This is a genomic window from Pseudomonas sp. 58(2021), assembly GCF_017491585.1.
Classification (GTDB): domain Bacteria; phylum Pseudomonadota; class Gammaproteobacteria; order Pseudomonadales; family Pseudomonadaceae; genus Aquipseudomonas; species Aquipseudomonas fluorescens_BT.
Map to the genome: position 1 here is coordinate 1 of NZ_JAFGYZ010000009.1, position 57,671 is coordinate 57,671.

Annotated in this window: 46 protein-coding genes, 1 pseudogene and 1 riboswitch (1 of these 48 running past the window's edge); of the genes and pseudogenes, 33 read left to right on the top strand and 14 right to left on the bottom strand. The window is 61.5% G+C overall.

The annotated features are described in order from the left end of the window. Positions 1–405: 405 nt before the first annotated feature. Positions 406–819 carry a T6SS amidase immunity protein Tai4 family protein gene (locus tag J5M72_RS12205; RefSeq protein ID WP_207865569.1) on the bottom strand — a complete coding sequence of 138 codons (414 nt, stop codon included), beginning with the start codon at positions 817–819 and terminating at the stop codon, positions 406–408. Between the two features lie 233 nt (positions 820–1,052). Here J5M72_RS12205 and rlmJ point away from each other — a divergent pair, with 233 nt between their 5' ends. Beyond that, positions 1,053–1,892, top strand: a complete 840-nt coding sequence (rlmJ, locus tag J5M72_RS12210; protein ID WP_085746455.1) for a 23S rRNA (adenine(2030)-N(6))-methyltransferase RlmJ — start codon at positions 1,053–1,055, stop codon at positions 1,890–1,892. Between the two features lie 49 nt (positions 1,893–1,941). Here rlmJ and msrA read toward each other — a convergent pair whose 3' ends face one another. From msrA to aceE, 5 genes are all read right to left on the bottom strand, one after another. Next, the gene (gene msrA, locus J5M72_RS12215) at positions 1,942–2,607 is read right to left on the bottom strand and encodes a peptide-methionine (S)-S-oxide reductase MsrA (protein WP_207865570.1); all 666 of its coding nucleotides are present in this window, start codon (positions 2,605–2,607) and stop codon (positions 1,942–1,944) included. A 107-nt stretch (positions 2,608–2,714) separates the two neighbouring features. Beyond that, on the bottom strand, positions 2,715–5,411 hold the full coding sequence (locus tag J5M72_RS12220) for an EAL domain-containing protein (protein ID WP_169428551.1): 2,697 nt from the start codon (positions 5,409–5,411) through the stop codon (positions 2,715–2,717). A 239-nt stretch (positions 5,412–5,650) separates the two neighbouring features. Beyond that, positions 5,651–7,048: an alkaline phosphatase D family protein gene (locus J5M72_RS12225; RefSeq protein ID WP_207865571.1), complete on the bottom strand. Its 1,398-nt coding sequence runs from the start codon at positions 7,046–7,048 to the stop codon at positions 5,651–5,653. A 277-nt stretch (positions 7,049–7,325) separates the two neighbouring features. Beyond that, positions 7,326–9,287: a dihydrolipoyllysine-residue acetyltransferase gene (aceF, locus tag J5M72_RS12230; protein ID WP_169428552.1), complete on the bottom strand. Its 1,962-nt coding sequence runs from the start codon at positions 9,285–9,287 to the stop codon at positions 7,326–7,328. 11 nt (positions 9,288–9,298) lie between these two features. After that, positions 9,299–11,944 (bottom strand): pyruvate dehydrogenase (acetyl-transferring), homodimeric type, encoded by a 2,646-nt coding sequence (aceE, locus tag J5M72_RS12235; RefSeq protein WP_169428553.1) that lies wholly within the window; start codon positions 11,942–11,944, stop codon positions 9,299–9,301. Between the two features lie 262 nt (positions 11,945–12,206). Here aceE and J5M72_RS29160 point away from each other — a divergent pair, with 262 nt between their 5' ends. The 17 genes and pseudogenes from J5M72_RS29160 (at position 12,207) to J5M72_RS12315 (ending at position 31,068) form a co-directional block, all read left to right on the top strand. Next, entirely contained in the window at positions 12,207–12,332 is a 126-nt protein-coding gene (locus J5M72_RS29160; RefSeq protein WP_255261909.1) for a hypothetical protein, read from the top strand. Continuing rightward, the gene (gene glnE / locus J5M72_RS12240) at positions 12,329–15,268 is read left to right on the top strand and encodes a bifunctional [glutamate--ammonia ligase]-adenylyl-L-tyrosine phosphorylase/[glutamate--ammonia-ligase] adenylyltransferase (protein ID WP_169428554.1); all 2,940 of its coding nucleotides are present in this window, start codon (positions 12,329–12,331) and stop codon (positions 15,266–15,268) included. Before J5M72_RS29160 ends, glnE begins: the two co-directional genes overlap by 4 nt. Before the next feature lie 51 nt (positions 15,269–15,319). Continuing rightward, complete coding sequence (waaF, locus tag J5M72_RS12245; protein WP_039766536.1) at positions 15,320–16,354, top strand: lipopolysaccharide heptosyltransferase II; 1,035 nt, start codon at positions 15,320–15,322, stop codon at positions 16,352–16,354. 1 nt (position 16,355) lies between these two features. Continuing rightward, positions 16,356–17,417, top strand: coding sequence for a lipopolysaccharide heptosyltransferase I (gene waaC / locus J5M72_RS12250; RefSeq protein ID WP_207865572.1), 1,062 nt, complete (start codon positions 16,356–16,358; stop codon positions 17,415–17,417). Then, positions 17,417–18,538 (top strand): glycosyltransferase family 4 protein, encoded by a 1,122-nt coding sequence (locus tag J5M72_RS12255; protein ID WP_039766540.1) that lies wholly within the window; start codon positions 17,417–17,419, stop codon positions 18,536–18,538. Before waaC ends, J5M72_RS12255 begins: the two co-directional genes overlap by 1 nt. Beyond that, entirely contained in the window at positions 18,539–19,345 is an 807-nt protein-coding gene (gene rfaP / locus J5M72_RS12260) for a lipopolysaccharide core heptose(I) kinase RfaP (RefSeq protein WP_207865573.1), read from the top strand. Further along, positions 19,345–20,079 (top strand): lipopolysaccharide kinase InaA family protein, encoded by a 735-nt coding sequence (locus tag J5M72_RS12265; RefSeq protein ID WP_169428558.1) that lies wholly within the window; start codon positions 19,345–19,347, stop codon positions 20,077–20,079. The genes rfaP and J5M72_RS12265 overlap by 1 nt, the downstream gene beginning before the upstream one ends. After that, entirely contained in the window at positions 20,076–20,828 is a 753-nt protein-coding gene (locus J5M72_RS12270; protein ID WP_169428559.1) for a lipopolysaccharide kinase InaA family protein, read from the top strand. The genes J5M72_RS12265 and J5M72_RS12270 overlap by 4 nt, the downstream gene beginning before the upstream one ends. Next, entirely contained in the window at positions 20,828–22,279 is a 1,452-nt protein-coding gene (locus J5M72_RS12275) for a lipopolysaccharide kinase InaA family protein (RefSeq protein WP_207865574.1), read from the top strand. Before J5M72_RS12270 ends, J5M72_RS12275 begins: the two co-directional genes overlap by 1 nt. Positions 22,280–22,438: 159 nt before the next feature. Further along, a complete protein-coding gene (locus J5M72_RS12280; protein WP_169428561.1) occupies positions 22,439–22,774 on the top strand; it encodes a YceK/YidQ family lipoprotein in 336 nt (111 codons plus the stop codon). Between the two features lie 20 nt (positions 22,775–22,794). Then, a pseudogene (locus J5M72_RS12285) lies at positions 22,795–23,571 on the top strand (DUF3800 domain-containing protein); the annotation flags it as partial. A gap of 225 nt (positions 23,572–23,796) precedes the next feature. After that, on the top strand, positions 23,797–25,554 hold the full coding sequence (locus J5M72_RS12290) for a carbamoyltransferase (RefSeq protein ID WP_007952261.1): 1,758 nt from the start codon (positions 23,797–23,799) through the stop codon (positions 25,552–25,554). Then, the gene (locus tag J5M72_RS12295) at positions 25,538–26,668 is read left to right on the top strand and encodes a glycosyltransferase (protein WP_207865575.1); all 1,131 of its coding nucleotides are present in this window, start codon (positions 25,538–25,540) and stop codon (positions 26,666–26,668) included. The genes J5M72_RS12290 and J5M72_RS12295 overlap by 17 nt, the downstream gene beginning before the upstream one ends. Beyond that, positions 26,668–27,564 carry an antimicrobial resistance protein Mig-14 gene (locus J5M72_RS12300; protein WP_207865576.1) on the top strand — a complete coding sequence of 299 codons (897 nt, stop codon included), beginning with the start codon at positions 26,668–26,670 and terminating at the stop codon, positions 27,562–27,564. Before J5M72_RS12295 ends, J5M72_RS12300 begins: the two co-directional genes overlap by 1 nt. An 8-nt stretch (positions 27,565–27,572) precedes the next feature. Continuing rightward, entirely contained in the window at positions 27,573–29,018 is a 1,446-nt protein-coding gene (locus tag J5M72_RS12305) for a PIG-L family deacetylase (RefSeq protein ID WP_207865577.1), read from the top strand. Next, positions 29,015–30,169: a glycosyltransferase gene (locus J5M72_RS12310; protein WP_169428566.1), complete on the top strand. Its 1,155-nt coding sequence runs from the start codon at positions 29,015–29,017 to the stop codon at positions 30,167–30,169. The genes J5M72_RS12305 and J5M72_RS12310 overlap by 4 nt, the downstream gene beginning before the upstream one ends. A gap of 14 nt (positions 30,170–30,183) precedes the next feature. Then, positions 30,184–31,068: a glycosyltransferase gene (locus J5M72_RS12315; protein WP_169432586.1), complete on the top strand. Its 885-nt coding sequence runs from the start codon at positions 30,184–30,186 to the stop codon at positions 31,066–31,068. 18 nt (positions 31,069–31,086) lie between these two features. Here the strand turns inward: J5M72_RS12315 and J5M72_RS12320 are convergent, their stop codons facing one another. After that, complete coding sequence (locus tag J5M72_RS12320; protein WP_207865579.1) at positions 31,087–32,304, bottom strand: acyltransferase; 1,218 nt, start codon at positions 32,302–32,304, stop codon at positions 31,087–31,089. Further along, complete coding sequence (locus tag J5M72_RS12325; RefSeq protein WP_207865580.1) at positions 32,304–34,169, bottom strand: bifunctional O-antigen ligase/aminoglycoside phosphotransferase family protein; 1,866 nt, start codon at positions 34,167–34,169, stop codon at positions 32,304–32,306. The genes J5M72_RS12320 and J5M72_RS12325 overlap by 1 nt, the downstream gene beginning before the upstream one ends. Positions 34,170–34,323: 154 nt before the next feature. Between J5M72_RS12325 and msbA the strand changes: the two genes are divergently transcribed. From msbA to hldE, 3 genes are all read left to right on the top strand, one after another. Continuing rightward, positions 34,324–36,126 (top strand): lipid A export permease/ATP-binding protein MsbA, encoded by a 1,803-nt coding sequence (gene msbA, locus J5M72_RS12330; RefSeq protein ID WP_207865581.1) that lies wholly within the window; start codon positions 34,324–34,326, stop codon positions 36,124–36,126. A gap of 163 nt (positions 36,127–36,289) precedes the next feature. Continuing rightward, the gene (locus J5M72_RS12335) at positions 36,290–36,994 is read left to right on the top strand and encodes a sulfotransferase family 2 domain-containing protein (RefSeq protein ID WP_169428570.1); all 705 of its coding nucleotides are present in this window, start codon (positions 36,290–36,292) and stop codon (positions 36,992–36,994) included. 158 nt (positions 36,995–37,152) lie between these two features. Then, on the top strand, positions 37,153–38,577 hold the full coding sequence (gene hldE, locus J5M72_RS12340) for a bifunctional D-glycero-beta-D-manno-heptose-7-phosphate kinase/D-glycero-beta-D-manno-heptose 1-phosphate adenylyltransferase HldE (protein WP_169428571.1): 1,425 nt from the start codon (positions 37,153–37,155) through the stop codon (positions 38,575–38,577). 66 nt (positions 38,578–38,643) lie between these two features. On the opposite strand, the gene J5M72_RS12345 is transcribed toward hldE, so the two are convergent. From J5M72_RS12345 to J5M72_RS12360, 4 genes are all read right to left on the bottom strand, one after another. Then, on the bottom strand, positions 38,644–39,612 hold the full coding sequence (locus tag J5M72_RS12345; protein WP_114881185.1) for a metal ABC transporter ATPase: 969 nt from the start codon (positions 39,610–39,612) through the stop codon (positions 38,644–38,646). A 31-nt stretch (positions 39,613–39,643) separates the two neighbouring features. Then, positions 39,644–40,456 carry an aldo/keto reductase gene (locus J5M72_RS12350; protein ID WP_207865582.1) on the bottom strand — a complete coding sequence of 271 codons (813 nt, stop codon included), beginning with the start codon at positions 40,454–40,456 and terminating at the stop codon, positions 39,644–39,646. Further along, entirely contained in the window at positions 40,453–41,628 is a 1,176-nt protein-coding gene (locus J5M72_RS12355; protein WP_207865583.1) for an FAD-dependent oxidoreductase, read from the bottom strand. The genes J5M72_RS12350 and J5M72_RS12355 overlap by 4 nt, the downstream gene beginning before the upstream one ends. A gap of 204 nt (positions 41,629–41,832) precedes the next feature. Then, positions 41,833–42,165: an SMR family transporter gene (locus tag J5M72_RS12360; RefSeq protein WP_085732637.1), complete on the bottom strand. Its 333-nt coding sequence runs from the start codon at positions 42,163–42,165 to the stop codon at positions 41,833–41,835. A 103-nt stretch (positions 42,166–42,268) separates the two neighbouring features. Between J5M72_RS12360 and J5M72_RS12365 the strand changes: the two genes are divergently transcribed. Then, positions 42,269–43,171 carry a LysR family transcriptional regulator gene (locus J5M72_RS12365; RefSeq protein WP_207865584.1) on the top strand — a complete coding sequence of 301 codons (903 nt, stop codon included), beginning with the start codon at positions 42,269–42,271 and terminating at the stop codon, positions 43,169–43,171. Positions 43,172–43,182: 11 nt separating this feature from the next. Next, positions 43,183–44,463: a lipid IV(A) 3-deoxy-D-manno-octulosonic acid transferase gene (waaA, locus tag J5M72_RS12370; protein WP_207865585.1), complete on the top strand. Its 1,281-nt coding sequence runs from the start codon at positions 43,183–43,185 to the stop codon at positions 44,461–44,463. A gap of 31 nt (positions 44,464–44,494) precedes the next feature. Here waaA and J5M72_RS12375 read toward each other — a convergent pair whose 3' ends face one another. Further along, a complete protein-coding gene (locus J5M72_RS12375; protein WP_207865586.1) occupies positions 44,495–45,928 on the bottom strand; it encodes a TolC family outer membrane protein in 1,434 nt (477 codons plus the stop codon). A gap of 206 nt (positions 45,929–46,134) precedes the next feature. Then, positions 46,135–46,240, top strand: a riboswitch (TPP riboswitch). A gap of 147 nt (positions 46,241–46,387) precedes the next feature. Between J5M72_RS12375 and thiC the strand changes: the two genes are divergently transcribed. Together thiC and cytX are read left to right on the top strand one after the other, a co-directional pair. Continuing rightward, complete coding sequence (gene thiC, locus J5M72_RS12380) at positions 46,388–48,277, top strand: phosphomethylpyrimidine synthase ThiC (RefSeq protein ID WP_085711132.1); 1,890 nt, start codon at positions 46,388–46,390, stop codon at positions 48,275–48,277. Positions 48,278–48,426: 149 nt separating this feature from the next. Then, on the top strand, positions 48,427–49,719 hold the full coding sequence (gene cytX, locus J5M72_RS12385; protein ID WP_207865587.1) for a putative hydroxymethylpyrimidine transporter CytX: 1,293 nt from the start codon (positions 48,427–48,429) through the stop codon (positions 49,717–49,719). Here the strand turns inward: cytX and J5M72_RS12390 are convergent. Next, positions 49,688–50,434: an RsiV family protein gene (locus J5M72_RS12390; RefSeq protein WP_207865588.1), complete on the bottom strand. Its 747-nt coding sequence runs from the start codon at positions 50,432–50,434 to the stop codon at positions 49,688–49,690. The two genes, cytX and J5M72_RS12390, sit on opposite strands and share 32 nt — an antisense overlap. Before the next feature lie 228 nt (positions 50,435–50,662). On the opposite strand from J5M72_RS12390, the gene J5M72_RS12395 reads away from it, so the two are divergent. From J5M72_RS12395 to parC, 8 genes are all read left to right on the top strand, one after another. Next, complete coding sequence (locus tag J5M72_RS12395) at positions 50,663–51,280, top strand: NUDIX domain-containing protein (protein WP_169428580.1); 618 nt, start codon at positions 50,663–50,665, stop codon at positions 51,278–51,280. Continuing rightward, on the top strand, positions 51,271–51,723 hold the full coding sequence (locus tag J5M72_RS12400) for a DUF1249 domain-containing protein (protein WP_169428581.1): 453 nt from the start codon (positions 51,271–51,273) through the stop codon (positions 51,721–51,723). The genes J5M72_RS12395 and J5M72_RS12400 overlap by 10 nt, the downstream gene beginning before the upstream one ends. 117 nt (positions 51,724–51,840) lie before the next feature. Continuing rightward, entirely contained in the window at positions 51,841–52,656 is an 816-nt protein-coding gene (gene cpdA, locus J5M72_RS12405; protein ID WP_207865589.1) for a 3',5'-cyclic-AMP phosphodiesterase, read from the top strand. A 96-nt stretch (positions 52,657–52,752) separates the two neighbouring features. Beyond that, positions 52,753–53,361, top strand: a complete 609-nt coding sequence (locus J5M72_RS12410) for a YqiA/YcfP family alpha/beta fold hydrolase (protein ID WP_169428583.1) — start codon at positions 52,753–52,755, stop codon at positions 53,359–53,361. Positions 53,362–53,411: 50 nt separating this feature from the next. Continuing rightward, positions 53,412–55,319, top strand: a complete 1,908-nt coding sequence (gene parE / locus J5M72_RS12415) for a DNA topoisomerase IV subunit B (protein WP_169428584.1) — start codon at positions 53,412–53,414, stop codon at positions 55,317–55,319. Next, positions 55,319–56,308 (top strand): esterase-like activity of phytase family protein, encoded by a 990-nt coding sequence (locus J5M72_RS12420; RefSeq protein WP_169428585.1) that lies wholly within the window; start codon positions 55,319–55,321, stop codon positions 56,306–56,308. The genes parE and J5M72_RS12420 overlap by 1 nt, the downstream gene beginning before the upstream one ends. After that, positions 56,305–56,829 carry a TIGR02281 family clan AA aspartic protease gene (locus tag J5M72_RS12425; protein WP_169428586.1) on the top strand — a complete coding sequence of 175 codons (525 nt, stop codon included), beginning with the start codon at positions 56,305–56,307 and terminating at the stop codon, positions 56,827–56,829. The genes J5M72_RS12420 and J5M72_RS12425 overlap by 4 nt, the downstream gene beginning before the upstream one ends. A 7-nt stretch (positions 56,830–56,836) precedes the next feature. Continuing rightward, positions 56,837–57,671 carry the beginning of a DNA topoisomerase IV subunit A gene (parC, locus tag J5M72_RS12430; protein ID WP_207865590.1) on the top strand. The gene runs 1,430 nt beyond the window's last position, so 835 of the gene's 2,265 nt are visible here — the first part of the coding sequence; its start codon is at positions 56,837–56,839; its stop codon lies beyond the right edge, outside the window.

A 57,671-nucleotide genomic window follows, 5' to 3' on the forward strand; every position in this document is an offset into this window, starting at 1 on the left:
TCTACTGGAGTAGACATCGTATCGCCCGAATCGACTTGAACTTGCAGATTGTTACGGCAGGTAAGAGGATCTAAAAACCGTCCACCATGTCTCCGAACATGTGTTCACCATGTCTCCGGTACATACACTCCCCGAGGGAGAGGGGACCGACCGAGGTGAATGGGTGACGTACGCCGACCTGCAACTTCGGTGGTGAACTTGGCTTGGCCAAGCCTTAGGTCGCGGTGATTGTTCAGGTCGATGCAAACCGAAAGATCACCTCGGTCAGTCCCCTCTCCCTCCGGGAGAGGGTTAGGGTGAGGGGTTTCTCAGGATGTACCCGACAGTAAGGCCACCCACTCAGCCCTTCTCAAAGATCTTTCCAGCATCGGGTTTGAAAGGATCATTTAGTCAGGCGAGAAGATTTCAGTTTTGCAGATACCGATCCTGCGACTTGATGAAAGCGTCAAATTCCGGGGAGTTATAAATTTCCAGACAAGAATAGAAAACTATGTTTTTACCAGTCTGTTTGCTGGTCGAGGATGTTTTGAGGTAGGCGTCTGCCATGTATTTCTCTGTCTCGGCATACGGATCATGCGTGACCTCCAGCGTGTCCTCATTCTGAACAATGGTGTGCAGGCCTTTGCCCATGAACGAGTAGGCTCCGGCGGACAGTTCAATGTCCTTTTTCATTGCGGAATGCTCTTTGAATGGCGCCAGGATGCAGTGGCTCAGGCCGTAGTTCTTGAGGTTCTGACGAGCTTGTTCAGTACGGCCTTCGCTGGCAACGATTTGGTATGAGCTGAGCAGGCACAATAGAGAGATGATCGGGCGACGCATTTGTTTTTGACTTCCTGTCGGGCTTGGTGAACGAGTGTAACTCCATAGATCGATAGCCCTCATCGGAACGCTGCCCGCCTAACCCTCCCGAAACGTCGGACCGCCCAGTGGGAGAGGGTTAGGGTGAGGGGTTTCTCAAGGATGTACCCGACAGCAAGACCACCCACTCAGCCCCCAACCCCTGACTTGCCGCCCGGTAAAAGGTAAACTTCACGGCCCTCGCAGGAGCAGCCATGAATTATCGTCACGCCTTCCATGCCGGCAATCATGCCGATGTGTTCAAACACCTGACCTTGACCCGCCTCATCGCCCTGATGTCGCGCAAGGAGCAGCCGTTTGCCTATCTCGACAGCCACGCCGGCATTGGTCTGTATGACCTGCAGGGCGATCAGGCCAACCGTACCGGCGAGTACCTGGAAGGCATCGCGCGGTTGTGGGATCAGCCGGATCTGCCGGCGTTGACCGCTGACTACATGAAAGTGCTGCACGAGATGAACCCGGATGGCCAGCTGCGCTATTACCCGGGCTCGCCGGAGCTGGCGCGGCGTCTGACCCGACCGCAGGATCGGGTGATGCTCAACGAGAAGCACCCCGAAGACGGCGTGCAGCTCAAGGAGAACATGGCCGGTGACCGTCGGGTAAAGGTGCATCTGGGGGAGGGCTGGCATGTCGCCCGCGCCATGTTGCCGGTGCAGGAGAAGCGCGCGGTGATGTTGATTGATCCGCCGTTCGAACAGCTCGATGAAATGCAGCGTTGTGCGGCGTCGATGAAAGAGGCAATCGGTCGGATGCGCCAGACTGTGGCGGCCATCTGGTATCCGGTGAAGGACCAGCGCGCACTGCGTCGTTTCTATCAGGATCTGGCCGGCACTGGTGCGCCGAAGTTGCTGCGTGTGGAGCTGCTGGTGCATCCGCTGGACACGCCGAACAGCCTGAACGGCTCCGGACTGGCGATTGCCAATCCGCCGTGGGGGCTGGAGGAGGAGTTGCGTGAGCTGCTGCCGTGGCTGTCCAAGAAACTTGGGCAGACCCAGGGTGGGTGGCAGATGGATTGGTTGATCGCCGAAAGCTGATCAACCGTCAATCGCTCCCACGCTAAGCGCGGGAGCGATCAGGGCGGGCTTAGTTACCCGCCAGACTCGGTGGCATGCAAACACCCGTGCCGCCAATCCCGCAGTAGCCTTCCGGATTTTTCGCCAGGTACTGCTGGTGATAGGTCTCGGCGAAGTAAACGGTCGGCGCCTGTTCAATCTCGGTGCTGATCTCACCCAGACCCGCCTTCGACAGCTCAGCCTGGTACACAGCCTTGCTCTTGAGCGCCGCCTCCAGTTGCTCCGGGTGGGTCGCGTAGATCACCGAACGGTACTGAGTGCCGATGTCATTGCCCTGGCGCATGCCCTGCGTCGGGTTGTGCAGTTCCCAGAACATCGCCAGCAGCTCTTCGTAGCTGACCTTGGCCTTGTCGTACACCACCAGCACCACTTCAGCGTGGCCGGTCAGGCCCGAGCAGACTTCTTCGTAGGTCGGGTTCGGCGTGAAACCGCCGGCATAGCCGACCACGGTGCTGACCACGCCTTCGCGCTGCCAGAAGCGGCGTTCCGCACCCCAGAAACAGCCCAGGCCGAAGATCGCGAAATCGACGTCCTGAAAGAACGGGCCCAGCAACGGCGTCTCGGTGAAAACAAAGTGTTTTTCAGGCAGGGCCATCGGGGTTTCGCGGCCGGGCAGAGCTTGTTCTTTAGTCGGTAGCACGTTTTTGTTCACCAGAATTTCCGAGCGCAGAACCATGATCGTTCCTCTCAGTCAGGATGGGATGTAAAAAGTCTGACCGCCAGTGTGCCCAATGATGCCCAGTTAATCACCTGGCAAAATGTGCGGATAGTGTGCCCTGTGAGTTACAGGCAGAGCGGGCCGCGGGGGTAGCGCTTGAGCGCCTGGATCAGCTCGCCGCCCGGAATCGGCCGGTCGAACAGGTAGCCCTGGCCGACGTCGCAGCGGTGACGGCGCAGGAACGCCAGCTGCTCGGCGGTCTCGATGCCTTCGGCCACGACCTTGAGTTTCAGGTTGTGGGCCATGGCGATCACGGCGGAGGTGATTTCCATGTCGTCCTGGTTGTCCGGGATTTCGTGGATGAAGCTGCGATCGATCTTGATGATGTCGATCGGGAATTTCTTCAGGTAGCTGAGCGACGAGTAACCGGTGCCGAAGTCGTCCATGGCCAGGGTCAGGCCCAGACGCTTGAGCTGGTCGAGCTGCAAGTGGGTGTCTTCGGTGGCTTCCAGCAGCAGGCCTTCGGTCAGCTCCAGTTCCAGCAGATTGGCCGGCAGCGCTTCTTCCTTGAGGATGTTGGCGATCGACGCCACCAGGTCCGGGTCGGAGAACTGCTTGGGCGACAGGTTGATCGCCACCTGCAGATTGCCCATGCCGGCGGCGGTCAGCGCCTTGCTCATGCGGCAGGCCTGGCGGGCGATCCACTTGCCGATCGGAATGATCAGGCCGGTTTCCTCGGCGACGCTGATGAACTGGTCCGGGCGGATCATGCCGCGTTCCGGATGGTTCCAGCGCAGCAGCGCCTCCATGCCCAGCAATCGACCGCTGCGCAGGCACAGCTTGGGCTGGTAGAACACGTCCAGTTCGTTCTGGGTCAGGGCGCGGCGCAGGTTGTTTTCGACGAACAACTTGTAACTGGCCTCGGCGTTCAGCGCCTCGGTGAACACCTGCACCTGGTGTTTGCCGTTGGCCTTGGCCTTGTGCAGGGCCAGGCCGGCGTTGCGCATCAGGGTCTGCGGGTCGCGGCCGTGCAGCGGCGCGCAGGCCAGGCCCACGGAGCCGGTGACGCTGATGAGTTGGTTGTCGACGAACATCGGTTTGTCGAGGGTCATCAGCAACTGACTGGCAATCTGTTGGCCGGCCTCAAGGGCGGTGTTGTCGAGCAACACCGCGAATTCATTACTGGCGAACCGCGCCAGGCTGCCGCTCGGGCTCAGGCTGTTGCGCAGGCGCCGGGCCAGACTGATCAACAGTTTGTCGCCGGTCTGGTGGCCGAGGCTGTCGTTGATCCGCTTGAAGTTGTCGATGTCCACCAGCAGCAGGCTGATCGGGGTATCGCTGTCTCGGGCGAAGCGTTCATCCAGATTGCGGATAAATGCAGGCCGGTTACCGAGGTTGGTCAGGTTGTCGGTGTAAGCCAGGCGCTCGATGCGCTGCTGCGCCAGCTTGGTCTGGGTGATGTCTTCGTAGATGCCGATGTAATGCGTCAGCTCACGGTTGTCGCCGTAGACCTTGGAGATCGACAACTGGCCCCAGTACGGTTCGAGGTTTTTTCGACGGCTCTTAAATTCACCCTGCCAGCTGTTGCTCTTGGCCAGCGCCGAGGGCGCGTCGAACAGCAGCTCGCTGAGGTTTTCCAGGGCCGGCAGTTCCGACAGGCGCTGGCCGTGGACTTCCTCGGTGGTGTACTGGGTGATCGCGGTGAAGCTCGGGTTGACGTATTCGACCACGCCGTCGCAGTTGACCAGCAAAAAGGCGTTGGCGCTTTGCTCGACCGCACGCTGGAACAGGTGCAGGGCGCTGGTGGCGATGCGGCGGTTGTGATTGTTGATGACCTGGGCGAACTGGTCGGCCAGTTCACCGGCAAAGGCGATTTCGTCGGACTGCCAGGCGCGGGTGACGCCGGTCTGCTCCAGGCACAGCACGCCGACCACCTGGCCGTCGACGCGGATGCTGGCGTCGAGCATGGCGTTGACGTCGCGGGGGCGCAGCGCTTCGGCCATCTCGCGGGTACGCGGGTCGCGCATCGCGTTGTGCGCGTCGATGGCGCGGCTGCCGTGCAACGCGTCCATGTAATCGGGGAAGCCGCTGACGTCGAGCACCTCCGGCAGGATGTATTCCTGGGTGGCGCGGTGATAGGCGGAAATCGGCACCAGCTTCTGACCTTCGAGGTTCCACAGGCTGGCGCAGTCGATTTCGTAGATATCGCAGGCGCAGCGGGTGATCAGTTCGGCGGCTTCCTGCAGGGAGTTCTGGCTGCTGTAGCGTTGGCGGGCCAGCAGCAGGATCAGGTCCTGCTGGGCGCGCACTCGCTCCAGGTGCTGCAATTGCTCCTGCTGGGCGCGCTGGTTGAGCTCAAGGGCGATCTGCAGGCGCGAGTTCTGGGTTTCGAGGTCGACGCACGGCAGCGCTGGCGCCTCGTCAAATACATCGTCGACTGCCAGCAGGTAACCGCGCAGCAAATGGCGGTTGTGCTGTTTGTAGGCCTCGCCGAGTTCGAGAATGCTCAGGACACCGGCGGCGGTGTGCAGGGTGTAGCGCACCATATAATGCGGGCTTTGGCCAAGCTGTTGCTGGATCGCGTCGTGCAGCTGATAGCGCGCTTCGGGCTCCATCAGGCTGGCGTAGGGCGAGCCGACCAGGGCGCAGAGTTCGACGGCCGGCTGGCCGAACTGGCGTTCGCAGCTGGGATCGAGAAACAGCATCGCCCAACTGGCTTCATTCAGGCGCTCGAAACGCAGCATGCCGAGCCGCGAGGGCACAGGCAACTGCGTCACTACCTCGGCCGCCATACGGCTGGCGGCATCGGGTTGGCTCTTCATGAAGGGAACTCGCTTGGAAATTTGCTGAACGCGCCGGGCTCTCGCCCTCTTTACTGTTGCCTGCGGCAAGGTTGCATCATTGCGGCACCGACTGACAAGAGACATGAAGGCCAAGTGCTATAAGAATATGTCGGCAGCTGTGGGCATTTCTCCAGAGGGTGGTGGAAAGTAATGCGGGATCGCTCTGAAAGTACCGTTCCAGAGCTCTCTGGCGACCGGAACGGTAATGCCGCTGCATTTCAGCGAAGTGGAATGTCGATCGTTTGCAGGTGTCTGCCATCCCGGTCGTGGTAGTTGACCTGGATGTGCCCGGGCTCGACCACCATGTGCGCAAAATTGTCCTGGCTGATGACCTGGCTGGTCAGTTCGTGCCGATAGTCTCCCGTGTCGGTACGAACCAGCGGCTGATCGAGGATGAACGTCGCGGCCGTGGCATAGGGCAGCAGTTTGCTGTTGTGCAGCGGCGAAGAGACGATGGTGTGGATTTCGAATTCCGGGTCCTCGCTGTGGGTCAGGCGCGAGGTCAGCGAACCGTGCACGTCGCCGGAGATGAACACCACGTTCCTGATTCGATGCCGGCGGATGGTTTCCAGCAGCCGCAAGCGCTGTTGCGGGAAGCCCATCCAGGCGTCCTCGCCGTTCATTCTGCGATCCGGATAGAACATGACACTGGTAACCACAAACTTGACCCGTGCGGTGCTTCCGATCAGCCACTTGCACAAGGCCTGTTCCTGCTCTTCATCCAGAACGCGGCCGTTCTCGCTGGATAAGTGGCGACGGGTTCGACTATCGGTCACAAACCATTCGATATCGCCATCGCTGAATTGATACCAATAGTGCTTCAGCGAAGAATGCTCTACTTGGCCGTTAGTTGTGAGTGAACAGGCCGGACTGTGACTGGCTTGATAAATTTCGTAAGCCGCCATTGCATTGCGAAAGAGTGTTTCATCGGCTGGGTCGGCATGACTTGGCCAGTTATCTTCTATTTCATGGTCGTCGAGAATCATGTAAGTCGAAGTGCCAGACATCAGTCGTTGAATATTGGGCTGGGAAAAAGCCGCGCGATACTTTGCAATGATCTCGTTATATTCGCGGTCGGGTGCAATCAGGTTCAAGTCATCGGCGTAAATCTGGTCACCGCTCATCATGATTGCGCTGACCGGTGGTTGTGCGCCTTCGATCAGTTGGCTGATCGAGGCGAAGATCCGGTCACCCAGCTGCGGCAATACGGGGATGCCGGCGGTCAGGCGCAAGTAGCGACACGAACCGAGGATATAGGCGCGTGGCTGTAAGGCCTGATCGCTGCGGGTACGCAGACGGTAAGTCTCCCGCGGCCATTGCAGCGGCAACTCCGCCACACTTTCGGTGGTGTGGGCCGGACTCATCGGGCTGAACCATCCGGTCTGGTACTCGTAATCGGTGTCGGCGCTCAAGTTATCCAGAACCAGTACGCCAGACATATCACGTCTCGCGTCCAGTTTGATGAATCCTCCCGTGTGCCATTGTTTCGAATCGGTGGGTCGATAACGAATGCCGGCAAATACTGCAGCATTATTTTGAAATTCGCCGCGTATAAAAATGCGGGTCTGGTTAGTTGTTGTGTGACCCATGATGGGGCCGACAGTCGGCTTCTGCATGTTCGAATCCATTCGAATGAGTGTTAATTGAAAAGAAAGCGCACTGACTTTATTGGCTAACTTTGGTGCGCAAAGATTAGTTGCCTGTGTATAAAAAAGATCGACAGGAAGGGGACTTGGCTCGTGGCTGAAATCAGCAAGGTTTGTGGGAAAAATACGGCTGTCGGATATTTCAGGCAAAAAAAGCCCCGCCAGGTTGACGGGGTTGAGGTACGAGCGTGTGGCGCTCGAAAACGTGGAACGCGGTCGGCCCTCCGCTGCCGGAGGGCCGAGCGCTTTACAGCAGGATGGTGCGGATGTCCGCCAGCAGATCGCTCAGACGCTTGGTGAAGCGTGCAGCAGCGGCGCCGTTGATCACACGGTGATCGTAGGACAGCGACAGTGGCAGCATCAGTTTCGGCTGGAAGGCTTTGCCGTCCCAGACTGGCTGGATGGTTGCCTTGGAAACACCGAGGATCGCCACTTCCGGCGCGTTGACGATCGGCGTGAAGCCGGTGCCGCCAATGTGGCCGAGGCTGGAAATGGTGAAGCAGGCGCCTTGCATCTCGTCCGACGAGAGCTTCTTGGTCCGGGCTTTTTCAGCCAGGGAAGCGGCCTCGGCGGCCAGTTGCAGCAGGCTCTTCTGGTCGACGTTCTTGATGACCGGTACCAGCAGGCCATCCGGGGTGTCGACGGCGAAGCCGATGTTCACGTACTTCTTGCGGATGATCGCCTTGCCGCTTGGTGCCAGCGAGCTGTTGAAGTCCGGCAGTTCCTTGAGCAGGTGCGCGCAGGACTTGAGCAGCAGCGGCAGGATGGTCAGCTTGACGCCGGCCTTCTCTGCAACAGCTTTCTGTGCGGTGCGGAACGCTTCCAGCTCGGTGATATCCGCCGAGTCGAATTGCGTCACGTGCGGCACGTTCAGCCAGCTGCGGTGCAGGTTGGCAGCGCCGACCTGCATCAGGCGGGTCATCGGCACTTCTTCGATTTCGCCGAAACGGCTGAAGTCGACGACCGGAATCGGCGGGATGCCCGCGCCACCGGTTGCGCCAGCGGCAGCGGCCGGTGCTTCCTTGGCCTTCTGCATCATGGCTTTGACGTAAACCTGCACGTCTTCTTTCAGGATGCGACCGTGCGGACCGCTGGCGCCGACAGCGCTCAGCTCGACGCCGAATTCGCGAGCCAGTTGACGCACGGCAGGGCCGGCGTGAACTTTCGCACCAGGCTTGGCTGGAGCAGCGGCCGGAGCGGCAGCAGCAGGTGCAGCGGCCGCCGGAGCAGCAGCGGCCGGTGCCGGAGCGCTCGGGGCAGCAGCGGCCGCCGGAGCCGGGGCAGCAGCCGGAGCGGCGCCTTTGACTTTCAGCTTGAGGATCAGATCGCCGGTGCCGACTTCGTCGTCCAGCTTGATGGAAACGCTTTCCACCACGCCGGCGGCAGGCGACGGGATTTCCATGCTCGCCTTGTCGGATTCCAGGGTGATCAGCGACTGGTCGGCTTCAACGCTGTCGCCAGCCTTGACCAGCACTTCGATGATCTTGGCCTTGCCGGCCGAGCCGATGTCCGGAACGTGGATGTCCTGAACGCTGTCGGCAACCGGTGCAGCCGGCGCGGCGGCAGGCGCCGGAGCAGCAGCGGCTGGAGCAGCAGCCTGGGCCGGAGCGGCAGCCGCAGGGGCCGCAGCACCCGCCACTTCCAGATCCAGGATCAGGTCGCCAGTGCCGACTTCGTCGTTCAACTTGACGCTGATGGCCTTGACCACGCCAGCGGCAGGCGACGGGATTTCCATGCTCGCCTTGTCGGATTCCAGGGTGATCAGCGACTGATCAGCCTCGACGGTGTCGCCGACCTTGACCTGGATCTCGATGATCTGGGCCTTGCCCGACGAACCGATGTCCGGCACGTGCACTTGCTGAACCGAAGCGGCAGCAGGGGCAGCGGCAGGCGCAGCCGGTGCAGGCGCGGCGGCCGGTGCAGCTTCAGCCTTGGCGGCAGGAGCGGCAGCCGGAGCAGGGGCCGCTTGCGCGGCGCCCTCGACTTCCAGCTCCAACAGTTCGTCGCCTTCTTTCAGGCGGTCGCCCAGCTTCACTTTCAGGCTCTTGATGACGCCGGCCTTCGGGGCCGGCACTTCCATGCTGGCCTTGTCCGATTCCAGAGTCAGGATGCTCTGGTCGGCTTCGATACGGTCGCCGACCTTCACAAACAGTTCGATTACTTCACCTTCACCGCTGCCGATGTCAGGTACGCGAATGAGTTCGCTCACAGAGTTTCTCCTCAGCAGTCCAGTGGGTTGCGTTTTTCCGGGTCGATGCCGAACTTGGTAATGGCCTCGGCCACGACTTTAGGTTCGATATCGCCACGGTCAGCCAGTGCTTCCAGGGCTGCCAACACCACGAAATGACGGTCGACTTCGAAGAAATGACGCAGTTTCTTGCGGCTGTCGCTGCGGCCGAAACCGTCGGTGCCCAGGACTTTGAATTCCTTGGACGGTACCCACTGACGGATCTGCTCGGCGAACAGTTTCATGTAGTCGGTAGAGGCGATGACCGGACCCTTGCGGCCGCTCAGGCACTCTTCGACGTAGCTGCGCTTAGGCTTCTGGCCTGGTTTCAGACGGTTGCTGCGCTCTACGGCCAGGCCGTCGCGACGCAGTTCGTTGAAGCTGGTGACGCTCCACACGTCGGCACCGACGTTGAACTCTTCACGCAGGATCTTCGCCGCTTCACGGACTTCACGCAGGATGGTGCCGGAGCCCATCAGCTGGACGTGGTGTGCCGCTTCGCGGGTGTCTTCTTCCAGCAGGTACATGCCTTTCTTGATGCCTTCTTCGGCACCGGCCGGCATGGCTGGCTGCTGGTAGGACTCGTTCATCACGGTGATGTAATAGAAGATGTCCTGTTGCTCTTCGGTCATCTTCTTCATGCCGTCCTGAATGATCACCGCCAGCTCGTAGCCGTAGGTCGGATCGTAGGTGCGGCAGTTCGGGATGGTGGCAGCCAGCAGGTGGCTGTGACCGTCTTCGTGCTGCAGGCCTTCACCGTTCAGGGTGGTACGGCCGGCGGTGCCGCCGATCAGGAAGCCACGGGTGCGGCTGTCGCCGGCAGCCCAGGCCAGATCGCCGATACGCTGGAAACCGAACATCGAGTAGAAGATGTAGAACGGCAGCATTGGCTGGTTGTGGCTGGAGTACGAAGTACCAGCGGCGATGAAGGAGCTCATGGCGCCTGCTTCGTTGATGCCTTCTTCAAGGATCTGACCTTTCTGGTCTTCCTTGTAGAACATCACCTGGTCTTTATCGACTGGCTCGTAGAGCTGGCCGACGGACGAGTAGATGCCCAGCTGACGGAACATGCCTTCCATACCGAAGGTACGGGCTTCGTCCGGGATGATCGGAACGATGCGCGGGCCGATTTCCTTGTCCTTGACCAGTTGCGCGAGAATCCGCACGAAGGCCATGGTGGTGGAAATTTCACGGTCGCCGGAGCCGTCGAGGATTGCCTTGAGGGTGTCCAGATCCGGAGTCGGCACGCTGAAGCTCTGTGCGCGACGCTGAGGCACGAAGCCACCCAGTGCGGCGCGACGCTCGGCCAGGTAACGGGCTTCGGCGCTGTTTGGCTCAGGCTTGAAGAACGGCAGGTTTTCCAGCTCTTCGTCTTTCACCGGGATGTCGAAGCGGTCGCGGAACAGCTTCAGGCTGTCGACGTCGACTTTCTTGGTGTTGTGCGCGGTGTTCTTCGCTTCGCCCGCACCGGTACCGTAACCCTTGATGGTCTTGGCCAGGATGACGGTCGGTTGTTCCTTGTGGTTGACCGCTTCGTGGTACGCCGCGTAGACCTTGTACGGGTCGTGGCCGCCACGGTTGAGTTTCCAGATCTCGTCGTCGGACAGGTCTGCAACCATCGCCTTGAGTTCAGGCGTGTTGAAGAAGTGTTCACGCACGAACGCGCCGTCTTTGGCTTTGTAGTTCTGGTACTCGCCGTCGATGACTTCGTCCATGCGACGTTGCAGGATGCCGTCGACGTCCTTGGCCAGCAGTGGGTCCCAGAAACGGCCCCAGATGACTTTGGTCACGTTCCACTGAGCACCGCGGAACACGCCTTCGAGTTCCTGGATGATCTTGCCGTTGCCGCGAACCGGGCCGTCGAGGCGCTGCAGGTTGCAGTTGATGACAAAGATCAGGTTGTCCAGCTTCTCGCGGCCGGCCAGGGAGATGGCGCCCAGGGATTCCGGCTCGTCGCACTCGCCGTCGCCCAGGAAGCACCAGACTTTCTGTTTGCCCGGCTGGATGAAACCGCGGTGTTCCAGGTACTTCATGAAGCGCGCCTGGTAGATCGCCTGGATCGGGCCCAGACCCATGGATACGGTCGGGAACTGCCAGAAGTCAGGCATCAGCCAAGGGTGCGGATAGGACGACAGGCCCTGACCGTCGACTTCCTGGCGGAAGTTGTTCATCTGGTCTTCGGAGATGCGGCCTTCCATGAATGCACGGGCGTAAACGCCTGGCGAGGTGTGGCCCTGGAAGTAGATCAGGTCGCCGCCGTGTTCGTCGGTCGGGGCCTGGAAGAAGTAGTTGAAGCCAATGTCGTACAGGGTTGCGCTGGAGGCGAAGCTGGAGATGTGACCGCCCAGGTCAGAATCTTTCAGGTTCGTACGCATTACCATGGCCATCGCGTTCCAGCGTACCAGCGAGCGAATGCGGCGTTCCATGAACAGGTCGCCAGGCATGCGTGCTTCGTGGGTAACGGGGATCGTGTTGCGGTAAGGCGTGGTGATGGCGTAAGGGAGCTGCGAACCGCTGCGGGTCGCCAGTTCACCCATACGGGTCATCAGATAGTGAGCACGGTCTTCGCCTTCTTTGTCGAGAACCGATTCCAGGGCGTCCAGCCATTCCTGGGTTTCGACGGGATCGAGGTCTTGCATGGCTTGCTCCAGGGCGGAAAGGCTTCCAGAATCGGTTGCCTGAGTTTGCGACTGGCCTTGTGGGCAGACGATTTAAAATTCTTGGATTGCCGACAGGTTGTTCCGGCGGCGTGTAGTTTTACTACAAATCATCCGGCATTTCAGCCTTTCGAATGTATAGACGAGTAGTAAAACTACAGATGAAAGGCTTGTGGCCTCCGGCTGCGTTGTGAGAATAATCGTTAAGGTTGGTCTTTGGCCATCCGAAAAAGGTGAAAGTTTGATGCTGGCTGCCAAAGAAAAAGAAATTTCAGCTATTTCTCACTTTTGTTCGACAGTCCTTCGCGTAGCGGTTTTTCAATCATCACTACAAGCGGCCATTTACACGCCGATCAAGGATAGACCATGACCCTGCCCGCGCTTGCCGAACTGCCCGCCATTCTCCTGCCGTTGGTCAGCCGATCCGAGCAGTCGTTCCGTACGGCCGTCGCTCAGCTTGAAGACGATCACGGCTTCTCCACCTGGACCCCGGAGCGCTGGGCGCAGTTCGCCCGCGTTACCGCCGCCAGCGATTTTGTGATTGAACAGAGCGTTCGTGACCCTTTGATGTTGCTGTCGCTGGTGCAGTCCGGCGAACTCGACCGGCCGTTCGCCCCCGGCGAGTTATGTGCGCAGATCGCTGCTGCGGCGACGGCGGCGCAGACTGACGATGAGCTGGGCCGCGTCCTGCGTCGCCAGCGCGCCCGGCATCAGGTGCGAATTATCTGGCGCGACCTGACCCGCCAGGCCGATCTGGTGCAGACCTGCCGCGACCTTTCCGACATGGCCGACGCCAGCATCGACCAGGCCTATCAATGGTTATATAGCCGCCATTGTCAGCAATTCGGCACGCCCACCGGCCGGCGCAGCGGTCTGCCGCAGCAAATGGTCATCCTGGGCATGGGCAAGCTCGGCGCGGTCGAGCTGAACCTGTCCTCGGACATCGACCTGATCTTCGCCTACCCCGAGGGCGGCGAAACCGTCGGCGTGAAGCGTGCGCTGGATAATCAGGAATTCTTCATCCGTCTCGGCCAGCGCCTGATCAAGGCCCTCGACCCGATGACCGTCGACGGTTTCGTGTTCCGCGTCGATATGCGTCTGCGCCCTTACGGCTCGTCCGGCGCGCTGGTGCTGAGCTTCAATGCGCTGGAGCAGTATTACCAGGATCAGGGCCGGGACTGGGAGCGCTACGCGATGATCAAATCGCGAGTGGTGGCCGGCGATCAAGTGGCCGGTGCGCAGTTGCAGGAAATGCTGCGGCCGTTCGTTTACCGGCGCTATCTGGACTTCTCGGCCATTGAAGCGCTGCGCACCATGAAGCAGTTGATCCAGCAGGAAGTGCGGCGCAAGGGCATGGCCGACAACATCAAGCTGGGCTCCGGCGGCATCCGCGAGGTCGAGTTCATCGCCCAGGCTTTCCAGTTGATTCACGGCGGGCGCGACCTGAGTCTGCAACAGCGTCCTCTATTAAAGGTGTTGGGCACGCTGGAAGGGCAGGGTTATCTGCCGCCTGCGGTGATCAGCGAGTTGCGCGAAGGTTACGAATTCCTGCGCTACACCGAACACGCGATCCAGGCGATTGCCGACCGCCAGACTCAAATGCTGCCCGACACTGCGCAGGATCAGGCACGCATCGCTTTCATGCTCGGTTTCGCCGACTGGGACGCTTTCCATGAAAAGCTGATGTTCTGGCGAGGCCGGGTGGCCTGGCACTTTGCGCAAGTGATCGCGGACCCTGATGAAGAAGAGGGCGCCGATTGCGAAGTGGTGGTCGGCGGCGAATGGCTGCCGCTGTGGGAAGAGGCGCAGGACGAAGAAGCCGCCTGCCGTCAGCTGGAAGAGGGCGGTTTTGCCGACGCCACCAAAGCCTTGAAAGCACTGGCCGGTCTGCGCAGCAGTCCGCAACTGCGGGCGATGCAGCGTCTGGGGCGCGAACGCCTCGACGCCTTTATTCCGCGCCTGCTCGCTCAGGCAGTGGAGCATGACAATCCGGATCTGGTGCTCGAGCGGGTCCTGCCGCTGGTCGAAGCGGTGGCCCGGCGCTCGGCTTATCTGGTGTTGCTGACGGAAAACCCCGGCGCGCTGCGACGCTTGCTGACGCTGTGTGCCGCGAGCCCGTGGATCGCCGAGCAGATCACCCGTTTCCCGTTGCTGCTCGACGAATTGCTCAACGAAGGTCGCCTGTTCAAGCCGCCGCTGGCACCGGAGCTGGCCGCCGAGCTGCGCGAGCGCCTGACCCGCATTCCGGAAGACGATCTCGAACAACAGATGGAAGCCCTGCGCCATTTCAAACTGGCGCATCGCTTGCGGGTCGCCGCCTCGGAAATCGCCGGCAGCCTGCCGTTGATGAAAGTCAGCGACTACCTGACCTGGCTCGCCGAAGCGATTCTGGAGCAAGTGTTGGCCCTGGCCTGGCGCCAGACCGTGGCCAAGTACGGCACGCCGCTGCGCACTGACGGCACGTTGTGCGATCCCGGCTTCATCATTGTCGGTTATGGGAAAGTCGGCGGGATCGAGTTGGGGCATGGTTCGGACCTGGACCTGGTGTTCATCCACGACGGCGATCCACAGGCGGAAACCGACGGGGCGAAACCGATTGATGGTGCGCAGTTCTTTACCCGACTCGGCCAGCGGATCATTCACTTGCTGACGGCGCAGACCAACTCCGGCCAGCTGTATGAAGTGGACATGCGTCTGCGGCCATCCGGTGCATCCGGGCTGTTGGTGAGTTCGCTTGGCGCGTTCGCCCGCTATCAAGAAAATGAAGCGTGGACGTGGGAGCATCAGGCCCTGGTGCGGGCGCGGGTGCTGGTGGGCAGTCAGGATGTCGGCCAGGCGTTCGAGAAAGTGCGGGCCCAGGTATTGGGCAAGACGCGGGATCTGGCGAAGCTGCAACAGGAAGTGAGCGAGATGCGCGCCAAGATGCGCGACAACCTCGGCAGCAAGAGCACGGCCGCCGGTACGGGGGCGAATGCCTTCGAGGCCACGGCGCCGTTCGACCTCAAGCAGGACGCCGGAGGTATCGTCGATATTGAATTTATGGTGCAATACGCGGCCCTGGCGTGGTCGCAAAGCCATCCGCCGCTGCTGCGCTGGACGGACAATATCCGCATTCTGGAAGAGCTGGAACACGAAGGGTTGATGCCCGTCGAAGACGCCAGCCTGTTGCGCGAGGCCTACAAGGCCTACCGTTCCGCAGCCCACCGGCAGGCCTTGCAGAAGGACGCCGGAGTGATACCGGGCGACCAGTTCGCGGACGAACGGCGGCAGGTGATGCGGATCTGGCGAGAGCTGGGGCTAAGCTGATTCTCGAGACGGGGAGGCGTAAGGCCTCCCCGGTTCGTTTATGGAAACCACATGAATATTCTGATCGTTGGGCCCAGTTGGGTCGGTGACATGGTGATGGCGCAGACACTGTTTCAGTGTCTCAAACAGCGCCACCCGCAGTGCGAAATCGACGTGCTGGCCCCCGAGTGGAGCCGGCCGATCCTCGAACGCATGCCCGAAGTGCGCAAGGCCTTGAGCTTTCCGCTCGGCCACGGCGCGCTGGAGCTGGCGACCCGTCGGCGGATCGGCAAATCCCTCGCCGGCCAGTACGACCAGGCGATCCTGCTGCCGAACTCGCTGAAGTCGGCGCTGGTGCCGTTTTTCGCCGGCATCCCGAAACGCACCGGCTGGCGTGGCGAATTCCGCTACGGCCTGCTCAATGACGTGCGCACGCTGGATAAAGAACGTTATCCGCTGATGATCGAACGTTTCATGGCGCTGGCCTACGAGCCGAACGCCGAACTGCCGAAACCTTATCCGCGCCCGAGCCTGCAAATCGACCCGGTCACCCGCGAGGCCGCATTGGCCAAGTTCGGTTTGACCCTCGATCGCCCGGTGTTGGTGCTGTGCCCCGGCGCTGAATTCGGTGAGGCCAAACGCTGGCCGTCCGAGCACTACGCCAAGGTCGCCGAGGCGCGGATTCGCGAAGGCTGGCAGGTCTGGCTGTTCGGTTCGAAGAACGATCACGCGGTGGGTGAAGACATCCGCGCGCGACTGATTCCGGGCCTGCGCGAAGAATCCGTGAATCTGAGCGGCGGCACTTCGCTGGCCGAGGCCATCGATTTGATGTCCTGCGCCGACTCGGTGGTCTCCAACGATTCCGGCCTGATGCACGTGGCCGCTGCATTGAATCGCCCGTTGGTGGCGGTCTACGGTTCGACCTCGCCGGGTTTCACTCCGCCGTTGGCCGAGCATGTGGAAATCGTCCGTCTGGGCCTCGATTGCAGCCCCTGCTTTGACCGCACCTGCCGTTTCGGCCATTACAACTGCCTGCGCCAGCTGATGCCGGACGCGGTCAACGATGCCTTGCAGCGTTTGCAGGGCTCTGTGGTCGAGGTTCATTAAGTTGCGGGTATTGCTGATCAAGACTTCATCGCTGGGCGACGTCATTCACGCGTTGCCGGCGCTGACCGACGCCGCCCGGGCGATTCCCGGGATCAAGTTCGACTGGGTGGTGGAGGAAGGTTTCGCCGAGATTCCGACCTGGCACCCGGCCGTGGGCAACGTGATTCCGGTGGCGATCCGCCGCTGGCGCAAAAATATCTGGAAAACCATCACCAGTGGCGAATGGAAGCGCTTCAAGCAGTCCGTTCGGGCGAACAAATATGACCTGGTGATCGACGCCCAAGGTTTGCTGAAAAGCGCCTGGCTGACCCGCTACGTCAAGGCCCCGGTAGCCGGTCTCGACAAGGGCTCGGCCCGCGAGCCGATCGCCGCGCGTTTTTATGACCGCAAACTGGCGGTGGCCCGTGGGCAGCACGCCGTCGAGCGTGTGCGCCAGTTGTTTGCGATCGCGTTGGGTTACGACTTGCCCAAAGGCCTGGGCGATTACGGCCTCAACGTCGAGCGTCTGGTCGAATTGCCACGCAAGAATGCCTACGTGGTGTTCCTCCATGGCACCACCTGGGACACCAAGCACTGGCCGGAAGCCTACTGGCGCGAGCTGACCGAACGGGTCGGCTACCTCGGCGTCGGGATCAAGTTGCCGTGGGGCAACCCGCTGGAGAAGGCCCGGGCCGAGCGCATCGCCGCCGGTTTCAAACACGCCGAAGTGCTGCCGAAACTGAACCTGGCCGGGGTCGGCAAAGTGCTGGCCGGCGCCCAGGCCTGCGTTGCGGTGGACACCGGTCTCGGCCATCTCGCTGCGGCGCTGGACGTGCCGACGATTTCCCTGTTCGGCCCGACCAATCCGGGCCTGACCGGCGCCTACGGCAAGCTGCAGATTCACCTCGGCAGCGATTTCCCGTGCGCGCCGTGCCTGCAAAAGAAATGTACTTATCAACCGACCGCGCAGGATGCCCGTCAGTTTGATCTGAAACGCGAGTGGCCCCTGTGCTTCACGCGTCTGAATCCCGAGCGTGTTGCCAGCCGACTGAGCACGTTGTTGATGGCTGAGGAGCTGCGCTGATGCAATTGGCTTTTGTCCTGTACAAATATTTCCCGTTCGGCGGTTTGCAGCGCGATTTCATGCGCATCGCCCTCGAATGCCAGAAGCGCGGGCACCAGATCCGCGTCTACACCCTGATCTGGGAAGGCGACGTGCCGCCCGGTTTCGAAGTGCTGGTGGCGCCGGTCAAGGCGTTCTTCAATCACCGCCGCAACGAAAAGCTCAGCGCGTGGATGGAGGCGGACCTGGCCAAGCGACCGGTGGATCGCCTGATCGGCTTCAACAAGATGCCGGGGCTGGACGTCTACTACGCCGCCGACGGCTGCTTCGAAGACAAGGCGCAGAACCTGCGCCATTCGCTGTATCGCCGCTGGGGCCGCTACCGCCACTTCGCCGAATACGAGCGTGCAGTGTTCGCCAAAGACGCGAAGACCGAAGTGCTGATGATTTCCGAAGTGCAGCAGCCGCTGTTCATCAAGTATTACGACACACCGCTGGAGCGCTTCCACCTGCTGCCGCCGGGTATCGCCCAGGATCGTCGCCGTCCGGCGGATGCCGACCAGATTCGCGCCGGTTTCCGCGCCGAATTCAATCTGAAGGACGACGAACTGCTGCTGGTGCAGATCGGCTCCGGGTTCAAGACCAAGGGCGTCGATCGCAGCCTGAAAGCGCTGGCCGCGTTGCCCGCCGAGCTGAAGAAACGTACCCGGCTGTTTGTAATCGGCCAGGATGACCCCAAATTGTTCCAGATGCAGAGTGCAACATTGGGTCTGGGCGATAACGTGACGTTCCTCAAGGGGCGCAGTGATATCCCGCGTTTCCTGCTCGGCGCTGATCTGTTGATTCACCCGGCGTACAACGAAAACACCGGTACGGTGCTGCTTGAAGCGCTGGTCGCCGGGTTGCCGGTGCTGGTCAGCGCGGTCTGCGGCTACGCCCATTACATTGCCGAGGCCGATGCCGGGCGAGTGCTGGACGAACCGTTCGATCAGGCGCAACTGACGCAGTACCTGACTGACATGTTGAACGACGACGCTGCACGGGCGGCCTGGAGCCGCAACGGTCTGGCCTTCGCCGAGACGGCCGACCTCTACAGCATGCCGCAGCACGCGGCCGATGTGATTCTGGCGGAGCACGCATAAATGAAGTTGATGCTGGCTGAACCGTTCAAGAGCCTCTGGGCTGGCCGCGATGCATTCGCGGAAGTCGAGGGCTTGCAGGGCGAGGTGTACCGCGAGCTGGAAGCCCGCCGGACTTTGCGCACGGAAGTCGACGGCAACGGTTTTTTCGTCAAGATCCACCGTGGCATTGGCTGGGGCGAGATTTTCAAGAATCTGCTCACCGCCAAGCTGCCGGTGCTCGGTGCGGGCCAGGAATGGAAGGCCATCCAGCGTCTGCAGGAAGTCGGTGTGCCGACCATGACCGCTGTTGCGTACGGCGAGAAGGGCAGCAATCCGGCAGATCAGCATTCATTCATCGTCACCGAAGAGCTGGCGCCGACCATCAGCCTTGAAGACTTCAGCATCGACTGGGTCAAACAGCCACCGCAGCCCAAGCTCAAGCGGGCGCTGATCGCCGAGGTCGCGCGCATGACCGGCATGATGCACCGCGCCGGGGTCAACCACCGCGACTGCTACATCTGCCACTTTCTGCTGCACACCGACAAGCCGGTGACCCCGGAAGATTTCAAACTCTCGGTCATCGACCTGCACCGCGCCCAGACCCGTCCGGCGATCACCCGGCGCTGGCGCGACAAGGATCTGGCGGCGCTGTATTTTTCCGCGCTGGACATCGGCCTGACCCGCCGCGACAAGCTGCGCTTCCTCAAGGGCTATTTCCAGCAACCGCTGCGCCGGATCCTGGCTGAAGAAGCACCGTTGCTGAACTGGCTCGAAGGCAAGGCCAACAAGCTCTACGAGCGCAAGCAGCGATACGGGGATGCGCTCTGATGGCGGGTTGGAATCTTGAGCCCGAATACAACGATCTCGCAGCGGATTTCGGCAGCCTTGAAGCGGTGTTTGCGCTTGAAGGCGAGCGTCTGACCCGCGACCCGCTGTCCGAGGTCATTCGCGTGCAGCGCAACGGCGTCAACTATTACGTCAAACGCTACTCCGGCGCCGGCAAGGGCTTGCGCCGTTACCTGGGCAAGCCCCGGGTGAAGATGGAGTGGCAGAACCTCAAGCGCTTCGCCAAGTGGGGCATTCCCACCGCCGAAGTGGTGGCCTGGGGGCTGGAGCGCAACGGCATAGCCTACGATCGCGGGGCGATGATCACCCGTGAGCTGCCCCGCACCGAGGACCTCTCGGCATTGGCCGAGCGCAACGACCCCAAACTGAGAAATCACAGTTGGGTCGACGGCATCAGTCGGCAACTGGCCGTCTATACCCGGACGATGCACGATCATCGCTTTACCCATAACGATCTGAAATGGCGCAACCTGCTGATCGACGATCAGGCACAGCTGTTTCTCATTGATTGCCCGAACGGCGATTTCTGGCGCGGTTTCTGGCTCAAGTACCGGATCACCAAGGATCTGGCCTGTCTCGACAAGGTTGCCAAATATCACCTGTCGAACACCCAGCGCCTGCGCTTCTACCTGCAATACCGCCAGCGTGACCGGCTCAATGCCGCCGACAAGAAACGGATTCGTCACGTGGTGAGATTTTTCGAGGGACGCGAATGACTGATTTTCTCGCCGCTGAAGACCGTGCGCTGCTGGAGCGCCACGGCCTCGGTACTTTCGACGCGCTGTGGGCCAAACAGCTCGACGCGGTGGATGAGCCGAACACCGACGGCGGCGGCTGGAGCAGCGTATTCCGCCTCGAACTCGAAGGTCATGGTTATTACCTCAAGCGTCAGAGCAATTACCTGACCCGCACGCTGCATGCGCCGTTTGGCGAGCCGACGTTTGCCCGGGAATTTCGCAATATCAGCCGCTACCGCTCGCTCGGGATTCCGGCGCTGCAGGCGGCGTTTTTCGGTCAGCGTAACGTCGCGGGCGAAGTGCGCGCGCTCCTGCTGACCCGGGCGCTCGACGGTTGGGATGATCTGGATTCGCTGTTGCAGCGCTGGTCGGACCTTGAGGCATCGCAGCAGTCGGCGATTCTCAAGGCCTGCGGTCAGCTGGCCCGGCATCTGCACGGTGTGCGTCAGGTGCACGGCTGCTTCTATCCGAAGCATATTTTCCTGCGGGCCGAAGGCGCCGGTTATCAGGCGCAACTGATTGATCTGGAAAAGACCCGCCCTCTGCTGTTCGGTCAGCGGGATCGGGTCAAGGACCTGGAGCCGCTGCTGCGTCGTGCTCCGGAATGGAGCGATGCCCAGTTGCGCGAGTTGCTGGCGGCGTATCTCGATCAGTCGGTCGACAGTTCGCTGGTCGACAGCTGGGTCACGCGGCTGACCGCGCGGCGCAGTCGCAAGGAGACGCGTTGATGCAGTTGTCCGAACTGAAAAACGCCGGACGCACGCCGAGCCTGCCTCTGACCGTTGGGCTGGCTGATGCGGCGGGCCCGGCCGATCTGCAATTGCTCAGTCTGTTGCGGGTGTTGCCGGGGCAGCGTTATGTCGGTGCGGGCGTGTGGCGCGGTCGTCCGGTGCTGGCCAAGTTGTTGGTCGGCAGCAAGGCGGCGCGGCATTTTCAGCGTGAACTGGAAGGCGTGAAGCTGCTCGCCGCCCAAGGCATGACCACGCCGTTGCTGCTGGCCGATGGCTTGAAGGACGGCGAGGGTGGCTGGCTGCTGTTCGAGTTCCTCGAAGGTGCTGAAAGTCTGGGCGATGCCTGGAACAAGGTCGAATCCTTGCCGGTGCTGGCGGATGAGCAATCGGCAGTGCTGGCCGAAGCGCTCGGCGCCATTGGCCAGTTACACGGCAAAGGCCTGTGGCAGGAAGACCTGCACCTGGACAACCTGCTGCGCCATGGTGGCCAGCTGTATCTGATCGATGGCGCTGGCATCTGTGCGGAAAACGCCGGCCAACCGTTGTCCCGTCAGAAAGTGCTGGAAAACCTCGGGGTGTTCTTCGCCCAGCTGCCCAAGTCGCTGGAGCCGTTCACCGAAGAATTGCTGGTGTATTACCTGCTGAGCAACAGCGAGCACGCGTTGCCGCTGGAAGCCTTGCAGAAGCAGATCGACAAGGTGCGCGCCTGGCGGCTCAAGGATTTCCTGATCAAGGTCGGTCGTGAATGCACGCTGTTCAGCGTGCGGCGCGGGGCCTTCGGTCTGCGGTCGATCCGCCGCGAGGAAGAGTCCGCGATGCTGCCGGTGCTGGAGCAGGCCGATGCCTTGCTCGATCAGGGTCATTTGTACAAGACCGGCGGCGCGGCGAGCGTCGGCAAGATCGAAGTGGCCGGGCGTGCGCTGGTGATCAAACGTTACAACATCAAAGGGTTTGCTCATTGGCTCAAGCGCTTCTGGCGCCCGAGCCGCGCCTGGCATTCCTGGCGCGAGGGTAATCGCCTCGCGTTCCTCGGTATCGCCACGCCCAAACCGCTGGCGGTGCTGGAAACCCGGTTTTTCTGGCTGCGCAGCAAGGCGTATCTGATCACCGAGTACCTGCCCGGGCCTGACATCATCGAGCGCTTTGCGCCGTATGTTGAGAGCGGCGCAGCGCCGGAAGCCGAGTTGCAGGCGCTGGATCAGCTGTTTGCGCGGTTGATTGCCGAGCGGATCAGTCATGGCGATTTCAAGGGCCACAACCTGTTCTGGCATGAGGATCGCTGGGCGCTGATCGATCTGGATTCGATGTGCCAGCACGGTTCGGCGGGCAGCTTTGCTCCAGCCTATGCCCGGGATCGCGCGCGGTTCATGCGCAACTGGCCCGAGAGCAGTGCGCTGTATCAGGTGATCGATCAGCGTTTGCCCAAGGATGCGTCGGGCGCTGTGTGATTTATTTCGCAAGCCGGTAAGACGTTTCTGCAATGGAAATCGGGTAAGGCATGTGACGACAAATTCTTGTGATTTGTCCTACGGCCTTACCAGAACCCATGAACTGCCCCGTATTAGCCTCCGATGCTAGTTTGCCCCGACGTTCCCGGAGGGCAAATCTTGACCATCAAAACGGCTATTACCATTGGCGCATTTTCCCTGGCATTGTCTGGCTGCGGCACCGCCGTCACTGTGCTGCAGGGCGACGAGGCTGCTACGCGCAGCCTGCGCAAACAGAAGACCTACTGTCAGTCGATCCCGCGCATCTACAGCGGGCTCGCCCACGACTTCTGCCTGTTGCACGCGCCCCCTGATCCCACTGGCATTCTGGTGCCGGTCGTCCTGCTCGACATGACTCTTTCCGGGGTATTCGATACGGCTTGCCTGCCTTATACGATCTATCGTCAGGCGGTGGACGGGAATATCGGTGTTTATTGGCGGCCGAGCCGCGGGTAACTACTTTGCCCCCAACCAGTGAATACAGCGATGTCGTCGTTTATGTCGATGAGAGCGGTGATCATGGGATGCAGACACTCGATCCCAACTATCCAGTCTTCGTGCTCGCCTTTTGTGCCTTTCATAAAAGGTATTACTGCGAGCAAGTCATTCCTGCTCTACAGAAATTCAAGTTTGCCCATATGGGACACGATCTGATCGGCCTGCATGAACTCGAAATTCGTAAAGAAAAAGGAGCGTTTTCTGGCCTCTTCATGTCGAGAGAGCACAAGAATGCCTTTCTTGAGGAGCTGACCTGCATCATTGAAGCCAGCAACTTCGTTCTGATCAGTTGCGTCGTAGACAAGGCTTCCCTTCGTGAAAAACAAGGCACGGGACACAATCCTTATCACCTCGCTCTCGGCTTTTGTCTGGAAACGCTCTATGAGTTTTTGCAGGAGAAGAATCAACAACGAGCACTGACGCACGTGATTTTCGAGCGCCGAGGAAAGCGAGAAGATAACGAGCTTGAGTTGGAGTTTCGCAGGATGTGTGGTGGGGCGAATCGATGGGGTATTCAACTGCCGTTTGACATCGTTTTTGCAACCAAACAGGTGAATTCCACAGGCCTGCAGCTAGCCGACCTTGTTGCGAGGCCCATTGGCATGAGCGTTTTGAGGGCGGATCAGGGAAACCGTGCTTTTGACGTGCTCAAGCGCAAGTTCTATTGCAGCGGGGGACGGAGCAAAGTTGGAGAGGGTTTCGAGAATTGGGGTTTGAAGATTTTCCCATCCCCAGAAAGCGAAAAGCCCCGATGATCTCACCGAGGCATTAGCGCCGACCGGGATCTCCCAGTCCGTTTGCGCTGGAGTCTATGTCGATGCTACTCGAGTGTCAACGCACCGGCCGGCCAGTTCCGCTAGAGGTTTGTCGACGCTTTTAAGCTATAATCCCGCCCTTTAGCTGTCTCTCGCCCGGTGCGAGGGCACATCATTTTTCAAGGCGCATCGCGCCTGAATGCAGACTAAAGAGGCTAGACCCCTGTGGCATTGACGATTCTTGGCCTGTCCGGCGCCCTTAGCCATGATCCTTCAGCAGCCTTGTACATCGACGGCAAGCTGGTCGCGGCGGCTGAGGAAGAGCGCTTCGTACGCGATAAACATGCAAAGAACCGCATGCCCTACGAATCGGCGAAGTTCTGCCTGGAGCAGGCTGGCATCAAGCCGTCCGACGTTGACGTGGTCGCGATTCCGTTCGCCCCGATCAGCATTTTCGGCAAGGCCCGCTGGCAGTACGCCAAGCGTTACTGGTACGCCCCGGACCGCGCACTCGACGCGATCCTGATGGGCAACCGTCGCTACAAGCGCTATCGCAACAAAATCGTCTGGTGCCTGGAGCAACTGGGCTTCGATCCGAAGAAAATCAAGATCGAACCGGTTGAACACCACCTGGCCCACGCTTCCAGCGCCTACCACTGCTCGGGTTTCAAAGAGAAAACCGCGATCCTCGGCATCGACGGCAAGGGCGAGTACGCCACGACCTTCTTCGGTTATGGCGAAAACGGCAAGATCCACAAGATCAAGGAATTCTTCGATCCGGACTCCCTCGGCGGCCTGTACGGCGCGATTACCGAGTTCCTCGGTTTCGACATGCTGGACGGTGAGTTCAAGGTCATGGGCATGGCGCCGTACGGCGACGCCAGCAAATACGATTTCTCGCGCCTGGCCTCTTTCGAGAACGGCGAGCTGGTGATCAACACCGACTACGCCAACGTGATCGGCCTGCGTCGCTACAAAGAGAAGGGCAAGGGTTACTACTTCTCGCCGAAGCTGATCGAGTGGCTGGGTCCGAAGCGCGAAGGTGACATCGCCGACGAGCCGTACATCCACTACGCCGCCAGCATTCAAGCGCTGTTCGAAAAAATCGCGCTGCAGATGATCGACTACTACCTGGGTGACGTCCTCAAGGAAACCGGCAAACTGGCCTATGCCGGTGGCTGTGCGTTGAACGTCAAGCTCAACCAGAAAATCATTGCCCGCGACGACGTCAAGGAGCTGTTCGTACAGCCTGCCTCCGGCGATGCCGGCACCGCAGTCGGCGCCGCGGCCTATGTGTCCAACGCCCGTGGCGTGCCGGTCGAGAAGATGGAACACGTCTACCTCGGCCCGTCGTACAGCAACGAAGACGTGATCGCCGCGTGCGCCCGTCACGAGAACAAACCGACCTGGCGCAAGCTCGACAACATGCCGGAGCAGATCGCCAAAATCATGGTCGATGGCAACCCGGTGGCCTGGTTCCAGGGCCGCATGGAGTTCGGTCCGCGTGCACTGGGTGGTCGTTCGATCATCGGCTGCCCGAGCGTGGCTGGCGTGGCTGACCGCATCAACCACCAGATCAAGTTCCGCGAGCGCTGGAGGCCTTTCTGCCCGTCGATGCTCGACACCGTCGCGCCACAGATGATCAAGATCGATCACCCGGCGCCGTTCATGACCTTCACCTTCGAAGTGGCGGAAGAGTGGAAGACCCGCGTGCCGGAAGTCGTCCACGAAGACGGCACGTCCCGTGCCCAGGTGCTCAAGCGCGAATACAACCCGCGCTACTACGACATGATGAAGGCGCTGGAAGTGCTGACCGGCAACGGCGTGTCCCTGAACACCTCGCTCAACCGCCGTGGCGAACCGATGATCTGCTCGCCGACCGACGCCCTGAACATGTTCTTCGGCTCGGATCTGCAGTACCTGATCATGGAAGACATCCTGGTGGTCAAAGAAGGCGCAAACGCTTATGACACGCTCGGCTGAACGCCATGTGCTGCAGTTCTGTCACGGCTATGACGGGCCGTTCCTCGACTGCGCGCGGCAGTACGCCAGCCTGTTCGCGGGCACCGGTTATCGGGTCACCACGGTCTTTCTGACCGGGGTCGCCGATAGCGAGGTGGCCGCGGCCTGCGCCTCCGATGAAGTGTTGTTCATGGAGTACAGCTCCAAGGCCATTCGTGGCCTGAAGCTGGGCGCCATCGGCGATCTGCGCAAGATCGCCGCTTCACGCAATTTCAGTTTCTGCATCGCCCATCGTTTCAAGCCGATCTACATCGCTTTGCTCGGCACTTCACTGCCGGTGATTGGCGTGCACCACGCGTTTGGCGATTACAAACGCGGTTCGCGCAAACTCTTTGCACACATTTTCCGCAAGCGTCTGAGCCTGCTCGGCGTGTCCGATGCGGTGCGCGACGACATGCGCCGTTGCCTGCCGAAATGGCCGGCGGCGCGTATCCAGACCCTCTATAACCGCATCGATGTCTCGGCGTTGCAGATGAGTCAGGTGTCCGCCCGTGAAGCTCGCGAGACCCTCGGTCTGTCGGCGGATGCATTCATTGTCGGCAACGTCGGTCGCCTGCACCCGGACAAGGATCAGGCCACGTTGCTGCACGGGTTTGCCGCGGCATTGCCTGGTCTGCCGGCCAACAGCCAACTGGTGATTCTCGGCAAGGGTCGTCTTGAGGATGAACTCAAGGCCCTGGCCCGTGAGCTGGGCGTTGGTGATCGCGTGCTGTTTCTCGGTCAGGTGCCGGACGCGCGCAATTACTTCCGGGCATTCGATGTGTTTGCCCTGAGCTCCGACCACGAACCGTTCGGCATGGTGTTGCTGGAGGCCATGGCCGCCGGCGTGCCGTTGCTGGCCACGGCATGCGGCGGGGCGAAGGAAGTGGTCGAAGGCGTGGGCATCCTGTTCCCGCTGGGCGATGCCGAACATCTGGCCCAGGGCCTGAAGCATCTGGCCGGCATGGACGAGCAGCAGCGTCGTCAATGCGCCGAGATGATGTTCGACCGCCTGCGCGAGCGCTTCTCCGACCGCGCCGTACGCGACACCTTCTGGCATTTGCCGCAAGTTACCGATCTGGCACCGAGGGGCTGATGCTCAACCGATTTCAAGGCTGGCGCGAACGTGGCTGGTCGCCCGTTGACGCCTCAACTTATGCACAGGCCTGGCAACGTTTCGGCGGCAGCGTCGCGACTCATCCGATGGTCGTCGAGCGGCTGGCGAATCTGGCCGGCATTGCGGTGCGCTATCTGGCCTGGGAACAGCAGGGTGAGATCAAAGCGGCGATCCCGACCTGGGGCCGCGACCTGGCCTTGTCCAAGGACGTGCTCAAGCGCAACGGCAAGAAAGGCCTGTTCGACCTCGGCAACGCCGAGCTGATCCTGCCGGCCGCCGCCGATGCCCGGGCCCCGCTGCGCCATCGCGGACGCTACCTGTCGGCGCTCAACGAAAACCGCTTCAGCGGCCTCAAGTTGCAGACCGAGCAACTGGCCATGGCCCGCACTCCGGAAGAATTGTCGAAGAAGTTTCGCTACAACCAGCGTCGCGAACTGCGCCTGCTGGAAGAGGCGGGCGGGGTGGTGCGGCCGGTCAGCGATTTTTCCAGTGCCGAACTGGCAGCCATTTATTGCGACCTGTTCCAGCGCCGCTGGGGTTTCCCGGCCACTGGCGCGGCGCGGATGGCCGAGGTCATCGAGCTGCTGCGCGAGTTGTTGATCGGTTCGGTGATCTTGCTCAACGATGCGCCCATTGCGATCCAGTTGGTGTATCGCGTCGAAGCGCCGGAGTGGATCAGCGTCGAGTACATCAACGGCGGCGTCGATCCCGAAACCCGTGAATTCAGCCCCGGCAGCGTCCTGAGTTTCCTCAATACGCAAAGTGCCTGGGAACATGCCCGGGCACTGAACAAGCCGCTGCGCTTTTCCTTCGGTCGTGCCGACCGTGAATACAAGGATCGCTGGTGCAATCCTGTGCCGGTCTTCACCGTATGAGTCAGCCCATGAGCCGCAAACAGCAACTGCTCAAGCGTCACCGGCGCAATAAACGCATCGGCTTGTTGATCGCATTGATCGTGTTGATCGCCCTCGGCGTGCTGGTGGCCTGGTGGTTGCCGCTGGTGCTGGCGGTGATTGGCTGGATCGTTCACGAGGCGTGGTTCGCCGATCACTTGTTCTATTCGCCGAAAGACGATTACCAGTACAGCTTTCCACCATTCACACCGCAGCCAAAAGTGCATTTGCACGGTGAGCAATTGCGCCTCGATGAGGGCGTGATGCTGCCGGATGACGCAACGCTGATTCTCGCCGTGCGGGTGAAAAGTAGCTGGCTGGGGCGTTTCTTCGATCCACGGGTCGAGCTGGCGGGTGGATCGAATCCGGATGCCCAGACTTTCGAACGTGGCGTCAACGGCCTGCGTTTTCTGAACCTCAGCGGTCAGGCGCAGACCCTGTCTCAGGGCTTGCTGCGTCTGCGCGGGCGTTTTTGCCGGGTGTCCGGTGAGCCGGTGCTGTGGGCGCTGGAGCCGCCGGATTACCGGCGTCAGCGGGTGATGGTGATTGCGCCGCACGCCGACGATGCCGAGCTGGCCGCTTACGGTTTGTACAGTCAGGCCGACGAGGCCTGGATTGTCACCCTGACCGCCGGCGAGATAGAAGCCGAACACTATCGGCAGATGGGCCTGAACAAGGTCGAGGCGTCGCGGCTCAAGGGTCGCTTGCGGGCCTGGGACAGCCTCGCCGTGCCGCGCTGGGCCGGCGTGCCGCAGGAACATTGCGTGCAGCTCGGTTACTTCTGTCTGCAACTGGCGGCGATGCAGGCTGCGCCGAATCAACCGGTGGGCTCGCGGGAAGCCGATCTGAACGACACGCGGATTTTTCGTCAGTTGAATCCGTTTGCCCTGCCCGGCGATGCCGACGGCGCGCCGACCTGGAACAACCTGCTGGCCGACCTGCGTGACATTCTGTCCCGTGCGCGGCCGGATGTGATCGTGTTGCCACACCCGACACTCGATCCACATCCCGACCATATCTGCGCCCAGGAAGCCGTGATGGAAGCCTTGCACGGCCTGGACTGGCAGCCGACCCTGCTCGGTTACGCCAACCACTTGCACGACAACGATCGCTGGCCGATGGGCGACAGCGGGCAGGGCATTGCGTTGCCGCCGACGTTCGATGCAACGCTCGCAATGCAGCCGCTGTGTCTGCCACTGCCGATCGAGTTGCAGCGGGACAAGGCCATGGCACTGGGCATGATGCATGACCTGCAGCCGCCGGCGCCGTTCAAGCGTCGTCTGCGCCGACTGGTTCAGCGAGTGCTGGCCGGTCGAGTGCCTTCGGTCTACGGCGAAAACGAATTTTTCCGCAAAGCGGTCAGGCGCCAGGAGCTGTTCTGGCTGCTGAAGCAGAGTGAAACAGGCGCGACGGGATCGCACCGGGGAGAGTCATGAGTCAACGCGCAAAGGTGCTGCAGCTGCAGCCCGACTACAACGTCAAATCCCATGATTTCGCCGACCTCGCCGAACAGATCGTCAAGGCCTTGCCGACGGATCGTTACGAGGTGACCGCTGCGTTTCTGCGCGGTAAACCCGGTCCCGGCGAAGCCGTCAGCCGGGCCGACCGTTCGGTGTATTTCGAGTTTTCCGACAAGTCCCTCAAAGGCATGCGCCTGCGGGCGATGTGGCAGCTGTACAAATTCTGCCGGCGGGAAAAGTTCGACGTGGTGATCTGCAACCGCTTCAAACCGGTGAACATGATGCTGACGCTCAATCGCTGGTTGAAGGTGCCGTTGTGCATCGGTATTTCCCACGGTTTCGGCGAGTACGACCGCTTCTATCGCCGTCGTCAGACTCAGCGCCTGATCGACCGGCACTGGCGTTTCGTCGGCGTGTCGCCGGCGGTCAAGCAATACCTGCTGGATTGCGATTGCGGTTTCACTGACCGGAATACCTACGCCATCACCAACGCCATCGACATCGAACAGGCTGAAGGCCTGCAGCACAGTCGCGAGCGTGCACGGGAGTTGCTGGGCATCGATCCGAAGGTGCGCCTGATCGGCGCTCTGGGACGGCTGGTATCGGTCAAGGGCCATACCTACCTGTTGCAGGCGTTCGCCCAACTGAAAGACAAATACCCGAACACCCAACTGGCAATTATCGGTGCCGGACGCCTGCAAGCACCGCTGGCCGCCGAGATCGAGCAACTCGGCCTGAGCGGTCGCGCCCACCTGCTGGGGTTCAAGGAAAACGCTCTGCAATACGTGCGTGCGTTCGATATCTGGACCATGCCATCGCTGGCCGAAGGTCTGGGCCTGGCCTTGCTGGAAGGCATGAGCGGGCATCTGCCGGTGATCGCCTCGAACGTGCCGGCCATGCTGCCGCTGATCGAAGGTGCCGGTGGCCTGTCGATCACGCCCAGGGACGTGCCGAGCCTGGTCGCGGCGCTGGATGCCTACCTCGGGCTGTCGGATGACGAGCTCAAGGCCAAGGGTGAGCAGGCTTATCGCTATTTGCAGGAACAGCACGATATCGAGGTCTTCCGCCAGGAATACCTGAACCTGATCGACTCCGGCCTGGAACAGGCCCGCAAGGAACAGCCATGAGTGAGGTCACCGCCCTGAGTGATGCACAACCCATCGTCACCGTGATCATCGCGTCGTATAACCACGGCCCGTACATCGAGGAAAGCATCCTCAGCGTCATCAACCAGAGCTACAAAAACATCGAGCTGCTGGTGGTCGACGACGGCTCGAAGGATGACAGCGTCGAGCGCATCAATGCCTTGCAGGCAAAGCACGGTTTTGACTTCCGTGTGCAGCAGAACCAGGGCCTGACCAATACGCTCAATGGTGCCATTGCGCGGGCCAGGGGCAGCCTGATCGTCCCGTTCGGCTCCGACGACATCATGTACCCGGACCGCATCGCCACCCAGGTCGCCTACATGGACGGTAAGCCTGAGGTCGGCATCTGCGCCGGCAACATCGAGTTGATGGATGCCGATGGCAACCTTTACCCGGAAAAGCGCCAGCGCCGGGATGTGCCGTTCCGTCGTCTGGACTTCGATGACATGTTTCTGGAGCGCAAGCCTTATCCGCCGGCGCCGACCCTGATGATCCGTCGTGAAGCACTGGACAAGGTGGGTGGATTCGATCCGACGATTCGCCTCGAAGACCTGTACATCGAGCTGAAGGTGACACGCGCCGGGTATTTCATCGATGGTCTGAACGTGGTGATGGCGCGCTACCGCAAGCACGCCACCAACTCCTACAAGAACCATCGCTTCATGATCGAAAACATCCTGCGCACCTATGCGCTGTTCAGCGATCATCCGCTGTACGACGAGGTGCGTTACAAGTCGCTCAATTCGATGTTCCTGAAAACCGCCAACCGCGACCGCAAACTGGCGCGGGAGCTGCTGGCGCAGATTCCGTTCAAGGCGTGGAACAAGAAAACCTGGCGCGGTCTGGGCCGGTTGCTGTTTTCACCACTGGAAAAGGACTGAGGCCGCGGCCGCCCGTGATCAGCGGGCGGCTTTTTCTGCGATGCGCTTGTTGCCCTGCTGGCGCTGGCGAAGCCACTGCACGACCTTCCTGCCTGCGCTCATTCCCGGCTGTTCGATGTACAGGAATGTCGCGCTGCTGATCAGGATCAGCAGGCAGGTGCACGCTGCCAGCAATGGCAGGTAGACCCAGGCCTCCCGGCCATCGAGGTGCAGTGCCGGCGGCAGGCGCTGGACCATCAGCCACAGCACGAAACCATGCAGCAGATAGGTGCTGTAACTGATCTCTCCCAGCCAACGGATGCTGCGTGGCTTGAGGGCACCGAACAGAGTGTTGCCAGAAGCCACGATCACGAAGAACAGCGACAGCAGAAACAGTGGCTGGGTCTTGAAGGCCCTGTTGAAGGCGGTGAAGGCAATCGCCAGCGCAACGAGGGCGACGACTCCGGCCAGAGGGGTCTTGCTCCAGGCTACCAGTTGCGGTCGACGTACCCAGTACGCAGCAGCGATTCCGCCGAGGAAACTGGCCAGGAAGTGCTTCTTGAGCGAGTGCTCCCAGCCGACCACTTGATACAGCACATAAATACCGAGCAGACACAGCACCACCTGGCGCCAGTTGCTTCGGAAGATGAACACCATGCCAGCCAGTGGCAGCGCCAGGTAGAAGAACACTTCGTAGGCCAGCGTCCAGGTGACGTTGGAGATGAGCATGCCGGTGTGCGGGTACAAGTTGACGTCCGGCCGGTCAAAGGTCAGCCAGGCCAGGGTCTGCTTGAGCAGCTCTACAGTGGATACTTTCAGTTCCCAGCCCTGTAGCTGGAACACCGTGATGAACACGATCAGCATCAGCGGCAGGTACAGCGGATACAGGCGAAAGACCCGAGAGACGCCGAAAGCCGTCCAGTCGAACTCGCGACCCTGGGCCAGCAGGCGGCCCCAGAACAGGAATCCGGTGATCATGAAGAACAGCGCGACGCTGCCCTGGCCAAGCATCGAATAGAACGCGCTCGGTGGAAAATCGATCACGCCCGTGCGCAGAAAGATCCAGGTGATGATCGAGTGATGCACAAACACGCCAAACGCCAGGTAACCGCGCAACCCATCGATGCTGGCGTAACGGCTCTCACCGGAATGCTGCAAATGGCGGGCTATTTTCGGAACCGCGCGCAACAACAGCGCGGCGGTTGCGATGGCCAGCAGATAGGCGGCCGGTGCAATAAGAAGATTGGTTGCGGTCATCATTGAACCCGGGCCGCAGTGGTGGTGGCCAGCACTTGCCTGTGCAGGTTGTCTACGGCGGATTTCGGCGCCGTCACAGCGTACCCCTGAAGCAGCGCGTCGAGGTGATCCTCGAACAGCCAGCGCTTGTCGACGCTGTAGCGTTGCATGTGTCGCAGATTGCGCTGGCGCAACGAAAGAGTCAGTGGCGAAGGGTAGATCCGCAGGTCTGCCAGATCGATCAACCCGAACTCGCCGTCCTCCAGCACCAGCACATTGCCCAGATGCAGCGAGCGGAAATAGACGCCTTGCTCATGCAGCCGGGCCATGAATTTGCCGAAACGTTCGACCAGGGCCTGTCGTACCGCAGGCGCGGTGATGCCTTGCAGCACCTGGCGCAAGGTATGGCCTGGCAGTGGCGCGTAGTGCACTGCACTGCTGCCATCGTCGAGGCGATACAGGTTCAGTACCTGCGGGGTGGGGATGCCCATCCGGCGCAATTGTTCGCTATTGATGGCGAAGCGTTCGGAGTAAGGGTTGAAGTTGCCGGAGGTGTACCAGCGACGGCGGCGGAACAGCTTGAGGAAGCTGCCATCGGTCAGGCGCAGGACCTTGGGGCCGAGGCCGTCCTCTTCAATCACCTGGGCATTGGCGCCCAGCTGTTGCAGGCCGGTGGCCGACAGTTTCTGCACGGGAACGGTCAACAGGCGGCGGGCTCGCTGATTGATGCTCAAGGCGGCGATCAGTGCCAGGGGAATCCACAGCAGGAACCAGTGCTCCTTGGGCCGCGAGATGATACCGCCGCCCTCTGTCAGCCCGGCGCCGATACCGAACACCAGCCAGGTGGAGGCAATGATCAGCAGCGGCTGAACGCGCTGGCGCCAGCTGCTCAGCAGTCCCCAGGCCTGGAAAAACAGCCACGGCAACAGGCCCAGAATACCGACGTAATAAAGGACCCCCAGGGCAAAACTGTGGGGTTCCTGGAAGTTGTAGCCAACACCGGGGTCGATCGCCAGGCCGGCGTTATAGCCATGACCGATCCACGGGTGTTCGGCAATCTTTTGCAGGGCAATCTGCCAGATTTCGAAACGGTAGGAGTCGCCGCGTTCGGTGATCATCTTCGAAAACAGGGCGATCACGGTGATGCCAATGGCCGACAGTGCGCTCAAAAGCACCACCGAGCGTCGGTTCCAACAAATGAAGGCCAGCCAGAATGCGGCCAGGGTCAAGGCGACCAGCGGTGTTCTGGACCCGGTCGCGATTACCGCTGCGAACATGATCAGCATGGCCGGCAGGCTGAGCCAGAGCAGGCGGCCATGCTTGCAGGACATGCTGATACTGAGCCAATAGGCACAGAAGAATCCGAACAGGTGGGAGCTGAGCAGCGGGTTATCGAAGGCGCCACCCCCGATCAGGCGTGCGCCCGGCTCGTAATGACGGATGAACGGGATGAGGAAACAGAGGGTGGCGATCAGCGCGACCAAGGCTGCGACGAACAGCATCGGCGCCAGAATGTCACTGCGGTAGCGCACGAGCAGGTAGCAGCCGACGAACAGCATCAGGGTGTGCAAGGGAGGCTTGAGCATGCCGCCGAACGATTCGCCATCCGGCGGTCCCCAGGCGAGACTGAGCAATGCCCAGGCGACGAACACCAGCAGCGCGACAATCATCGGCTCGCGCAGCAGTTCCCGGCACTCCCGCGGACGCAGGCACAGGGCGATCAGCGCCGGAATGCTGAACAGGCCATAAAACAGTTTGTGATGCAGGCTGCGGCCAGGCAGGAAGAACAGCGCACACAGGAGCAGGAAGTAGCCGACGGGAAGTATCCACAGGCTGATGAAATCGAATATTCGACTGGACGTACTGCTGAAGCCGCGAAGTTGCATGCTGTGAGATTCAATCCTGAAGTTGATCGGCCATTACGTTGATGGCTATTTGATGCTGAAAAAGACGCATAACAATAACAGCCTTTGCCCGATTGCCAGAACCCTGAAGAAGCTGTGCTAAAGTCAGCGTCCTTTTTATCGACTTTCGCGTGATATGACCGACTCCAGTCCCGCCGCAAGCCCTTCGAGCTTGAAAATCTACTTCCGCCTGCTCGGCTACGTCCGGCCGTATATCAGTCTGTTTCTGATCAGCATCGTCGGTTTTCTGATTTTCGCATCGACCCAGCCGATGCTCGGTTACATTCTCAAGTATTTCGTCGACGGTCTGTCCAATCCCGAGGCAGTACTGTTTCCCACCGTGCCTTACCTGCGCGACCTGCAACTGCTGCAGGCCGTACCGCTGCTGATCATACTCATTGCGGCCTGGCAGGGCCTGGGCTCCTATCTGGGCAACTATTTCCTGGCCAAGGTTTCCCTGGGCCTGGTGCATGATCTTCGGGTGCAGTTGTTCAACAACCTGCTGGTGCTGCCGAACCGTTATTTCGACAAGCATAACTCCGGTCACCTGATTTCACGCATCACCTTCAACGTCACCATGGTCACGGGGGCGGCAACAGATGCGATCAAGGTCGTAATCCGTGAGGGTATGACGGTGATCTTCCTGTTCGCTTCCCTGCTGTTCATGAACTGGAAGCTGACGCTGGTGATGGTTGCGATCCTGCCGCTCATCGCCGTGATGGTGCGTACCGCCAGCAAGAAATTCCGCAAGCAGAGCAAAAAGATCCAGTTGGCCATGGGCGACGTGACCCATGTTGCCTCGGAAACCATCCAGGGCTATCGCGTGGTGCGCAGCTTCGGTGGCGAAGCCTACGAAGAAAAACGCTTTCTCGATGCCAGTCAGAGCAACACTGACAAGCAACTGCGCATGACCCGCACCGGCGCGATCTACACGCCGATGCTGCAACTGGTGATCTACACCGCGATGGCGGTGCTGATGTTCCTGGTGCTGTTTCTTCGCGGTGATGCCTCGGCAGGTGACATGGTGGCCTACATCACCCTCGCGGGCCTGCTGCCCAAGCCGATCCGTCAGTTGTCCGAAGTCAGCTCGACCATCCAGAAAGGCGTGGCCGGTGCCGAAAGCATTTTCGAGCAACTGGACGTCGAGCCGGAGGTCGATACCGGTACGGTCGAGCGTGATGTGGTCACCGGTCGACTCGAAGTACGCAACCTGAGCTTCACCTACCCGGGCACCGAGCGTCAGGTACTCGACAACATCACCTTCTCGGTCGAGCCGGGGCAGATGGTGGCGCTGGTGGGACGGTCCGGCAGCGGCAAGTCGACCCTCGCCAACCTGATCCCGCGTTTCTATCACCACGACAAGGGCGAGATCCTGATCGACGGTGTGGAGATCGAGCAGTACAAACTGCTGAATCTGCGTCGTCACATCGCCCAGGTGACCCAGCACGTCACGCTGTTCAGCGACACGGTGGCCAACAATATTGCCTACGGCGATCTGGCCGGCGCGCCACGTGAAGACATCGAGAAGGCCGCGCGTGATGCCTATGCCATGGACTTCATCGCGCAACTGCCGGAAGGCCTGGACACCCAGGTCGGCGAGAACGGCGTGCTGCTTTCCGGCGGTCAGCGCCAGCGCCTGGCGATTGCCCGTGCCTTGCTCAAGAACGCGCCAGTGTTGATTCTCGACGAGGCCACCTCGGCCCTCGATACCGAATCCGAGCGACACATCCAGGCTGCGCTGGATCAGGTGATGAAGGGCCGCACCACGCTGGTGATCGCCCACCGTCTCTCGACCATCGAGAAGGCCGACCTGATTCTGGTCATGGATCAGGGGCGTATCGTCGAGCGTGGCACTCACGGCGAGCTGCTGGCCCAGAACGGCTACTACGCGCGCCTCAATGCCATGGGCCTCGATGCCCCGGCCGAAGACATCGCCTGAGCCCGCCTTGCAAATGCCGGGCGCGCAATGCGCCCGGCGGTTTGTATCCGGAACTTTACCGTTCTTGACCAAACCTGCATAAAACCCGACACCGCGCTTGTTAAGGTTCCTGAACGAACTTTGACTTCCATCGAGGGGCCATCCCCGTCGCGCGGGTATCTTCATGTTGCAACGCTATCTGTGGAAGCTGCTGCCCAAGCCGCAGCGGGCTTTTCTGCTCGGGCGTCTGTCGGTGGTCGATAGACAGGCGGTGAACAAGTCAATGTCGGCCAACCTGCGCTTTCCCGAAGCCTTCGAACAGCGTTCCTGCCTGTTCATTCATGTGCCCAAATGCGCCGGCAGCAGCGTGTGTACCGCGATGTTCGATGGTTGGCGGCCCGGCCATCTGCCGTTGTACTGGTATGAAGAGCAGTTTCCCGCGCAGTTCGCCGCTGCATACAAATTCGCTTTCGTCCGCGATCCGCTGGAACGTGCCTATTCGGCATACGCTTTTCTGCGGGGCAACGAGCTGAGCGGACGCGATCACGCCGCGCAGCAACTGGTCAGGCATTACCGCGACTTCGATGACTTCGTTGCGCGCTGGCTGCATGCGGAAAACATCGCGCGACAATTGCACTTCGCTGCGCAAACCGACTTTCTCACCGACTCACTGGGCCGTCTGGCGCTGGACTTCATCGGTTATCAGGAACATCTGGAGCGGGATTTTCACCTGGTGTGCGAGCACCTGGGCCTGACCAGTCGATTGCAATACGTCAATTGTTCCCGGGAGCGGCGTCCACTGCCGGCCCGGGAATTCTGCTCCTTGCGTACCCGACGCCTGGTGCGGCGGGTCTATGCACGTGACTACGAGATGCTCGGTTATGAATGAGGTACCCCCGGGTCTGTGCCTGCCATCAATGGGCAGCGTTTCTGTACAAAAAATAAGCAAAAAAACCCGTCGTTTCATCCTGTTGCAGCCGCCGCACAAGCCTTCGCCAACCCTGTGTTAATATCGCGCCCCTGTTCATTTTGTATGTGGGTTGCTCCATGAAGTTGTCCATGCCGCGATTCGATCAAGCCCCTGTCTTGGTGGTCGGCGATGTCATGCTCGACCGTTACTGGCATGGTGGTACCTCACGGATCTCCCCTGAGGCGCCGGTACCGGTTGTAAAGGTCGAGCAAATCGAAGACCGCCCGGGCGGTGCCGCCAACGTTGCCTTGAACATTGCCGCGCTGGGTGCGCCGGCGTCGCTGGTCGGTGTGACCGGTGACGACGAAGCCGCCGACAGCCTGAGCAACAGCCTCAAGGGCGCGGGCGTGCGAGCCTTGTTCCAGCGCATCGCGCACCAGCCGACCATCGTCAAGCTGCGGGTCATGAGCCGGCACCAGCAACTGCTGCGTATCGACTTCGAAGAACCGTTCGCCACTGATGCCCTGGCCCTTGCTTCCCAGGTCGACGACCTGCTGGAAGGCATCAAGGTGCTGGTGTTGTCCGACTACGGCAAAGGCGCCCTGAAAAACCATCAGGCACTGATTCAGGCTGCGCGTGCCAAAGGCATTCCGGTGCTGGCCGACCCGAAGGGCAAGGATTTCTCGATCTACCGTGGCGCGAGCCTGATCACCCCGAACCTCAGTGAGTTCGAAGCCATCGTCGGCGGTTGCGCCGATGAGCACGAACTGGTGAGCAAGGGCGCGAAACTGATGCACGACCTCGAGCTCGGCGCGTTGCTGGTGACTCGCGGCGAACACGGCATGACCCTGCTGCGCCCGGATCATCCGGCGCTGCACCTGCCGGCCCGGGCTCGTGAAGTGTTTGATGTGACTGGTGCCGGCGACACCGTGATTTCCACCCTGGCGGCCGCGATTGCCGCAGGCGAAGAGCTGCCCCACGCGGTGGCGCTGGCCAACCTGGCGGCGGGCATTGTGGTCGGCAAACTCGGTACGGCGGCGATCAGCGCCCCGGAACTGCGTCGCGCGATTCAGCGCGAGGAAGGTTCGGAACGCGGTGTGTTGGGTCTGGAGCAGCTGATTCTGGCGGTGGCCGATGCCCGGGCGCACAACGAGCGGATCGTGTTCACCAACGGCTGCTTCGACATCCTCCACGCCGGGCACGTGACCTACCTCGAGCAGGCACGGGCCCAGGGTGATCGTCTGATCGTCGCGATCAACGACGATGCCTCGGTCAGTCGCTTGAAAGGCCCGGGCCGGCCGATCAACAGCGTTGACCGGCGCATGGCGGTTCTCGCCGGTCTCGGTGCGGTGGACTGGGTGATCAGCTTCGCCGAAGGTACCCCGGAAAACCTGCTGCGCGAGGTCAAACCGGACGTGCTGGTGAAGGGCGGCGACTATGGCATCGACCAGGTTGTCGGCGCCGACATCGTCAAGGCCTACGGCGGCACCGTGAAGGTGCTGGGGCTGGTGGAAAACAGCTCGACCACGGCGATTGTGGAAAAAATCCGCAAATCCGAGTGATGCAAACATAAAGACCGCGCCTGCGACGACTCTCTGGAGTCGCTCGCAGGCGCGGTCTTTTGCCGTTCAGGAGTTCACTTTCTTGCGCGGCACGATCTTCTTCAGCAGCTGTTTCGCCTTGCCGCGCAACCGCGCCAGCCCCGTGTCCTTGGGCGGCGGCGTCAAACCCTGCTGACGCAGCCAGTCTTTCCAGCGAATCCGCTCATCGCGCACCAGCCAGCCGTCCTGTCTGGCGAAGCTTTCCGCCAGATACAGACCTCGGGTGCCGGCCGGGGACAACTGACCTTTCTTCAGCGTATACAGCTCGGGGAGCGGTTCGCCGTCCTGTAGTGGCATCAAGTACAGATCGGGGCGCTTGCGGTCGAGCCGGGCGACGAGTTGATCGCCCTCAAGTCGTTCGTCGACATGGAACAGGCTCAGGTTCTTGGCTTCCTTGGGCACGTCCAGTCGCAGGTCGTAGATCAATTGCAGAGACGCGGTCGGCAAGTGCACGTAGGCCCGTGGCCGTTCGAGCAATTGCAGATTGGCGCAACGTACCGGCCGCGCCGAACCGGACAGCGGCGTCAGGCGAAAGGGCAGGGCCTCGCGATAATGCAGCGCCGATGCGTACGGCGCCGGCAGCCAGGTGTCGTTGAAGCGCCCGCCGAGCCAGCCTTCCGGAGTTTCCAGCAGGCATTCTTCGGCGATCTCCTGGATCGCCGTGTGCAATGGGATATTCAATTCGTGCGCCGGCACGTAGCCGGAAATCAGTTTGAGGACGACGTCACCACGATCCTGCCGCCGCTGGCGCACCAGCACCCAGTAATCGCGATTCTGCCAGTGCAGGGTCAGGCGCACCGAGACGCCGAGATTGGCCAGTTCCAGCGCAAAGCGTTCGGCGTCGGCCACGCTGACCGGTTTGCGCCGCTGCAGGGTCTGGGCGAAATTCAGCGGCATGCCGACGCTCTGATACGTCAGGCCTTCGGGCGTCGCTTCGACGAACAGCGGCAGTGTCTTGAAGTTGCTCGGGTTCTTTCTGATGAGCGTGCGCGGCATGTCGGCTCCTGCTTAAGGCCGCGGGGCGGCGTCAGTGACCACGAAGGACCTGGGCAACGGTCGCAACGTTATGGGCGAGGTGCAGCGGATTGATTGTTCCGACAATGGCGCTGGCTACGCCAGGCCCGGCGAACAGCAACTCGAAGCTGGCGCGCACCGGGTCCACGCCGGGGCTCAGGCACACATGACCACTGGCCAGCGCCTTCTTCACCAGAATGGCTTTGCCGTGGGCAGCAGCATAGTCAATGACCGCCTTCTCGTTTTGTTCGTTCAGATTGTAGGTGACCATCGCGCAGTCGCCTTGCTCCAGTGCTTTGAGGCCGCCGTCGACGGTCTTGCCGGAGAAACCGAAGCCGCGAATCTTGCCTTCGGCCTTGAGCGCCGCGAGGGTTGCATAGACTTCGCTGTCATTGAGAATCGCCAGGTCGTTGCCATCGGAGTGCACCAGCACCAGGTCGATAAAATCGGTTTCAAGACGTTGCAGGCTGCGCTCCACCGACATTCGCGTGTGAGCGGCGCTGAAGTCGTGGGTTGACTGGCCGTCGACAAATTCTTCGCCGACCTTGCTGACGATCACCCAATCCTGACGCTGGCCGCGCAGCAGCGGGCCGAGACGCTCTTCGCTGCGGCCATAGGCCGGCGCAGTGTCGATCAGGTTGATGCCCAGTTCCCGCGCCTGCTTGAGCAGCATGCGCGCGGCGTCGTCATCGGGGATCTGGAAGCCGTTGGGGTATTTCACGCCCTGGTCGCGACCGAGTTTGACGGTGCCCAGGCCCAACGGTGAAACCAGCAGGCCGGTGCTGCCCAGCGGGCGATGCAAATCGTGCAGGGTCGGCAGGCTCATGGCAGCAGTTGCTCCCAGGCCGGAACGCCCATCGGAGGTTTCGGCAACTCGGGCAGCGGAGCCGGGTGGTTCGGCTGGATGCCGTCACGCTCCAGGGACGCGATCACCCGGTCGGCAAAGTCCGGCGCCAGGGCCAGTTTGGTAGGCCAGCCGACCAGCAGACGACCTTCTTCGGCGAGGAACGCATTGTCCGGGCGGGTCAGTCCGGTTTGCAGCGGTTCGGCGCGGTCGACGCGCAGGGTGGCCCATTGCACGTTGCTCAGGTCGATCCACGGCAACAACTGGCCGATTTCTTTTTGCGCGGTGGCGATCTGTTCGGCGGGCTCACGGGCCACGCCTTCGGATTCGGCAATGTCGCCGCCCATGTACCAGACCCACTGGCCGTCGGCGGCCGGATGTGTGGTCACGGTGATTCGCGGCTTGGTGCCACCGCCCAGGCAGTGCGCATAGAGCGGCTTCAGCCCCGGGCCCTTGGCGAGGATCATGTGCAGCGGCCGGCGTTGCATGGCCGGTTGCGTCAGACCGAGGGTTTCCAGCAGCGCCGCAGTACCGGCACCGGCGCTGAGGACGATGCGCTGGGCGCGGATCTCGCGACCGTCGACATTCAGGCCTACCAATACACCGCTTTGCAGCAATGGCTCGATGTTCTGACCGGCCAGCAGACCGTCACCGGCGAGATCAGCCAGGCGCTGGATCACGCTTGGCACGTCGACCACCAGCTCGGCGAGGCGATAGACCTTGCCCTTGAAACGCTTGTCCTGCAGCGCTGGCGGCAATTGGTCGCCCTTGACCTGATCGACCCGGCCGCGCACCGCTTTGCTGGCGAAGAAACTGGTGAGGTTGCCCGCGAGGGTGCCCGGCGACCACAGGTAATGGGCTTCGGACAGCAGGCGCACGCCGGTCAGATCCAGTTCACCGTCGCCGGCCAAGGCTTCGCGCCAGCGGCGTGGCATGTCGGCGATGGCTTCCGAGGCACCGGTCAGCGCGCCATGCAGCGCGTACTTGGCGCCGCCGTGGATGATGCCTTGGGACTTCACGCTCTGTCCGCCGCCGAGGCTGGCGCTTTCCACCAGCACGGTCGAAAAACCCTGGCGACGCAGGCGCGCGTTCAGCCAGAGGCCGGCGACACCTGCGCCGACAATCAGCACGTCGGTGGAAATGGGAGATGGCATGCAACGACCTCAGTGTTCAAGACGAGGGCGCAGTATACAGACTCGGGGAAAAGGGGATTTGTCGATGATCAACAGAGGGGAAGGTGTCGGGCAATGTGGGAGCGGGCTTGCTCGCGAAATCGGTCTATCAGTCAACAACAATGTTGCCTGACACACCGTCTTCGCGAGCAAGCCCGCTCCCACAGGGGGTTATGCATAAATCAGTTAATGGCCGGCGGTTTTCGAGAACAGCTGAATCACCACCACGCCGAGCACGATCAGCGCCATGCCAAGCATCGCCGGCACGTCCAGCTTCTGCCCATAAATGAACAGCGCCGCCACGCTGACCATCACGATGCCCATGCCGGCCCATACCGCGTAGGCCACGCCCACCGGCACGCTGCGCACCACCAGGGTCAGCATCCAGAACGCGATGGCGTAGCCGACGATGACCAGCACCAAGGGCAGAGGCGTGCTGATGCCTTTGACGGCTTTCATCGAAACGGTGGCGATCACTTCGGCGCAAATGGCAATGGCCAGATAGACGTAAGCGTTCATGTTCAAAATCCTCGTGTGAAGCGTTGCTTTCTGAGGCGCGATTCTAGTGGCTTCCCAGATGGGGTAAAGTCATTACCTATCTGTTTTGAAGATGGGTTTGTCGATGGACATGCAGTGGAATCTGGATCAGTTGCGCGCGTTCGTGGCGGTCGCTGAACAACGTTCGTTCTCTGCCGTGGCACGTCAGCAGCGCAAGGCGCAGTCGGCGATCAGCAGCGCGATCGCGATGCTGGAGGACGACCTCGGTGTCAGTCTGTTCGAGCGTAGCAGCGGTCGTCAGCCGCTTCTCACCGAGGCCGGGGAGGCGCTTCTGGAAGAGGCGCGGGAAGTGTTGCGTCAATGCGAACGCCTGAACGGCCGGGCCGTGGCGATGATGCGCGGGCAAGAAGCGCAGTTGCGGGTGGCCCAGGACGAGGCGATGCCCTATCAGGCGCTGGTGGAAAGCTTCGCTGCGCTGGCCGAGCAGTTTCCCAGTCTGGAAGTCCAACTGACCAGCGCCGCCCAGGGCGAGGTCTCGCGCAAACTGGTGGAGCGTCGGGCTGATCTCGGGCTACTGTTCTATCACGATGAAATCCCCGAAGCGCTGGAGCGCCGGGTGTTGGGCAGCGTGGAAATGGTCACGGTCTGCGGTGTCAACCATTCCCTGGCATCCCAGGCTTACGTCACCTGTCAGCAACTGGCGCAGCATCGGCAGTTGTTGATGTCGACCCAGACCAGCCTTTATCCCGGCAACGAACCGGCCAGTCCGCAGGTGTGGCGCGCTGACAGTTTCTACGTGATGGCCGAATGGCTGGTGCGCGACCTCGGCTGGGCCTGGCTGCCGCGTCACGTGGTGCAGTACTCGGCCTATCAGGGCCTGATGGTGGAGCTCGACAGCGAATGGACGCCGCCGGCGCTGGTGGTAGAGCTGGTCTGGCGTCGTGACGAACCGCTGGGTCCGGCGGCGCGTTGGCTTGCGGAGCGATTTGCCATACACCTGCGGGCGATCGGCGGCAAAAGCCGATAAACTCCGCCGCCATGAATAGAACTCTCTACACCGCGCTGTTTTACCTGGGGCTGCCATTGGTGGCGATTCGGCTATGGCTGCGTTCGCGCAAGGCGCCGGCGTATGCCAAACGGATTGGCGAACGTTTCTCCTATGGCATGCCGATCCTGCAACCGGGCGGCATCTGGGTTCACGCCGTCTCGGTGGGGGAAAGCATCGCCGCCGCGCCGATGATCCGCGCACTGCTGCAACGTTATCCACAGCTGCCGATCACCGTGACCTGCATGACGCCGACGGGTTCGGAGCGGATTCAAGCGCTGTTCGCCAACGAGCCGCGTATCCAGCATTGCTACCTGCCTTACGATTTGCCCTGCGCGGCGGCGCGTTTTCTGGATCGCGTGCAGCCGAAACTGGCGGTGATCATGGAAACCGAACTGTGGCCCAACCACATTCACCAATGCGCCAAACGCGGGATTCCGGTGGCGCTGGCCAACGGACGCCTGTCCGAGCGCTCCGCCAAGGGCTATGGCCGGTTCAACAAACTGACCGCACCGATGCTGGCGGAGATGAGTCTGTTCGCCGTGCAGACCGAGGTTGAAGCCCAGCGCTTCCGTGATCTTGGTGCGCGCCCGGAGACGGTCGACGTCACCGGTTCGATCAAGTTTGACCTGACCATCGACCCGCAATTGTTGCAACGCGCTGCTGAACTGCGCGGCCAATGGCAGGCGCAGGAGCGTCCGGTGTGGATCGCCGCCAGCACCCATGAAGGCGAAGACGAGGTGGTGCTGGATGCTCATCGCCGTTTGCTGGCCAACCACCCCGATGCGCTGCTGATTCTGGTGCCGCGCCATCCGGAGCGCTTCAACTCGGTGTTCGAGTTATGCCAGCGTGAAGGTTTTGCCACGGTGCGTCGCTCCACCGGCGCGAGCGTCGATGCGCAGACTTCGGTGCTGCTCGGCGACACCATGGGCGAGTTGCTGTTTCTTTACGCCCTGGCCGACAGCGCGTTCGTCGGCGGCAGTCTGGTGGCCAACGGCGGCCACAATCTGCTGGAGCCGGCGGCCCTGGCGAAACCGGTGATCAGCGGCCCGCACCTGTTCAACTTCCTCGACATCGCCGCGCAACTGCGCAGCGCCGGAGCGTTGGTCGAGGTCGATGACGCCGAAGGTCTGGCGACCGAAGTGCAGCGGCTGTTCGAATTGCCGCGCGATGCACAGCGCATGGCGGAAGCCGGGCTGAGCGTGATGCGCCGCAATCAGGGCGCGTTGCAGCGCTTGCTTGATGGCCTGGGAAGGTTGATCGAACGCGCATGAAAAAACGCAGCCTCAGGGCTGCGTTTTTTGTTTAAGGCCGGGCCTTGAGCTGTGCTTCGGCGGCCTTGGCCAGATCCGGCGGGAGGAAATCCTTGTCCGGGTTGTAGTCGGCTTTCAGATAACGCGTCAGATCCTGCAAGTCCCCCGGGTTCAACGTCCCCGCCGCCTGTTTCAGGCGCAGGTTGTCGAGGATGTAGTCGTAGCGGGTGTTGTTGTAGTTGCGCACCGAGGTGTAGAGCTGACGCTGGGCGTCCAGCACGTCGACGATGTTGCGCGTCCCCACCTGATAACCGATTTCCGTGGCTTCCACCGCGCTCTGGTTGGAGATGATCGACTGGCGGCGCGCCTGCACCTGCTCGACGTCGGTGTTCACCGCGCGGTGCAGGTTGCGGGTGTTCTCCACCACCTGCCGACGCAGGCCTTCACGCTGCTGTTCGGTCTGGTCCAACCGTGAGTAGGACTCGCGCACCTGGGAGCTGGTCAATCCGCCACTGTAGATCGGAATGTTCAGTTGCAGGCCCACGGTGCTCTGCTCGACGTTGCCACTGTACGGCGTACCGAAGGCATTCGGGTTGGCGAACCCGAGGGCGTCGTTGTCGCCTTTTTCGTATTTGGCTACGGCGTCGAGGGTCGGCAGGTGGCCGGCCTTGCGTTGTTTGAGGGTCTGTTCGGCGGAGCTGACGGCATAGTTGCTGGCCAGCAGATTGAGGTTCTGTTTCGCGGCGGTGTCGACCCAGGCCTTGGCGTCGTTCGGCGCCGGCGGCAGGATCGGCAGCGTGTGGACGATGCCCTGGATCGAGTTGTACTGGCGGTTGGTCAGGGTGATCAGTGCTTCGAACGCATCATCGACCTGCCGCTGAGCGACGATCCGGTTGGCCCGGGCGGTGTCGTAACTGGCTTGCGATTGCAGCACGTCGGTCTTGTCCGACAGGCCCACGTCGAAGCGCTCATTGGACTGATCGAGCTGGCGCTTGAACGCCGCTTCTTCAGCCTTGGTCGAGGCCAGGTTGTCCTGACTGCGCAGCACGTTGAAGTAGCTTTCGGCGGTTTGCAGGATCAGATTCTGCTCGGTGGCCGAGAGTTGCAGCGCGGCCTGCTCGTTGACGTCCTTGGCGGCCTGGTACTGGAACCAGCGATCGGCGCGGAACAGTGGCTGGGCCAGGGTCGCCTGATAGGAGTGCGCGCTGCGGTTGGCGATGGCCGAGGGCTGGTCGATCGAAGTGCGCACGTTGGCGACTTCAGCGCCACCGGACAGGTTCGGCAGCAACCCGGCGCGGGCCTGCGGCACCACTTCTTTCTGTGCGCCGTACTGGGCGCGGGCGGCGGCCAGATCGGCGTTGTTGTCGACCGCTTCCTGATAGACGCTGACCAGATCGGTCTTGGTCGACAAGGGCGCTTCTGCTGCCCAGACCATTGCGTTGGACGCACAAGACACGGCAACAGCCAGTGAGAGTTTGCGCAGCATGAGGCGATCCCTAGCATGAATATTATGGAAATAATCCGGGCGCCAAAGGTAAGGCGCGGGCCGCATAGCGTCAAGGCGCAGCAGGGCAAGGCGAGTGTAGTTGCGCATTGAGGCCCTCACAATCCTGTCGGCCGCCGCAATTGCGCCATTCATCATGGTGTTTGCCACGGTGTTGGCGTTCTTTGCCGGTTGTGTCTAGACTGGCCGGGTTCTTGTCGGGGTGCCTTGCTATGAGGCTGAGATCGAATAATTTCGGATCCCGTTGAACCTGATCAGGTTAGCGCCTGCGTAGGGAACAAGATTTCTCGTCACCCGGCGAGTCCTCTTGTGCTTCGTCCGGGAAATTGTTCGACAATCGAACGCTCGACGACGATGCACAGCACCCGTTCTGGGTGCGTCCGTGCCTTTCAGGTTCTGCTCCGACAATCCACTGCCTGGATGCTGTCTGGAGAGCCCGTGATGACTACAAAATCCAAAAACGCGATCAACCTGAGTGACTCGGCCAAGGTCGACGAGCAGTCGGTTCAACCGTTCACCCGTTCGCAAAAAGTCTACGTTCAGGGCTCCCGCCCGGACATCCGCGTGCCGATGCGCGAAATCACCCTCGATGTGACCCCGACCGACTTTGGCGGCGAAATCAATGCGCCGGTCACCGTCTACGACACCTCGGGCCCGTACACCGATCCGAACGTGGTGATCGACGTGCGCAAAGGTCTGGGCGACGTGCGTTCGGCGTGGATCGACGACCGTGGCGACACCGAGCGCCTGCCAGGCCTGAGCTCGAATTTCGGTCAGGAGCGCCTGGCCGATCCGGAGCTGACCAAGCTGCGCTTTGCCCACGTCAACAACCCGCGCCGTGCCAAGGCCGGGGCCAACGTCAGCCAGATGCACTACGCCCGTAAAGGCATCATCACCGCCGAGATGGAATACGTCGCCATCCGCGAAAACATGAAGCTGCAGGAGGCCCGGGCTGCCGGCCTGCTGAACCAGCAGCATGCCGGCCACAGTTTCGGCGCGAGCATTCCGAAAGAAATCACCCCTGAGTTCGTCCGCGAAGAAATCGCCCGCGGCCGCGCGATCATTCCGGCCAACATCAACCACGTTGAACTGGAACCGATGATCATCGGCCGTAACTTCCTGGTGAAGATCAACGGCAACATCGGCAACAGCGCGTTGGGTTCGTCCATCGAAGAAGAAGTGGCGAAACTGACCTGGGGCATTCGCTGGGGGTCGGACACGGTGATGGACTTGTCCACCGGCAAGCACATCCACGAAACCCGCGAGTGGATCATCCGCAACTCGCCGGTACCGATCGGCACCGTGCCGATCTATCAGGCACTGGAAAAAGTTAACGGTGTTGCCGAAGACCTGACCTGGGAGCTGTTCCGGGACACGCTGATCGAGCAGGCGGAGCAGGGCGTCGACTACTTCACCATCCACGCCGGCGTGTTGCTGCGCTACGTGCCGCTGACCGCCAAGCGCGTGACCGGCATCGTCTCCCGTGGCGGTTCGATCATGGCCAAGTGGTGCCTGGCGCATCACAAAGAGAACTTCCTCTACACCCACTTCGACGAAATCTGCGAAATCATGAAGGCCTACGACGTCAGCTTCTCGCTGGGCGACGGCCTGCGTCCGGGCTCGATTGCCGACGCCAACGACGAAGCGCAATTCGGCGAACTGGAAACCCTCGGCGAGCTGACCAAGATCGCCTGGAAGCACGACGTGCAGTGCATGATCGAAGGCCCGGGCCACGTGCCGATGCAGTTGATCAAGGAGAACATGGACAAGCAGCTGGAGTGCTGCGACGAGGCGCCGTTCTACACCCTCGGTCCGCTGACCACCGACATCGCGCCGGGCTACGACCACATCACCTCCGGTATCGGTGCGGCGATGATCGGCTGGTTCGGTTGCGCGATGCTCTGCTACGTGACGCCGAAGGAACACCTGGGCCTGCCGAACAAGGATGATGTGAAGACCGGGATCATCACCTACAAGATCGCGGCGCACGCCGCGGACCTGGCCAAGGGGCATCCGGGCGCGCAAATCCGCGACAACGCCTTGAGCAAGGCACGGTTCGAATTCCGTTGGGAGGATCAGTTCAACCTCGGTCTTGACCCGGACACCGCCCGTTCGTATCACGATGAAACCCTGCCGAAGGACTCGGCGAAGGTCGCGCATTTCTGTTCGATGTGCGGGCCGAAATTCTGCTCGATGAAGATCACTCAGGAAGTCCGTGAATACGCGGCCAACCAGCGGATCGACGCGGTCGACGTGGACGTCGCCCAGGGCCTGGCCGAACAGGCCGAGCGGTTCAAGAAGGAAGGCAGTCAGCTGTACAAGAAGGTTTGATCTGACCTGAAAGGGTGGGGCCTGTGCAGGCCCCATCGCCAGCAGGCTGGCTCCCACACAGGATTTGTGATCGCCACAAGTCCCCTGTGGGAGCCAGCCTGCTGGCGATTGATCGACACAACAACAAATGTCCCTCTGAGATAACACCCTTGAGCATTCAACCCGGTACTTATTCCCCCGACCTCGCCGTGCCCGCCGACAAGCGTGTATTCGGCGGTCGCGATCTGTTTTCCCTGTGGTTTTCCCTCGGTATCGGTCTGATGGTCTTGCAGACCGGCGCGCTGCTGGCGCCGGGGCTGGGTCTGTCGGGAGCGCTGCTGGCGATTTTCCTCGGCACCCTGGTCGGCGTCCTGCTGCTGGCCGCCGTTGGCGTGATCGGCAGCGACACCGGTCTGTCGTCGATGGCTGCACTGAAACTCAGCCTGGGCCGACAAGGTGCGAGCCTGCCGGCGCTGCTCAACCTGCTGCAACTGATCGGTTGGGGTTCGTTCGAAATCATCGTCATGCGCGACGCCGCCAGCCTGCTCGGCACCCGTGCGTTCAGCGAAGGTTCGCTGTGGGCCAGTCCGATGTTGTGGACGTTGTGCTTTGGTGCGCTGGCGACCTTGCTCGCCGTCAGCGGGCCTCTGACATTCGTGCGCAAGATCCTGCGCAAATGGGGTATCTGGCTGATTCTGGCCGCCTGCATCTGGCTGACCTGGAACCTGTTCGCCAAGGCTGATCTGGGCGCCTTGTGGGCACAGGCCGGGGATGGTTCGATGCCGTTCGCCGTGGGTTTCGACATCGCCATTGCGATGCCGCTGTCGTGGCTGCCGCTGATCGCCGACTACTCGCGTTTCGGCAAGAAGGCGAAGAACGTATTCGGTGGCACCGCCATCGGTTTCTTCATCGGCAACTTCTGGCTGATGAGCCTGGGCGTCGCCTACACCCTGGCCTTCGCGCCGAGTGGTGAAGTCAATGCGCTGCTGCTGGCGCTGGCCGGTGCCGGCCTGGGGATTCCGCTGTTGCTGATTCTGTTGGACGAGTCGGAAAACGCTTTTGCCGACATTCACTCGGCTGCGGTCTCCAGCGGGATTCTGCTACGTCTGAAGGTCGAGCATCTGGCGCTGGCCATCGGTGTGATTTGCACCTTGATCGCGCTGCTTGCGCCCCTGGCGCAATACCAGAATTTCCTGCTGCTGATCGGCTCGGTATTTGCGCCGCTGTTCGGCGTGGTGCTGGTGGATCACTTCATCCTGCGCAAACGCAGTGGCCAGGTGGCTTCGGCCGCGTTGCGCTGGCCGGCGCTGCTGGCCTGGCTGGGTGGCATCAGCACCTATCATCTGCTGGCCAATCTGTATCCGGATGTCGGCGCAACCCTGCCGGCGCTGGTCCTGGCAGGGTTGCTGCAACTCGTGCTGGGCCGGGCCTTCAGTTACGGCCGGGAAACAGCTCGGGCTTGATGATGCCGTTCAGGCGCGGGTAAGGGATCTTCAGTTCGACGTGGCCCAGTGCATAAGGCGCGAGGGTGCTCACGTCGTACTTGAGGATCACGCCGCCGTAGGTCAGCGCCACATGCGGGGTTTTGACGAACGGCCAGTTCTTCACGAACTCCGCTTCCTGATCGAGCTTGGTGCTGATCAGCCAGCTGTTGTGCGCCACTTGCGCCGCTTTCCAGAACGCTTCTTCCTGACCTGGCACCAGCATGTCCGACAGGCTCAGCACCTTGTGCTGCTGGCGCGAATAGTTGATGAAACCGCGGCCCGGCGTGCCATGGGCGCCGCCGGTGTCCAGGTAGCTCGACACTTCGACAATCACCAGACCGTCATGCTGCTCGCGTACTTTGGCCTGCAAATAGCTGCTGTTGCGCGGCCCGGCAGTGCGCAGGAATTGCTCGCGATAGGCTGCCAGGGTTGGCGCCACCGGTGCGTCGGGGGCGGTGCGGGTGAATTGCAGCAGGCGTTTTTCGATGATGCCGTCCAGCGCAGGCTCCGCCGGGAAGTGCAGGGTGTCAATGTTCACCAGCGGGCAGTCAGGGTTGGAACAACCGGGTTTCAGGGTTTCCGAGGCGTCGCGGGTGGCTTCCAGCGGCGTGCGGTAGTTGGGCTGGAACAGGCTGGCGCAGGCGCCCAGGGTCAGGGCGATGGCGGCCACGGAGGCAATTTTGAAAAGCGACATGGGCGTCCTTTCTGAAGCAGGGGAAGGCAAAAAGTTACCGCTTCGACTCTCAACGAAGCGGTCAGTTCGCCACTAAGCTAATTAGAGTGGGTTTCGCTTCCACCGTCCATCCCGCTGATAGCAAAGGGGCTGCATCAAACGTCACGGGCGCGTTAGGATGGCGCGAAGTCGAGGTCGCCATTAACAAGACGAACCTCGTATTGGAATCTGCAGTAGACGAGGATGCCCATGACCGATTTTGCCAACGCCATTCCAACCGCCGTCGATATCGTGCAGCGGGTGCAATGCTACGAGGGCTTCTACAAGCTCGATCGCGTGCATTTGCGCCATGAACTGTTCGCTGGTGGTATGAGCCGCGAAATCAATCGTGAAGTGTTCGTGCGCCACGATGCGGTATGCCTGCTGCCCTACGACGCGCAACGCGATGAGGTGGTACTGATCGAACAGTTCCGCGTCGGCGCCATGGGCAAGACCGCCAACCCCTGGCTGGTGGAGCTGGTCGCCGGTCTGATCGACAAGGAAGAAGTGCCGGAAGAAGTTGCTCACCGCGAAGCGCAGGAGGAAGCTGGACTCGACATCAAGGCTTTGTGGCCGATGATGCAATATTTCCCGTCGCCGGGGGGCAGCAACGAATTCGTGCATTTGTTTCTGGGGCGTTGCAGCACCGAAGGCGTCGGCGGCCTGCACGGGCTGGAGGAAGAGGCTGAAGATATCCGCGTTACGGTCTGGGCATTCGAGGATGCCTTGCAGGCCGTACGCGACGGTCGGATTGCCAATGCGGCGAGCATCATCGCCTTGCAGTGGCTGGCGCTCAATCGCGCCGAAGTGAGGGGGTTATGGTCGTAAACAAACTGCGCGATCGCTATCGTGTCGACCTCGCGGGCCTGCAAGCCGCCTGCGAGGCCAACTACGCGCGCCTGATGCGACTGTTGCCGGACATGCGCCGCGACCCCGAAGCGCGGCGCATCGCCGTGACCCAGGGCGACCAGATGCTCGGCGTGCTGGCCATCGAAGTGTTGCAGACCTGCCCGTACACCACGACCCTGCAAGTACGCCAGGAACACAGCCTGCCGTGGCTGCCGGTGCCGCAACTGGAAGTGCAGGTCTACCACGACGCGCGCATGGCCGAAGTGATCAGCGCCGAACATGCGCGACGCTTTCGCGGCATCTATCCTTACCCCAACGCGGCCATGCATCAGCCGGACGAAAAGGCCCAGCTCAATCTGTTTCTCGGAGAGTGGCTGAGTCATTGCCTGGCCTGCGGTCACGAGTACGCCGCCGTTCGATAGCGTCTATAACAGCGGCAAGTTGTGAACTGCGTCCGGTTCGACGGTTTCATCCCGGGGCCTTCCCCCAGCATAATTGCGAACCTTTCCGACCCGGCGATCCAGCCCTGGGAGAACGCCTTGCCGAGCGTATCGACTCTGACCACCGCCGATGCGGCGTTGCTGGTGCAACTGTCCGACAGTCATTTGTTCGCCGAGGCGGACGGTGCGCTGCTGGGCATGAAAACTTGCGAGAGCCTGCAAAAGGTCATCGAGCTGGTGCTCGAGCAGCAGCCGCAAATCGACCTGATGATCGCCACGGGCGACCTGTCCCAGGACGGCACGCTGGCGTCCTACCAGCAGTTTCGTCAGATGACCGCGCAGATCGACGCGCCCGCTCGCTGGATCCCCGGCAACCACGACGAACCGCAGATCATGCAAATGGCCGCTGTGCAGAGTGCGCTGCTGGAGCCGGTGGTGGACATCGGCAACTGGCGCGTGACCCTGCTCGATTCGGCGGTGCCGGGCTCGGTGCCGGGGTATTTGCAGGATGACCAGTTGCAATTGCTCGCCCGCGCCCTGAGCGAAGCGCCGGAGCGGCATCATCTGGTTTGCTTGCATCATCATCCCGTATCGATCGATTGTGCCTGGATGGAGCCGATCGGCTTGCGCAATCCCGAAGCTTTTTTCGACGTGCTCGACCGTTTCCCACAGGTCCGAGCCGTGTTGTGGGGACATGTGCATCAAGAGATCGATCGAGAGCGCAACGGTGTACGGCTGATTGCCTCGCCGTCGACCTGTATTCAGTTCGAGCCGCGCAGTGCCGACTTCAAGGTCGGCGAGCAGGCGCCGGGGTATCGCTGGTTGCGTCTTCTGCCGGATGGGCGGATCGAGACGGGTGTAGCGCGTGTCACGGGGTTCGATTTTCAGGTGGATTACGGCTCGAACGGCTATTGATTCAGGGGCGCAGCGCTGATTTCCTCGGGTGCTGGCCCAACACCCCCCGACTCCCTGTAAACTCCGCTTTCTTTAGCCGACACCCAGGGAGCTCAAATGTCCGGTTCGATCCTCTATATCCACGGCTTCAACAGTGCGCCGGCCTCGAAGAAGGCCTGTCAGCTGGTCGAGGTGATGGAACGACTGGGTTTGAGCGATCAACTGCGTGTCCCGGCGCTGCATCACCACCCCCGTGAAGCCATCGGTCAGCTGGAGCAGGCAATCGCCGAGCTGGGCCGGCCGTTGCTGGTGGGAAGCTCGCTCGGCGGCTACTATGCGACTCACCTGGCCGAGCGCCACGGCCTGAAAGCCCTGCTGGTCAACCCGGCCGTCAGTCCGCACCGGATGTTCGACGGATACCTGGGGACGCAGAAAAACCTGTACACCGACGAAACCTGGGAGTTGACCCACGACCACGTGACGGCCCTGGCCGAACTGGAAGTGCCGGCACCGCAGGATCCGCAGCGGTATCAGGTGTGGTTGCAGACCGGGGACGAAACGCTGGACTATCGCTACGCCCAGCAGTATTACCGGGCCTGTGCCTTGCGCATTCAGGCTGGCGGCGACCACAGTTTCCAGGGGTTTGCCGGGCAGTTGCCGGCGTTGCTGAGTTTTGCCGGCATTGGCGCCGATTTGTTTCAGGCAATCGATTTCACCGCGCTGTGAGCGGTTGCCCCATTAATTCCTTATTCACCGAACACTGACGACGAGACCTTATGGCCACTCCCAGCGCTAGCTCCTATAACGCCGACGCCATCGAAGTCCTCTCGGGCCTCGACCCGGTGCGCAAACGCCCCGGCATGTACACCGACACCAGTCGGCCGAACCACCTCGCCCAGGAAGTCATCGACAACAGCGTCGACGAAGCCCTGGCCGGCCATGCCAAATCGATCCAGGTCATCCTCCACGCCGACCACTCGCTGGAAGTCTGCGACGACGGTCGTGGCATGCCGGTCGACATCCACCCGGAAGAGGGTGTGTCGGGCGTTGAACTGATCCTGACCAAGCTCCATGCGGGCGGCAAGTTTTCCAACAAGAACTACCAGTTCTCCGGCGGTCTGCACGGGGTGGGTATTTCTGTGGTCAACGCCTTGTCGACCCAGGTACGGGTGCGGGTCAAGCGTGACGGCAACGAATATGAAATGACCTTCGCCGACGGCTTCAAGGCCACCGATCTGCAAGTGATCGGCACCGTCGGCAAGCGCAATACCGGGACCAGTGTGTACTTCGCGCCGGACCCGAAATACTTCGATTCGCCGAAATTCTCCATCAGCCGCCTCAAGCACGTGCTCAAGGCCAAGGCCGTTCTGTGCCCGGGGCTGCTGATCAGCTTCGAAGACAAAGGCACCGGCGAAAAGGTCGAGTGGCACTACGAAGATGGCTTGCGCTCCTACCTGGTAGACGCGGTCAGCGAATTCGAGCGTCTGCCGGACGCGCCGTTCTGCGGCAATCTGGCCGGCACCAAGGAAGCGGTCGAGTGGGCGCTGCTGTGGCTGCCGGAAGGCGGCACCTCGGTCACTGAGAGCTACGTCAACCTGATCCCGACGGAGCAGGGCGGCACCCACGTCAACGGTCTGCGTCAGGGCCTGCTCGATGCGATGCGCGAGTTCTGCGAATTCCGCAGCCTGTTGCCGCGTGGCGTGAAGCTGGCGCCGGAAGACGTCTGGGAGCGCATCGCTTTCGTCCTGTCGATGAAAATGCAGGAGCCGCAATTCTCCGGCCAGACCAAGGAACGTCTGTCGTCCCGTGAGGCGGCGGCGTTTGTCTCCGGTGTGGTCAAGGACGCGTTCAGCCTGTGGCTCAACGCCAACCCGGAAACCGGTCTGGCCCTGGCAGAACTGGCGATCAGCAACGCTGGCCGTCGTCTGAAAGCGAGCAAGAAAGTCGAGCGCAAGCGCATCACCCAGGGGCCGGCGCTGCCGGGCAAACTGGCGGACTGCGCCGGGCAGGACCCGATGCGTTCCGAACTGTTCCTGGTGGAAGGTGATTCCGCCGGCGGTTCGGCCAAGCAGGCGCGGGACAAGGAGTTCCAGGCGATCCTGCCGTTGCGCGGCAAGATCCTCAACACCTGGGAAGTCGACGGCAGCGAAGTGCTGGCCAGCCAGGAAGTGCACAACATTGCCGTGGCCATCGGTGTCGATCCGGGTGCCGAAGACATGAGCCAGCTGCGCTACGGCAAGATCTGCATCCTCGCCGACGCCGACTCCGACGGCCTGCACATCGCAACGTTGCTCTGCGCCCTGTTCGTCCAGCATTTCCGTCCGCTGGTGGACGCCGGTCACGTCTACGTGGCGATGCCACCGCTGTACCGCATCGACCTGGGCAAAGAGATCTACTACGCCCTCGACGAAGCCGAGCGCGACGGGATCCTCGATCGTCTGGTGGCCGAGAAGAAACGCGGCAAGCCGCAGGTCACCCGATTCAAGGGCCTGGGTGAAATGAACCCGCCGCAACTGCGTGAAACCACCATGGACCCGAACACCCGCCGCCTGGTGCAACTGACCCTCGGCGAAGACTTCGCCCAGACCTCGGAAATGATGGACATGCTGCTGGCGAAGAAACGCGCCGGCGACCGCAAGACCTGGCTTGAATCCAAGGGCAACCTCGCCGAGGTTCTGGCCTGATGCGGTTTGGCTGGGCCTTGGCGGGTGCCTTGCTGCTGGGTTCGATGACGGTGTCGGCAGAGCCTGCGCAAGAACTGCGCGTGCTCGCCGAACACCCGGTCGAAGGCATGCGTGGCGGCAACCTCTCGGGGCTGGCCTTGTGCGGCAACGCGCTGTGGACGGTTTCGGATCGGGACGATGACCAGATCTATCGACTCGATACCCGCGATCCGGTCTGGCAGGCCACGGCCGTGCGCATCGATCCGCCGCCGGTGCCCGACAGCGGCTTGCCGTGGGGCATCAAATCGCGGACCTGGGCGGCCTCGTTCGTCCGTGGTGGCGATCTGGATTTCGAAGGGATCACCTGCGACAGCGCCGGCAATCGCTACATTGTCAGCGAAGGTCATGCAGCGGTGCTCCAAGTGCCTGCGCAGGGGCCGTCGGCGTGGCTGAAAATCTCGCCGATGATGGTTCGCGAAGCTCGGGCCAGCGGGATGTTGCTGCAGTTCAATGCGATCTTCGAAGGTCTGGCGATCAACCCGGCGGGCGATCAGATGTGGCTCGCCGCCGAACGGCAAAACCGTGGCCTGTTGATGATCAAGCGTCAGCAAACGGTATGGGACTGTGACGGCCGCTGCGTGCTGCTCAGTGAAGGCGGGATGGAAATGCAACCGCCGCAGTTTCCCAAGGCCCGACCGGTCAATCGGGATTTTTCCGACGTGTCCCTGTTCGACGGCAAACTGTTTACCCTTGAACGCAACGCCTACCAGATCTGTCGTCGTGATGCGCAGACGGCCAAGGTCGAGCTCTGCTGGTCGTATGCGGACGAGCTGTTGCAGGCCAATCGGCGTTATTCGCAGAACTTCGGGCTGGAAGAGGCGCTGGTGGTCGATGCTCAAGGCGCCTGGATTGGTGTCGACAACAATTTCGGCCCCCGCGCCGATGGCGAAGTCCGCCCGATCGTCTGGCGTTTCGCCGCACCCGAGGGTGGCTGGAGTGCCAAGCCTTGAGCCAGCAACCGCCAGGCAAGCGTGCCGGTCGGGTGTTGATGATTCTGGCCTGGTGCGCGGCGCTGTTTCTGGCCACGCGGTTTTTTGGCCAGTGGGAAGAGCGTCAACGCAATCCCAATGTGGTGGTCAGCTCGGAGCAGGTGGGCGGCGTGATCGAAGTGAAACTGATCGGCAACACCCAGGGACATTTTGTCGCCAGCGGCCTGATCAACGGTCGGCCGGTGGAGTTCATGCTCGACACCGGCGCGACCGACGTGGCAATCCCGGCGCAGGTCGCTAAAGACCTCCGGCTGGAAGAAGGTTTCGGTGTGACCCTGAGCACGGCCAATGGCCTGAGCCAGGGCTATCGCACCCGTATCGACCGCCTGCAACTGGGCGACATCGTGCTGCGGGACGTCCGCGCACTGGTGGCGCCGGGGCTGCATGGCGATCAGGTGCTGCTCGGCATGAGCGCCCTGAACAAACTTGAATTTACCCAGCGCGGTGGCACCATGCTGCTGCGCCAGACAACGAACCGATGAGGCCCGCATGAGCGACTCCCTTGATCTCAGCCTGGACGGTGTAGAACGCCGGTCGCTGGCTGACTTCACCGAAAATGCCTACCTCAACTACTCCATGTACGTGATCATGGACCGTGCCCTGCCGCATATCGGCGACGGTCTGAAACCGGTACAGCGGCGTATCATCTACGCCATGAGCGAGCTGGGGCTGGATGCCGATTCCAAGCACAAGAAGTCGGCGCGTACCGTCGGCGACGTGCTCGGCAAGTTCCACCCGCACGGCGACTCGGCGTGCTACGAAGCGATGGTGCTGATGGCCCAGCCGTTCAGCTATCGCTACACGCTGGTGGACGGTCAGGGCAACTGGGGTGCGCCGGACGATCCGAAGTCCTTCGCCGCCATGCGATACACCGAAGCGCGGCTGTCGCGTTATTCCGAAGTGTTGCTCAGCGAGCTGGGCCAAGGCACCGCAGACTGGGGCCCGAACTTCGACGGCACCCTGCAGGAACCGCTGGTTCTCCCTGCGCGCCTTCCGAACATCCTGCTCAACGGCACCACCGGTATCGCCGTGGGCATGGCCACTGACGTGCCGCCACACAACCTGCGCGAAGTCGCCACCGCTTGCGTGCGTCTGCTCGACGAGCCGAAAGCCACGGTCGAGCAGCTCTGCGAACACATTCAGGGCCCGGACTACCCGACCGAAGCGGAAATCATCACCCCGCGCGCCGACCTGCTGAAAATGTACGAAACCGGCAAGGGCTCGGTGCGCATGCGCGCCGTGTACCACGTCGAGGACGGCGACATCATCGTCACCGCGCTGCCGCACCAGGTCTCCGGGGCCAAGGTGCTGGAGCAGATCGCCG

Excerpts from the sequence above, each read along its gene's own strand:
- J5M72_RS12205 (WP_207865569.1), bottom strand. The coding sequence starts at position 819 with ATGCGTCGCCCGATCATCTCTCTATTGTGCCTGCTCAGCTCATACCAA.
- rlmJ (WP_085746455.1), top strand. The coding sequence starts at position 1,053 with ATGAATTATCGTCACGCCTTCCATGCCGGCAATCATGCCGATGTGTTC.
- msrA (WP_207865570.1), bottom strand. The coding sequence starts at position 2,607 with ATGGTTCTGCGCTCGGAAATTCTGGTGAACAAAAACGTGCTACCGACT.
- J5M72_RS12220 (WP_169428551.1), bottom strand. The coding sequence starts at position 5,411 with ATGAAGAGCCAACCCGATGCCGCCAGCCGTATGGCGGCCGAGGTAGTG.
- J5M72_RS12225 (WP_207865571.1), bottom strand. The coding sequence starts at position 7,048 with ATGCAGAAGCCGACTGTCGGCCCCATCATGGGTCACACAACAACTAAC.
- aceE (WP_169428553.1), bottom strand. The coding sequence starts at position 11,944 with ATGCAAGACCTCGATCCCGTCGAAACCCAGGAATGGCTGGACGCCCTG.
- J5M72_RS29160 (WP_255261909.1), top strand. The coding sequence starts at position 12,207 with ATGCTGGCTGCCAAAGAAAAAGAAATTTCAGCTATTTCTCACTTTTGT.
- glnE (WP_169428554.1), top strand. The coding sequence starts at position 12,329 with ATGACCCTGCCCGCGCTTGCCGAACTGCCCGCCATTCTCCTGCCGTTG.
- waaF (WP_039766536.1), top strand. The coding sequence starts at position 15,320 with ATGAATATTCTGATCGTTGGGCCCAGTTGGGTCGGTGACATGGTGATG.
- J5M72_RS12255 (WP_039766540.1), top strand. The coding sequence starts at position 17,417 with ATGCAATTGGCTTTTGTCCTGTACAAATATTTCCCGTTCGGCGGTTTG.
- rfaP (WP_207865573.1), top strand. The coding sequence starts at position 18,539 with ATGAAGTTGATGCTGGCTGAACCGTTCAAGAGCCTCTGGGCTGGCCGC.
- J5M72_RS12265 (WP_169428558.1), top strand. The coding sequence starts at position 19,345 with ATGGCGGGTTGGAATCTTGAGCCCGAATACAACGATCTCGCAGCGGAT.
- J5M72_RS12270 (WP_169428559.1), top strand. The coding sequence starts at position 20,076 with ATGACTGATTTTCTCGCCGCTGAAGACCGTGCGCTGCTGGAGCGCCAC.
- J5M72_RS12275 (WP_207865574.1), top strand. The coding sequence starts at position 20,828 with ATGCAGTTGTCCGAACTGAAAAACGCCGGACGCACGCCGAGCCTGCCT.
- J5M72_RS12295 (WP_207865575.1), top strand. The coding sequence starts at position 25,538 with ATGACACGCTCGGCTGAACGCCATGTGCTGCAGTTCTGTCACGGCTAT.
- J5M72_RS12300 (WP_207865576.1), top strand. The coding sequence starts at position 26,668 with ATGCTCAACCGATTTCAAGGCTGGCGCGAACGTGGCTGGTCGCCCGTT.
- J5M72_RS12305 (WP_207865577.1), top strand. The coding sequence starts at position 27,573 with ATGAGCCGCAAACAGCAACTGCTCAAGCGTCACCGGCGCAATAAACGC.
- J5M72_RS12310 (WP_169428566.1), top strand. The coding sequence starts at position 29,015 with ATGAGTCAACGCGCAAAGGTGCTGCAGCTGCAGCCCGACTACAACGTC.
- J5M72_RS12320 (WP_207865579.1), bottom strand. The coding sequence starts at position 32,304 with ATGACCGCAACCAATCTTCTTATTGCACCGGCCGCCTATCTGCTGGCC.
- J5M72_RS12325 (WP_207865580.1), bottom strand. The coding sequence starts at position 34,169 with ATGCAACTTCGCGGCTTCAGCAGTACGTCCAGTCGAATATTCGATTTC.
- msbA (WP_207865581.1), top strand. The coding sequence starts at position 34,324 with ATGACCGACTCCAGTCCCGCCGCAAGCCCTTCGAGCTTGAAAATCTAC.
- J5M72_RS12335 (WP_169428570.1), top strand. The coding sequence starts at position 36,290 with ATGTTGCAACGCTATCTGTGGAAGCTGCTGCCCAAGCCGCAGCGGGCT.
- hldE (WP_169428571.1), top strand. The coding sequence starts at position 37,153 with ATGAAGTTGTCCATGCCGCGATTCGATCAAGCCCCTGTCTTGGTGGTC.
- J5M72_RS12345 (WP_114881185.1), bottom strand. The coding sequence starts at position 39,612 with ATGCCGCGCACGCTCATCAGAAAGAACCCGAGCAACTTCAAGACACTG.
- J5M72_RS12350 (WP_207865582.1), bottom strand. The coding sequence starts at position 40,456 with ATGAGCCTGCCGACCCTGCACGATTTGCATCGCCCGCTGGGCAGCACC.
- J5M72_RS12355 (WP_207865583.1), bottom strand. The coding sequence starts at position 41,628 with ATGCCATCTCCCATTTCCACCGACGTGCTGATTGTCGGCGCAGGTGTC.
- J5M72_RS12360 (WP_085732637.1), bottom strand. The coding sequence starts at position 42,165 with ATGAACGCTTACGTCTATCTGGCCATTGCCATTTGCGCCGAAGTGATC.
- J5M72_RS12365 (WP_207865584.1), top strand. The coding sequence starts at position 42,269 with ATGGACATGCAGTGGAATCTGGATCAGTTGCGCGCGTTCGTGGCGGTC.
- waaA (WP_207865585.1), top strand. The coding sequence starts at position 43,183 with ATGAATAGAACTCTCTACACCGCGCTGTTTTACCTGGGGCTGCCATTG.
- J5M72_RS12375 (WP_207865586.1), bottom strand. The coding sequence starts at position 45,928 with ATGCTGCGCAAACTCTCACTGGCTGTTGCCGTGTCTTGTGCGTCCAAC.
- thiC (WP_085711132.1), top strand. The coding sequence starts at position 46,388 with ATGACTACAAAATCCAAAAACGCGATCAACCTGAGTGACTCGGCCAAG.
- J5M72_RS12390 (WP_207865588.1), bottom strand. The coding sequence starts at position 50,434 with ATGTCGCTTTTCAAAATTGCCTCCGTGGCCGCCATCGCCCTGACCCTG.
- J5M72_RS12395 (WP_169428580.1), top strand. The coding sequence starts at position 50,663 with ATGACCGATTTTGCCAACGCCATTCCAACCGCCGTCGATATCGTGCAG.
- J5M72_RS12400 (WP_169428581.1), top strand. The coding sequence starts at position 51,271 with ATGGTCGTAAACAAACTGCGCGATCGCTATCGTGTCGACCTCGCGGGC.
- J5M72_RS12410 (WP_169428583.1), top strand. The coding sequence starts at position 52,753 with ATGTCCGGTTCGATCCTCTATATCCACGGCTTCAACAGTGCGCCGGCC.
- parE (WP_169428584.1), top strand. The coding sequence starts at position 53,412 with ATGGCCACTCCCAGCGCTAGCTCCTATAACGCCGACGCCATCGAAGTC.
- J5M72_RS12420 (WP_169428585.1), top strand. The coding sequence starts at position 55,319 with ATGCGGTTTGGCTGGGCCTTGGCGGGTGCCTTGCTGCTGGGTTCGATG.